Origin of the sequence: Mesorhizobium sp. ZC-5 (assembly GCF_025753855.1) — a bacterium.
Taxonomy (GTDB): domain Bacteria; phylum Pseudomonadota; class Alphaproteobacteria; order Rhizobiales; family Rhizobiaceae; genus Neomesorhizobium.
The window spans coordinates 227,703-283,908 of sequence record NZ_JAOWPT010000004.1 but is presented as its reverse complement, the minus strand read 5'-3'; the positions used below and the strand labels follow the sequence as shown (position 1 = coordinate 283,908).

The window sequence follows — 56,206 nt, the reverse complement described above, 5'->3', positions numbered from 1 at the left end:
GTGGTGACGCCGGTCACCCGGTCACCATCACGCAGGAAACCGGTGACCTCGCAGTTCTCCAGTATATCGACGCCGCGCCGGTCGGCGCCGCGGGCATAACCCCAGGCGACAGCGTCGTGCCGGGCAGTGCCGGCGCGGCGCTGCATCATGCCGCCGACGACCGGGAACCGGCCGCCGACGGACAGATCGAGCGCCGGGATCAGCCTGCCTATCTGGGCAGGGTTCATGAGTTCGGAATCGACACCCGCCAGCCGCATGGCATTGCCGCGCCGCGCCATGTCGTCGAGCTGCCCCGGCGTATGTGCGAGGTTGAGCACGCCGCGCTGCGAGAACATGACGTTGTAGTTGAGGTCGTGGGAGAGGTTTTCCCACAGCTTGACCGAGTGCTCATAGAAATTGGTGTTGGGAGGCAGCAAGTAGTTGGAACGGATCATCGTCGTGTTGCGGCCGATGTTGCCGGAACCCAGCCAGCCCTTTTCGAGCACAGCGACATTGGTGATGCCGTGCTCCTTGGCCAGATAATAGGCGGTGGAAAGCCCATGCCCACCGCCACCGACGATGATCACGTCATAGGACGGTTTCGGGTCAGGCTTGCGCCAGGCGGGTTTCCAGTCGCGGTTTCCAGAGAACGCGTTCTTGAGCAGCGAAAGGGCCGAATATTCCGCCATTTATAATCTTCCATGTGGGGCGATGCGGCACACTATAGATCAGGCGACGCTGCCAAAGCCAATATTGCGCCATCGCCTTTCGACTGGCCGACTTCCTATATCGGGCCGGAGGCGGCTTGCCCGTTGTTGCGCGCGTCTTTATCAAGAGCGGACTTCTCGAACATCCGACTGGCCCATGAGCCGCGCTGATATCATGTTTCCTGCCGTTTTCCGGCGTTTCGCCGTGCTCCTGATTCTGCTGGTTGCGACGGCAATGCCGTCCGGCGCGATGGCGCAATCAGTCGGCGACGGGATTGTCGCCGAGCAGCAGAAGATTATCGAAGGGCTGACTGGCAAAGTCGACAGTCTCGAAAAAGAGATCGCGGCGAATGCCGAGGACGACGTCGGCCTCGTCGAAATCCGGCTGCAGCTCGAAGAAATAGGGCGCGAACTGCTGACCAGCGGTCAGGCATTCCGGCCGCGCCTCGCCGAAATCAACGCACGGCTCGAGCAATTTGGACCGGCGCCCGCCGAGGGTCAGCCGCCCGAGCCGGACATGGTGACGCGAGAGCGCCAGAGCCTCGCCGCTGAAAAGGCAGAGATCAACGGGTTGCTGGGTATCGCGGAGAATCTGTCGATCCGCATCAACAGCCTGGTCAACAAGATCGCCGACATGCGGCGCGAGCTTTTCGCGAACCTGCTCACCAAGCGCACCGAAATCAACTACGACCTGGGCGGCGAAGTTGCCGAGGCGTTTGGCGAAGCGACGGACGATTTATACCACAGGACTGCATCGTGGCTGCGTTTCGTCGTTCAGTTCAAGCTGAACTCGATGCTCGCCGCGACGTTCTTCGGGTTGATCGCGGCGGCCGTACTCCTGATCGGCGGCAGGAGACTTTTCGGCCGCGTGTTCGAGGCCGATCCCGCCAACGAGAATCCGTCCTACCTCAGCCGCCTCTCGGTAGCGTTCTGGTCGACGCTCATGCCGACGGCGGCGGTGAGCGTGTTCCTCGCCACGATCTACCTGCTCTACGACTATTTCGCGGTCCTGCGCCTCGACATCGCAGAGATCATGACGGCGCTGTTTATCGTCATCGGCATCGTCTTCTTTGTCCACCGCCTTGCCAAGGCCGTGCTTTCGCCCCGCCTGCCCAACTGGCGGCTGATCGCGGTCGAAACGCGCGCGGCGCGACCGCTGCTGTGGCTGGTTTCGGCCACGGCATTTTTTACCGGTGTCGATGTCTTCCTGAGCACCGTTTACCGGGTCCTGGGCTCGCCCCTGTCGCTGACCGTCGGTGAAAGCCTGGTCGCTACCGTGCTTACCGGCATTCCGATGATCCTGATCGGGCTGATCAGGCCGTTCGTCGACGAAAACGGCAAGCCGAAACGCTGGCATCCGCTGCTGCGCTTCACGTTCTATTTCCTCGGCGGCCTGACAATCGTCTCGGCCTTGCTCGGCTATATCGGTTTCGCGCGTTTCCTGTCGGCGCAGATCGTGCTCACCGGCGCGGTCTTGGCGACGATGTATATCGGGTTCCTGTCCGCCCGGGCCATCGCCGACGAGGGCGCCTTTGCACACACCGCGCTTGGCAGGCGGCTGGCACGCGGCTTCAACCTTGATGACCCCACCCTCGATCAACTCGGTCTGGTCGTCAGTGTCGCGATCAATCTGTTCGTCGTTGTGATCGGCCTGCCGCTCATCCTTTTCCTGTGGGGTTTCCAACCCGGTGACATCACCGCCTGGGCCTACAAGCTCGCGACCGAGATCAGGATCGGCTCGGTCTCCTTCTCGCTGATAGGGCTCCTCACCGGCCTGATTGTCTTCGTCTTCGGCTATTTCCTCACGCGCTGGTTCCAAGGTTGGCTCGATGGCTCCGTGATGGCGCGAGGCAGGGTCGATCTCGGCGTGCGTAATTCCATACGCACCGTCGTTGGCTATGCCGGCCTAGCGCTTGCGGCGCTGGTCGGCGTTTCGGCTGCCGGCATCGACCTCTCGAACCTGGCGCTGATCGCCGGCGGCCTGTCGCTCGGCATCGGCTTTGGCCTGCAGAACGTCGTTTCCAATTTCGTGTCCGGGCTGATCCTGCTTGCCGAGCGGCCCTTCAAGGCTGGAGACTGGATCGTCGCCGGGACGGTATCGGGAACGGTCAAGAAGATCAGCGTGCGTGCCACGGAGATCGAGACGTTCCAGCGCCAGACCGTGATCTTGCCGAACTCCGAACTGATCAATGCCGCCGTCGGTAACTGGACGCACAAGAACAAGCTCGGCCGCATCGATATCAAGATCAACGTCGCCTACGGCTCCGACCCGAAGCGTGCACATGCCATCCTCCTGGAAATCGCCAGGAGCCATCCCCTGGTGCTGAAGAACCCGGAACCCTTCGTGCTGTTCGCCAATTTCGGCCTGGCGGCGCTGGAGTTTGAAATTCGCGTCTTCCTGGCTGATATCCTGAATGGCAACGTCGTGCAGAACGACATCCGTTTCGCGGTGCTGGAAGCCTTTGCCGAGGCACATGTCGACATGCCCTCGACGCCGCGCGCGGCGGTGGAATTGCTCCCGTCCACGGAAGTGGAAGAGCCTGGGGCTGAGGAAGCGCAGGCTGAGAGCTCCGAGCCAGGGGAGCCCGGACCGGAAAAGCCGGCGCCAAAGCCAAAGCGCAAGAGCAAGGTTCCCGACCCAGATTAAGACCCGCCATCCGCTGAACGCAGCATTCAGTTGCCGTTCAGCTTCGTTCTCCTATAAGGTTTGCGTGAGAGAGGGCAGAGGCCTTCTCCAGGCAACAGAGGCGGTGGAAACACCGGTAATTTCAATGAAAAAGTTCTGTGTAGCGATTGCCGCATTGCTTGCGTTGAGCGCGCATGGGATCGCCGCCAGCGCCGTCAACAAGGACGCCGAGCCGCGTACGCTGATCGTCACCGAGGGCGGCAGCAAGACCGAACTCGCATTGGCTGCGGGCGAGACCGTGGAGTTCTGCGCGGCGGGCTGTTTCGTGACCATGCCGAACGGTGACCGCGAAGCGTTGACGGGGTCCGAGACCATCGAAATCTCCGGCGGCGTCGGCAAAATCAGATAGTCGCAGATATATGACGATCGAAGGGCCGGGCGGGATTGTCCGGCCTTTTATGCATTCCGGTAGCGGCGGGTTAACGCTGGGCTTCGAAACTTGCGCCAGTTCGCGCGCCAGCCCCACCGGTTTAACGCTCATTTTCGGGTTCATCGCTATATCGGTCCTGAACGCTCGTAGAAGGCGTTGGCGGGACATATGGGCTGGCGAAAATGGATGCACGATCGGACAATCAGGCGATACCGCTGGCAGTCGATCTGGACGGGACGCTGATCGCGACCGACCTTCTGTGGGAAGGTCTCTTCCTGCTGCTGCGCAAAAATCCGCTTTTCCTGTTCATGGTGCCGGTTTGGCTTGCTTCCGGCCCGGCGCGCCTGAAATGCGAGATCGCCGCGCGCATCGACATTGATGCCACTGGGCTTCCCTATCGCGACGAGGTGATTTCGCGATTGCGTGAGGAGCGCGCCAACGGCCGCCAGATCATTCTCGCCACCGGCACGCCGCGCAAATTCGCGGATGCGATTGCCGCCCATCTGGGACTGTTCGACGAGGTGCTGGCGACGGATGGGACACACAATCTGACGTCCGGTCGCAAGAAGGCCGTTCTGGTGGAAGCCTATGGCGACGGCGGGTTCGACTACGCCGGCAACAGCCGCCACGATCTCAAGGTTTTCGATTCCGCGCGCGAGGCGATCGTGGTGGCGCCTGACCGCCATGCGGCACGCTGGCAGTCGTCGCATGGCAGCGAGTTACTTGAAACGCCGAAGCCGACCATCAAGACTGTTTTCAAGATGCTGCGGGCGCATCAGTGGCTGAAGAACGGCTTGATTGCCATTCCGATGATCCTGTCGCACGAGTATTTCAACGTCGGCATGCTGACCGCCTGCGTGCTGGCTTTCATCTCGTTCAGCGCGGCCGCGTCAGCAATCTACATCGTCAACGATTTCTTCGACCTGGCGCTGGATCGCCGTCACCCGACAAAACGCAACCGGCCTTTCGCTAGCGGCCTGCTGTCGATGCCGTTCGGCTTCGCTTCAGCCGGGGTGCTGCTCACGATCAGTCTTGTTACGGCGCTGTTCCTGCCAATCGAGTTCCTGGCCGTGCTCGTAGCCTATCTGGTGATCACCACCGCCTATTCGTTCTCGATCAAGCGGATGCTTTTGATCGACGTTTTGACGCTTGCCGGCCTTTACACGATCCGCATCATCGCGGGCGCCGCCGCCACCGGTGTCAACGTGTCGTTCTGGCTGCTTGCCTTCTCGATCTTCTTCTTCCTGTCGCTGGCGCTGGTGAAGCGGTTCGTCGAACTGAGGTCGACGCCGCTGCCTGTCGGCGAACGGATAGCCGGCCGCGGTTATCGCGCTGAGGACCAGGAGATCGTCGCACAGGCCGGCATGGCTTCGGCGTTTTCCTCGGCACTGGTTCTGGCGCTCTATATCGATAGCGACGCGGTGCGCGAGCTTTACCCGCATCCGTGGCTGGTGTGGCCGCTGTCGCCGATCGTGCTCTACCTGACCATGCGCGTCTGGATCCTGGCGCGCCGCGACGAAATGCATGACGACCCGGTGGTTTTCATCATCCGTGACTGGCGCAGCCAATTGATAGCGGCGATCGGCGCCGTCCTGCTCGTAATCGCGGGTTCCTAGCGATGCCGGCCTACGAAAGCTTCGGCCGGACCGTTCCGCCAGCACGACGGGTGATCAGCGCCGAGGAAGCCATCGCCAGCCTCAAATCGGGCGAGGCTGGTAAAGGTGCCATGCTCGCCTACGGCAACGGCCGCTCCTATGGCGACAGCTGCCAGAACGGGAACGGCGCCATTGCAGACATGCGGCCGATGAACCGCATTCTTGCTTTCGATCCGGGCAGCGGGGTCGTCGAAGCCGAGGCTGGCATCCTGCTCTCCGAAATCATCGCGCATGCGGCGCCGTTCGGCTTCTTTCCCGCGGTCGTTCCGGGCACCCAGTTCGTGACGCTCGGCGGCGCGATCGCCAACGATGTGCATGGCAAGAACCATCATCGCCGCGGCACCTTCGGCTGCCATGTCGAAGCTTTCTCCCTGCTTCGCTCCGACGGCCGCGTCCATCACTGCTCGCCCGAATACAATGCCGGCCTGTTTTCGGCGACTATCGGCGGCATGGGCCTGACCGGCATCATCCTCAGCGCCTCGATCCGGCTGATGCGGGTCGCTTCACTGGATGTCGAGGAGACTGTGACGCCGTTCGGCAGTCTCGCCGAATTTTTCGAAATCGCCGAAGCGGCAGACGCCGGAAACGAATATGCGGTCGCCTGGATCGACCAGCTTGCCGCCGGCAAGGGCGCTGGCCGCGGCCTGCTGATGACCGGCAATCATTCGAACTACGGAGCCCGCAGCGCGGCAGCGGCGGGTGCGAATATTTCGGTGCCGTTCCAGCCGCCGCTGAATGTGCTCAACCGGCCATTCCTGAAGGCCTTCAACGCGGCCTACCGCTGGAAGAAGGGCAAGGCGCGCGCGCCGCATGTCACCGGCTACCAGGGCTTCTTCTTCCCGCTCGACGGGGTGCGAGACTGGAACCGGCTCTATGGACCGAACGGATTGTTCCAGCACCAGAGTGTGGTGCCGGAGGCGGCGGCGCGTCAGGCCGTGCCGGAACTTCTGGCTGCCGCGCTGAAGGCCGGGCAGGGCTCGTTCCTCACAGTGCTCAAGCGGTTCGGTGCGACGCGCTCACCCGGATTGCTATCGTTTCCGCGTCCGGGCTACACGCTGACTCTCGACTTCCCCAACCGCGGCACGGCGACGCTGAAACTCCTGGAACGGCTCGACGCCATCACCATCGAGGCCGGCGGTGCGGTCAACCCCTACAAGGACGCGCGCATGGGGGCCGATGTCTTCGCCGCATCCTTTCCGGACTGGCTGATGCTCGAGGCGGCGCGGGATCCAGCATTCATATCCGATTTCTGGGTACGCACGGCGATGCGCCTTCAGTCATCGGAAGCCGGGGCAGCTCAGGCTGCGGAATGAGTAAAACTTGAACTATTCTTGGTAAACGAAGATAAAATAACCAATTCGCAAAAGTTGTTTGTTTGGTTTCACAAATTGTTTCCGTCTTTGTACTAGAACGGCGTCGGGCAGGTGGAAGAATGAAATATCTCGGCTTCATACTTTTTACGGTGATGACCAACGCTGCGGCGCAGCTGATGCTGAAGCATGGCATGATGTCGCTCGGGTCGATCAGTTTCGAGGGCACCAATCCGTTGCTCAAGCTGCTGCAGATCGTGTTCAGCCCATGGGTGTTCCTTGGGTTGTGCACCTTTGTGATCTCGATGGCGTCGCATCTCTACGTGCTGTCGAAAGTCGAGCTTTCCTTCGCCTATCCTTTCCTCAGCCTTGCCTATGTTGCTGTCGCGGTGTTCGCCTACTTCATATTCCGCGAGGATCTGAACGCCTGGCGCATCGCCGGTATCGCCTTCATCTGCGTCGGAACCGTGCTGATCGCGCAAAGTGGGCGTGGGACCGATGAAGATGGCACGAAGGTTGCGTCGGCCCCCCTGCAAACGAGCGAGTTCTCAAAATGAGACATGTTATCTTCGGAGGCGACGGCTTTGTCGGCCGCCATCTTGCGCCCAAGCTGATCGCCGATGGCGAAGAGGTGATCGTCGCCGACATCGTTAAGAGCGACCTGCCGCATTACCGCAAGGCGGCTTTCGTCCAATGCGACGTCACTGATCCGACCTCCGTGGCCAAGGTCGGCATCCGCGCCGACGACATGGTCTACAACCTGTCGGCCAAGATGCTGTCGCCGATCCAGGTGCGCGCCAAGCGGCACGATTTCTTCTGGCCGGTGAATGTGCACGGCACCGAAAACATCGTCGCGGCGATGGACAAGGCTGGTGCGCCGAAGCTGGTGCATTTCACCACCGACATGATCTACGGCCATACGGTCACCTATCCGATGACCGAAGAGCATCCGGTGTCGCCGCTTGGCGAATATGGCTGGTCGAAGCTGAAGACCGAAGAGCTTGCCGCCGATTGGCGCAAGCGCGGCATGTCAATCTCGCTGTTTCGGCCGCGCCTCATCATCGGCCCCGGACGGCTTGGCATTCTTGAAAAGCTGTTCAAGCTGATCGACTGGAACCTTCCGGTGCCGATGATCGGTTCGGGCAAGAACCCCTATCAGTTCATCTCGGTGTTCGACTGCGCCGAGGCGGCGAGGCTTGCCTGGAAGGCCGGTGTGCCGAACGAGGCGTACAATCTCGGCTCGCTCAACCCGCCGCCGGTGCGCAAACTGCTTGGCGACCTGGTGAAGCACGCCGGCTCGAAATCGATCCTCGTGCCGACACCGGGCTGGGCGGTGAAGAAGACGCTCGACCTGCTCGACCTGCTCAACATGCCGATCATGGATCCGGAGCAATATCTGATCGCCGATGAGGAGTGCGTGCTCGACGTCTCCAAGGGCGAACGCCAGCTCGGCTGGATCCCGCATTACCGTGACGAGGACATGCTCATCGCCGCGTACAAGGAATACCGCGCCAAGAAAGACGGTCATGCAGTGGCCGCAAATCACGTCCCGGCCGAATAGGAGATTTTGCGATGACTGTCATGACCAAGCCACAAGCCAATAATGCGCGCACGCTCGTCAATGCTCCGGCGCTTTCACCGACGGCGATCGTCAAGCCGGAGATGATCAGCGTCGAGGCGTCGAAGGCGATGGACGTCGCCCGCATGACCGACCTGTTCAAGGCGCATCTCAATCCGGGCCAACTGCATTTCATGAAGCTGCTCGGCTTCCACAAGATCAAGATCGAGACTGCGGAAGGAATGTTTTATGTCGACCAGAACGGCCGCCGGATTCTCGATTTCTTCGGCGGCTTCGGCTCGCTGGCGCTCGGTCACAACCATCCCCGCATCATCGCTGCGCGTGAAAAATTCCAGGACGAAAAGCGCCACGAGATCGCCATCGCCTTCATGTCGCAATATGCCGCCGCACTGGCGCATAATCTGGCGCAGATTTCGCCGGGCGATCTCGACATGGTCTTCTTCGGCTCTTCCGGATCGGAAGCCATGGAGGCGGCGGTCAAGATTGCCGAACGCGCCGCGGGACCGAAGCGTCCCAAGGTCGTCTATGCCGAGAACTCATTCCACGGCAAGACCAAGGGTGTTCTGGCCATCACCGACGGCCAGCTTTACCGCGGCGAATTCAAACTGACCGATAACACCGTGCGTGTGCCGTTCGGCGACATCGACGCGATCGAGCGTGCTTTCAAGACCGATCCCGAAATCGGCGCCATCGTGCTGGAAACCATCCAGGGCGGCGGTGGCATCGTGCAGGCTCCGGCCGAGTTCTGGCAGAAGCTTCGCGCTCTCTGCGACCAGTACGGGGTGCTCTGGGTCGCCGACGAGGTACAGTGCGGCGTCGGACGGTCAGGCCGCTTCTTTGCCTTCGAGCACTACTGCGTGGTGCCGGACGTGACGGCGGTCGCCAAGTCGCTCGGCGGCGGCAAGTCGGCCATGGCGGCGATGATCGCCAAGCGGGATGTCTACATGAAGGCGTATGGTACGCCGAAGACTGCGATGATCCACGCCGCCGCCACGTTCGGCGGCATCGGCGAAGCCTCGATAACCGCCATCGAGACGCTGCACGTGCTTTATGATGAAGGGCTGATCGAGAATGCCGCCGTCACCGGCGACTATCTGCTCTCGCGGCTGCAGACGCTGCAAGCCAAGTATCCGAAGATCATCAAGGAGGTGCGCGGCAAGGGCTTCATGGTTGGCCTCGAGTTCCACGATTTCAGCCAGACGCTGCCAATGGTGCTGCGCCCGGTGGTTTCGATGCTGGACGACAAGCTGAAGGGCTCGCTGTCGGGTTTCGTCGGGGCTTTGCTGCTGCGCGACTACGACGTGCTGGTCGCTTTCACCGAATACAACCGCAACGTCATCCGCCTGCTGCCGCCGCTGATCTGCCAGCGCGAGCACGTCGACCAGCTTGTCGATGCCATCGACAGCCTCCTGGGGCGCGGCATCGTCGCGATCGTCAAGGACTTCGTGAAAAGCCAGGTGAAGTAACGAGTAGGCGTGGGCGCGCCGCACGGGGAATTGAGCGATGACGGGATCTGAAGGTACGGCAGTCGGCTGGGCGATGCAGACCAGTGTAGCGGAAAGCCTGGGCAAGGCGGCTTCGAACCGCACACTGCTCGACCGGCTTTCGGTGGCGCTGGTGGTGGTGGTGGTCGTGCTGATCTCAGCCTACACGTGGCTGCGGCCCGACTACAATTGGGACATGGTCGCCTATATCGCGACCGCGCTCGAGAGCCAGACGAATGATCCCGCCGAACTGCATGCCGAAACCTGGAAGGAAATCGGCAAGGGTGCTTCCGAGGCGAACCTCTACCACCTCCAATACGGCAATCCCTACAACCGCCACCAGTGGGAAAACCCGGTAGACTTCCAGTCGCAGCTGTCGATGTATCGGGTAAAGGTGGCCTATATCGGCCTCCTTAGGGCACTGGCGCCGGCGATCGGGCTGGACAAGGCCTCGATCCTGCTCTCGATCCTACCGTCGATCGCGTTCGGCGCGCTTTGCCTCATCTGGCTGAAGCGCGAGAACGCCATGCAGGGCGCGCTGATCCTGATGCCGATGCTGGTAATGGCCGATTATCTGCATATGACGACAGCGGTGACGCCGGACATGCTTTCTGCGGTGATGTCGCTCGGCGCGATCTATCTGCTGACCCGCCAGCGCGATATCGCCGCGTGCCTGCTTCTGTTCGCCTCGGTGCTGGTGAGGCCCGATTCACTCATCCTCATCTTCGCGCTGCTGATCGCGGCGGCGGTGTTCGGCTGGCGCAAGATGCCGATGCTGATCACCTTCGTCGCTGCCTTGGTTACCTGCGTGGCGATCGAAAGGTACGCCGGGCATCCCGGGTGGTGGCCGCATTTCTATTTCTCCTGCGTCCATATCCAGGAATCGATGGCCAATTTCAGCCCCGACTTTTCGCTGACCGATTTTGCGCGCGGTTACGTTCGCGGCGTGATGATTGCCTTGCTGGACAATCACTGGCCGGCATTGATGATGCTGTTTGCCGCCGCCTGGGCGCTGCTTCACCGCGCTGGCAGGACGGGCAACGGCCGTGAGAACGCGCTGATGTTCGCATTGATGATCGGCACGCTCGGCAAATTCGCCAGCTTCCCGTTGCCAGATGACCGATTCTACTTCGCGTTCATGGCCGGCATGGCCATACTGCTTGTCGCGATGTGGAAGCCGCGCTTCGACCTCACCGCCGGAAAAGCATGATCATGGATGGATCCGAAGCTTCGGCTTTCATAGAATTCGTTCGGGTCTTTCTGGCGCTCGGCGTTCCGGTCGGCATACTGAACAGGGGTGCTCCGCTCAGGGGCACACGGTTTCTCGCATGGGCGGCGCTGAGAGCCCGTTTCGGCAACGGCCGCCCGTTCGAAATGGTCAATGTCGGCGCCTGCGACGGTGCATTGTTCGACGATGTGACGCCGTGGCTGCATCGCATTCCGAATGCGCGTGCCGTGCTGGTCGAACCGATTCCCTACAATCAGCAGCGCTTGCGCAAGAATTATCCTGATGAAGAACGCTTCAGGATCGAGCCGCTGGCAATTACCCGAAAGCCTGGTTCGATTACGGTGAAAACCTTCGATGCGGCCGCTCTGGAATCGGGTACGTTGCCGATCGAGTTCATCGGCTGCTCCTCGATCACCGATACCAACCTGATGTCGGGCAAGAATGCCTGGGGCGAGGCGGATGTCGATTTCAGGAAATTCGAACCCTACCTGAAAGATATCGAGGTTCCGTCCGATACTCTGCAATCCGTGCTCGACCGCAACAAGGTCGAGCATATCGATGCTTTCCTGGTCGACTGCGAGGGCGCGGACTGGATCGTCTTCGACCAGCTCGACCTCGATCGCTATAGGCCCGGCATGATCAAGGTCGAGATCGGCGCGCTGCCGGCGATCGAAATCGGCAATGTCGTCGTCAAGCTCAAGACCGCCGGCTACAATGTCGGGATCTACGCCGAGGACGTCTGGGCATTCGCGTGAGGCAGCTCGTCGCTCGGCCTTTTGCCGATGTCGCAAACAGGCTGCAATCGCGCCGCACCGCTCTATAGTCTGCGCCGAATTCCACTTCGGAGCAGCGGGCAATGGCAGAGTTTCCGGCAAAGGCGAAGGTCGTCATCATCGGGCTGGGCGGCATCGTGGGTGCGTCGGTTGCCCATCACCTGATCGAACGCGGCTGGGACGACATCGTCGGCATCGACAAGTCGGGCATCCCGACCGACATCGGTTCGACGGCGCACGCGTCGGACTTCTGCTACACGACCAGCCACGACTTCCTGTCGTGCTGGACGACGCTCTATTCCATCGATTTCTACGAGAAGATGGGTCACTACGCCCGCGTCGGCGGGCTCGAGGTCGCGCGCGTCGGCGACGACGAGCGCATGGCGGAAATCAAGCGCAAAATCGCTTCCGCCAAGGCTTTTGGAACCCGCGCGCGCCTGATCGAACCTGCCGAGATCAAGGAAAAGTTTCCGCTGATCGAAGAGCAGATGGTGCAGGGTGGCCTGTGGGATCCCGACGCCGGCCTCGTCATCCCGCGTTCGCAGACGGTCGCCGGCAAGCTCGTCGACCAGGCGGAAGCGTCCGGAAAGCTCAAGGCCTTTGCAAACACGTCGGCCAGATCGCTGGTCATCGAGAACGGGCGCATCAAAGGCGTCGTCACCGACCGCGGCACCATTCATGCTGATTATGTCGTGGTCTGCGCCGGCATTTGGGGCCGGCTGATCGCCGAGATGGCCGGAGAGGACCTGCCGGTCATGCCGATCGACCATCCGCTGACCTTCTTCGGCCCGTACAACGAGTTTGCCGGCACCGGCAAGGAGATCGGCTGGCCGCTGCTGCGCGACCAGGGCAATTCCGCCTACATGCGCGATACCGGTGACCCCAAGACCGCCGAAGGCGGTCAGATCGAATGGGGCTATTACGAGGAGACCAATCCGCGCCTTTGCCACCCCCGCGAACTTCTGGAGAAGCACCAGTCGCGCCTGTCGCCGTCGCAGCGCGATCTCGACATGGAGCAAATACTCGCGCCGCTCGAGCGTGCCATGGAACTGACGCCGATCCTCGGCGAACTCGGCTACAATGAGAGCCATTCCTTCAACGGGCTTTTGCAGGTGACCGCCGACGGCGGACCGTCGATGGGCGAGAGCCAGAAGGTGAGGGGGCTCTGGTACGCCGTCGCCATCTGGGTCAAGGATGGCCCCGGCATGGGCAAGTTGATCGCCGACTGGATGACCGACGGCCGCACCGAAATCGATCATCACCAGATCGACTATGCGCGCTTTTATCCGCACCAGACGAAAGAGCAGTTCATCCACGATCGCTGCACCGAAACGGCGATGAAGGTCTACAACCCGGCCGTCCATCCGCGCGAACCCTTTTCCAAGGGCCGCAACATTCGACGCTCGCCTTTTTATGAGCGGGAGAAGGAACTCGGCGGCTATTTCATGGAACTCGGCGGCTGGGAGCGCGCCCATGGCTATGCCGCCAACGAGCATTTGCTGGAGAAATACGGCAACCGCGTCCCCGTTCGTGAGAACGAGTGGGACAATCGCCATTTCTGGCGCGTCTCCAACGCCGAGCACCTTGCGATGAGCGAGGATTGCGGCATCGTCAACCTGTCGCACTTCGCGATGGTCGATGTCGAAGGCCCGGACCATGTCGCGCTGATGGAATGGGTCTGCGCCGCGAGGATTGGCGGCGACGGCAACATCGGCAAGGGCATCTACACCCACTTCCTCGACGAGGAGGGCATGGTGCGCGCCGACCTGACCGTCATCCGCATGGCCGACCGCTGTCGTGTTGTCGACGGAGCCGATGCCGGTCCGCGCGATTTTCACTATCTGCGCCGGGTGGCCGAGGACAAAGGCTTCGACGTCACCATCACCGATGTAAGTGAGAAATACGTTACCATCGGCATCTGGGGGCCAAACGCGCGTGCGACTTTGCAGAAGGTCGTCGAAGATCCCGCCGGCCTGGCGCCCGAGAGCTTCCCGTTCGCCGCGATCAAGCCGGTGAAGATAGGCGGCAAGGACGTGACCGCGTTCCGCATCTCCTATGTCGGCGAGCAGGGCTGGGAGTTGCATATGCCCTACGAGGACGGCCTGGCCGTCTGGGACGCGTTGCGGTCTACCGGTGTGATGCCGTTCGGCGTCGAGACCTACGCCAATACGCGCCGCATGGAGAAGAGCCTGCGCCTGCAGAATGCCGACCTCCTGACCGAATACAATTTGCTGGAGGCCGATCTAGCTCGCCCGAAGGTCAAGGAAGCGGATTTCTGCGGCAAGGCCAAACACGAGGAGTACCGCGCGCGGAAAAACCAGCCGGCCATGCTGTGCACGCTGGTCATGACCGAAAATGTCGATTCCAGGGGCGTCGCACGCTATCCGGTCGGTACGATGCCGGTCATGGACCCGGACACCGGGGAGACACTGGTCGATGAGCTCGGCCGCCGGTCGTTCACGACGTCGGTTGCCTATGGACCAACCATCGGCAAGAACATCGCGCTGGCCTACCTGCCATGGTCGCATTGCCAGGAAGGCCGCAGGCTTGCAGTCGAGTATTTTGGCGAGACCTACCCGGTCGAAGTGGCCGGCGTCGGCTACAAGCCGCTGTACGACCCGGAAAACCTGAAGCCTCGGACCTGAATTCACCTGCAAGAGGACCTTCCGAAACGATTCGTCAGGTTTATGCGGTTTCGCAAACTCGCGAAATTGTGAAGGGAAAGGCTCGAGTTTTTCCGGGCCTTTTCTTTCCAAGCAAGTGTTTTCGCGTAACGTGGCGGCATGTCTTGTTCGCTGAGTGCCAGACATGCCCTTGTTGCCGGCGCTGCTCTGGCGCTGGTAGTCGTTGCCGCTCCACACGGTCTCGCCGCGGAACCGGTCGATATCGAACTGGTCCTGGCCGTCGATGTGTCGCTGTCGATGTCGCCGGACGAGCTCGAGATCCAGCGCCGGGGCTATGCCGCGGCACTTACCCACGACAAGGTTCTGCAGGCCATCGCCGAGGGCGTGCATGGCAAAATCGCCGTGACCTATTTCGAATGGGCCGGCAGTTCCTCCCATCATGTCATCGTGCCGTGGACGACGATCGCTTCCCGGGCGGATGCCGAGCGCGTGGCGAAGCAGCTTTCGGCCTTGCCGCCAAACAGCGCGCGGCGGACCTCGATATCGAGCGCGCTGGAATTCGGCGCCGATCTTTTCGCCGAGAGTCAGTTCCAGGGGATGAAGCGGGTTATCGACATTTCCGGAGACGGGCCGAACAATCAGGGTCCGCCGGTCGATATCGTTCGCAACGACGTAACCGCACAGGGTATCACCATCAACGGACTGCCGCTGATGACCAATGGCGGACTGTCGAGCAGCTACGATGTCGACGATCTCGACAAATATTACACCGACTGCGTGATCGGTGGACCGGGCGCCTTCATGGTACCTGTCAACGAATGGTCGCAGTTTCCCGAAGCGATCCGGCGCAAGCTGGTGCTTGAACTCGCCGGCCCCGCCTCGCGGCAATGGGCGGAGGAGGAAGCGCTGAACCCGCCGGTCGTCATGGCGCAGGCGACGTCGGCCTATGACTGCCTCATCGGCGAAAAGATGTGGCAGGACCGCTCGTGGATGTGGGAGGACCGCTAGGAGCGATTCCTGACGATGTGCCTTCGTCGGGAATCGTGTTCTGGGCCGCATGCTTTCGTCCTTGCGTGGCTCCCTTGCATGATGCCAAATTATTCCTCGGCGCGGGCGGCGAAGGGCGCTGATGAGGAATGACACACGCATGAGACAGCTTTTAACTCTGGTCGCGGTGGCGTCTGCCATGATGGTCGGCAGCGCCGATGCGCAGTATCGCAGCGCCTGCTCGCTCTACGAACATGAAGGTTTTGAGGGCGAGGTCCTTCGGATGGGTCCTGATGACAGGGTAAGTTTCCGTGCGCGTCAGTTCTGGAACGACCGGGCTTCGTCTGCGCGCGTTGCACGCGGCTGTACGCTGGTGATTTACGAGCACGCACGCATGCAGGGAGATTCCTCCGAAATCTACCGCCGTGCATCCAATCTGGGCAAGGGCTGGAACGACCGCATCTCTTCGGCGGAGTGTTATTGCGACAATTATTGAGACGCGGCGCTGCCGTTTAGGAGCGTGAATCTGCTCCGCCGGGCAAAGGCGAGAGAAGCAGGACTGCTGCTCCGAGCAATCCCGAGATCAGCGATCCTCCAAGGATGCCGACCTTCAGCGCGCCCTGCATGGCGAGGTCGGTGGGAAACGCCAGAAGCCCGATGAAGAGGCTCATGGTAAATCCGATGCCGCACAAAAGGGCGACGCCGAGCAGGTGACGAACCGAAGCGTTCGCCGGCATGTCGGCGAAGCCCAGGCGGACCGCCAGCCATGCGGTGCCGAATACGCCGACCAGCTTGCCGACGACGAGGCCGAGCGCGATGCCGAGGGTCAGCGGTTGCAGGAGCGATTCCGCCGAGATGGCTCCCAGGGGTACGCCGGCATTGGCAAAGCCGAAGACAGGAATGACGAAGAACGAAACCGGCTTGTGCAGGGCATGCTCCAGCGCATGCAGCGGCGAATCCTCGGGGTGATCCGGCGCGCCCGGCGTGCGACCGAGCGGAATGGTCAGGGCCAGGGCGACGCCGGCGAGTGTAGCGTGAACGCCGGACTTCAATACGACCACCCAGAGGATGAGGCCGAGCACGAGATAGGGGGCAAGCCGCATGACGCCAAAACGGTTGAGGGCGACCAGGGCGACAAGGATGGCGACCGCCGCCGCCAGCCAGGCAAGCGAAAGGCCGGACGTATAGAACAGCGCGATGATGATGACCGCGCCCAGATCGTCGATGATGGCGAGTGCGGTCAGAAACACCTTCAGCGAAGCCGGCACCCGATTGCCGAGCAACGAGAGTACACCGAGCGCAAAGGCAATATCGGTGGCGGTCGGAATGGCCCAGCCGCGCAGCGTTTCCGGGCTGTCGCTGTTAAACGCGACGAAGATCAGTGCCGGGACCGCCATGCCACCGGCCGCGGCGATGCCGGGCAGGATGCGTCGCGGCCAGGTCGAGAGTTGGCCATCGAGGAATTCGCGCTTGATTTCCAGGCCGACCAGCAGAAAAAACACCGCCATCAGCCCGTCGTTGATCCAGTGTGCGATATTAAGAGGCCCGAGATAGGCTGACAGCGCCGAGAAATAAGACGGCGCAAGCGGCGAGTTCGCGATGATCAGGGCCAGTGCTGCCGCAATCATCAGAACGATACCGCCGGCGCTTTCGCTGGCGAGGAATTCGCGGAAGGCCGACGGGCGGTGCGGGTGAGCGGTCATGCGCCGGCCTCTTCTGTCAGGTCGGCCGGAGCGGCCATCGGGTCACGGCGAACGTAACAGCCGATCATGCCGTATGCCACGGGTGCGATCGTCGCACTTTGAAGCTGTATGCGGCGAAGAAACTACGCCGCCAGAAGCTGCTTCCTGTCGATGCGCTCCTGCTGAGGAGAACGGGCGTAAAGCTCGCGATAGCACTTCGAAAAATGCGATGCCGAGACAAAACCGCAGGCAACGGCGACCTCGACCACCGGCATCGACGACTGGATCAACAGATGGCGGGCGCGGTCAAGCCTGATTTCCAGGTAATAGCGGGCCGGCGATCGCCCCATTTCAGTGCGGAACAGACGCTCGATCTGTCGCCGCGACAGCCCGACTTCGTCGGCGATCTCGATCAGCGACAGCGGTTCCGACAGATTGGCTTCCATCAGTTCGATGATAGTCAGCACCTTGGCGTTCTGGACGCCGAGCCGGGCCCGCAGCGGCAGGCGCTGGCGATCAGTCGGGCTGCGCACTCGGTCGGTCAGCACCTGCTCGCAGACACGATTGACAAGGTTTTCGTCGAAATCGTCGCCGATCAACTTCAGCATCATGTCGAGTGCGGCGGTGCCGCCGGCGCAGGTATAGATGTTCTGGTCGACCTCGAAGAGATCGGCAAAGACATTGACCTTGGGGAAGGCTTCCGAAAAGCCCGGCAGGTTTTCCCAATGGATGGCGCAGCGTTTGTTGGAGAGCAGCCCGGCCGAGGCCAGTACGTAGGCGCCGGTGCACAGTCCGCCGATGGCGACGCCGCGATTGTATTCCTCGCGCAGCCAGGCGAACGCCGACTTGTTCTGGTAGTTCTCGACATTGATGCCGCTGCATACGACGACCATCGAAGGCCGGTCGGGTCCAGACATCTTCTTGCGTTCGTCGTCAAGCGAGGTGTTCACCGCGCACTCGACGCCGTTGGAAGCCTGTACCGGCTTGCCGTCGAGGCTGGCAAGGCGCCATTTGTAGGCCTCGTAGCCGAGCATCCGGTTGGCGATCCTCAAGGGCTCGAGCGCTGTCGCGAAAGCGACCATGGTGAAGTCGGGGACGAGGAAGAAAACGAGCGATCTTTTGATGGGATGCCTGATGACGTTCAAAGGAGCCTCACGCTACGGCAATGTCGCGGACAGGATGTCGCGATCAGCAAAGCGTCATCAGGAAAAGTATTTGTTGTCAATGGGGTTGGCAGCATCGCCGCATGAATATTTGCGACATCGGATAATGCTGCATTGCGACAATCGTCGTGACACGGCGGACAAGCTCGCCGGCGGGCAGTAAAACGCCGCGCAAGGGGAGGCACCTGCGCGGCGTTTGAACCATCTGCCGGCGAGCCGGCCCGAAATGCTACAGTTAGTTGATGAGGAAGCCGAGGCGCGAACCCGCCATGGCAGCCGTCTGGCCGGGCATGGTCTTGCCGAGGCGCTGGCGCTCAAGAGCGGTGGTCAGGTTCGATTCGCGGCGGCCGAAAAAGCGGGAAAAAAGTTTCATGACACGTCTCCATGCAGTCAGGGTTACACGGGGCGCCTTCGCTTGAAGGAGTGGGGCAGCTCGTTGATGACGCTGATATAATCATTGTGCGGCGCACACGCAGCGGTAAAAGCGAAGCGGTTGATATGAAAAGCGACACGAAAAACGACGCTTTTGAGCTGGATCAGCCGAAATTCTGTTCATTTACAAGGCAATAAGCCTGATTTTGAGACGTTATGCGCCTATTTCATATGCGGCATGCGTGCCGTGCATGGCTGCGGTGCCGGCACCGATGCTGCATCGCAGGACGGGCAATCCTGCGATGCAGGTTCTGTGGCAGCCACACCGCCGCTCACTGCTGCTTGGACCAAATCGAAGCCTGGCGTGTCGAGGGGCTGTCGCGCCAGCCGATGTCCTTCTGGATCTCGATCGGCAGCGAGCCGACGATGCGGCGGGTGCGAGCCTCCTCGCGGGCTGAACGCCATTCGGCGGCAATAGTGCTCAATGCTGAATAGACGGACATTTCCTTCTCCTCTCGGTTTGCGGAGGGCATTTCCCAATCCGCATATTGACTATCCGACAGTTTTGAGGTTCAATCAATCGAAATGAAGTGATCCACTTGTTCAGAAAAATTGAAGAGCAAAGCCGATGACCGCACCACTCAATCACCCGCTGCCGTTGCTCGATCTCGATGTTTTGCGCACGTTCGTGGCGATTGCCGAAACCGGCAGTTTCACGACGGCTGCCAATGCGGTGTTTCGTACGCCGTCGGCGGTTTCCATGCAGATCAAGAAGCTGGAAGATATTCTCGGCCGCTCGGTCTTCGCGCGCGACGCGCGTTCGGTCACCTTGACCACCGATGGCGAAATGTTGCTCGGCTATGCCCGCCGCATGCTGGCGGTGAACCGCGAGGCGGTGTCGAAGTTCATCATTCCCGACATTACGGGCGTGGTCCGGCTCGGGTCGCCGGACGACTATGGTGAGCGCGTGCTGCCGAACGTCCTGAAGCGTTTCGCGCAGTCGCATCCGTCGATCGCCGTCGACGTCATCATCGACCAGAGCAGCAATCTGCGCCGGCGCATGGACGACAGGGCGCTGGACATCACGCTGCTCACCAATTCGGTCAAGGCGGACGCCGCCGGCGCCGAAATCCTGCTGACCGAGCCTATCGTATGGGCCGGCGCCAAGGGCGGTTGCGCCCATCTGCGCGAGCCATTGCCGGTTTCGGTATGGGAGGAAGGCTGCGCATGGCGGGCAGGGGCGCTGGAGGCGCTTGGCCGCGACGGCCGCAACTACCGCATCGCCTATATGAGCGCCCACACCGCCGGCCAGCGCGCCGCGATCATGGCCGACCTGGCGATCGCGCCGCTGCCGAAATCCTTCATCACCGGCGACATGGTCGAACTCGGAACCAAGACCGGCCTGCCGGTGATCGGCAATTACAGCCTGGCGATGCTGGTGGCACCCGATGCCCAGGCGCCGGTCAAGGCAGCCGCGGACCACATCCGCGCGACGTTCGAAACCTTCAAGGAAACGGGCAAGTTCTAGCTTAGCTCAGATATTGCAATCGAGGCCGGCCGCCATCTGATGGCGAGCCGGCTTTTTATCGGTGAGGAACGCCACGATCCGATCTCGCGCCCGACGCGCATGTCGATGGCGTGCTCGGTGATGTCAAGTTGGGTGAAAAGCCTTGCCGGAGGCCAGTGCCGGCTCAACGGTGGCACTGGCGAGCATTTCGCGATCAAGCCGTCGGTGTCGTGTGCTCTTGCAGCACCACCACCCGCGTGCCATTGGCGACGCGTCGATGCAGATCGATGATGTCCTGATTAAGCAGACGGATGCAGCCGCTGGAGATCGAGCGGCCGATCGACCAGTCCTCGCTGGTCCCGTGAATGCGGTAAAGCGTGTCGACGCCGTTCTTGAACAGATAGAGCGCACGTGCGCCGAGCGGATTGGTCGGGCCTGGCTCCATGCCGCCGGCCAGTGGACCGTAGCGTTCTGGCTCGCGCGCGATCATGTCCTGCGTCGGCGTCCAGCGCGGCCATTCGCGTTTGTACTGGATGACCCCGGTGCCTTCAAACTCCAGCCCGGCCTTACCCACTCCGATACCGTAGCGCAGCGCCTGCTGCTCGCCGAGCAGCAGAAAAAGGAAGCGTTGTCGCGTGTCGACGACGACCGTGCCGGCCGGCTCAAGCCCTTGATAAGCGACCTCCTGGCGGTAGTATTTCGGATCGATCTTGGTGAGATCTGGAGCGGGGATCGGAAAAGGCTCGGTTTCGACCGCCGCATACATGTCGAGATAATATTGGGGGACTTGCCTTTTCCCAACCGAGGGGGACGGGATCCGTTGGCTGCTGGCGCAACCGGCCATGATGAAGGGGGCCGCAAGCACAAACGAACGGCGGGTCAGGAAAAGGGACATTTCGATTGCCTATTGTTGTTGGCGTCTTTTGGGGCGTTCGTCGCAGAAAAGCCTAAACGCTGCCATGCACGCGCGATCACACTCCGGCTGGTTGCGTTCACGCTTCGGTGAGCCCGGTTTTACAGGGACATCTTCACAGCCGTGCGGCTTGCGACATGCCGAAGTTGCAGCTTCTGCTGTAATGAAACGGCAGCAAAGTGGCGCTTCACGCGCCGGCTGGATCATTTATGTGCAAATGAATTGGTCCAGTGACGAAGCGACTACCTGACAGGGCAAATGCGTTACCCAAGTGGCTGCTCGCGTTCCATGCGATGCAGCCGGGGATCTTCCCACGCAGTTACGCCTCGACCTCGACGAGGCAGTATTGATTTCCTTCGAGGTCGCGCATCACAGTGTAACGTTCCGCTTCCCGCCAGACCGAGGCACCAAGCGCGCGATGCCTGTCTATTTCACGCCGGCGGTCGGAAACGGCGATATCGACGTGGATGCGATTGTGATCGTACCTGCGCTGCTGGACGTGCTGAAAGCAGAGGCTGGGTCCAGGCCCGTCCACCATCACTGTCGGGTCGGTTTCCGGCGTGAACCCAAGAGCTGCCAGGCGCGCGATCTCGGTGTCATCATAGGGGCGGGTCCGGTAACCATCGAGCACCTCCGCCCAGAAGCGAGCCAGTGCTGAAGGCTTCTCGCAATCGAAGACGATTTCTCTAAGCCTGCCCATGTCACATCTTTCGTACTCAGCCCGATGCGACCTAGCGTCAGTCGCGGTTGCGGCGGGCCGCGCGTTCCTCGCGTGAACGCCGGCGCGGCGCCGCATCACCGGAGACGCCATCCTCGCTGGCCGTCTTTCGCGGCGGCAGCTTCACCTGTTCGGAGAGCTTCGGGAAGGGATCGACCTTGTTGGGCAGCGCCATCGCGTCGATGAAGAGCTGCTGGAAATGCGGTTCCAGCGCGGTCTCGATCTTCTCGATCCGGGAAACCTCTTTCTCGATCTCGCGGCGATGGTTGCGGTTGAGCAATGCCATCAGCGCGCCGGTGCCGGCGGCGTTGCCGACGGCCTTGACCTCGGCGAGATCGCAATCCGGAATGAGGCCGAGCACCATGGCGTATTTCGGATCGATGAAGGAGCCGAAGGCGCCGGCGAAGCGAATGGTATCGACCGTCTCGACGCCCTGCTTTTCCATCAGCAGCTTGACGCCGGCATAAAGGGCTGCCTTGGCGAGCTGGATGGCCCTGATGTCGTTCTGGGTGATGGTGATTTTCGGCTCGCCGGTGCGTCCCTCGCGCAGCAGATACGAAAAGGTGCGGCCATTCTGGATGATACGCGGACTTTTCGCCGCAAGCGAGCCGTCGAGGACGCCGTCTTCCGAAATGATGCCGGAAAGATACATTTCGGCGACGACCTCGATGATCGCCGAGCCGCAGATGCCGGTGACGCCGGTAGCCCAGGATTCGTCTTCAAATCCTTCTTCGTCCGACCATTTGTCGACACCGATGACGCGGTATTTCGGCTCCAGCGTATCCGGGTCGATGCGCACCCGCTCGATGGCGCCGGGGGCGGCGCGCTGGCCGGATGAAATCTCGGCACCCTCGAATGCAGGCCCGGTCGGCGAGGATGCCGCCACCACGCGGGTGCTGTTGCCCAGGATGATCTCGGCGTTGGTGCCGACATCGACCAGAAGCATCATCTTGTCCTGCCGGTACAGGCCTTCCGACAGCGTCGCACCGGCAGCGTCGGCTCCGACATGACCGGCGATGCACGGCAGCGTATAGAGGCGCGCGCCGGGATTGACGTTGATGCCGATCTCGTGTGCCCAGAACTGCAATGCACCCGATACGGCAAGCGCGAATGGGGCCTGGCCAAGTTCGGTCGGATCGATGCCGAGGAAAAGGTGATGCATGATGGGGTTGGCGACGAAGACGCAGTCGAAAATATCTTCGCGGTGGGCCTGGCCTTCCTCGCAGACCTTGCCGATCAGCGTGTTGACGGCTTCGCGCACCGCCTTGGTCATCGCCCCGCGCCCGTCGGGATTCATCATCACGTAGGAGACGCGGCTCATCAGATCCTCGCCGAAACGGATCTGCGGGTTGGAGGTGCCGGACGAGGCGGCGATGCGGCCGGACAGCAGCGACACCAGATGCATTGCGATGGTGGTGGAGCCGATGTCGCAGGCGATGCCGTAGGCTTCGTTCTTCAGGCCGGGGAACAGGCCGATGATGAACGGCCGCGAGGAATCCATGTCGCGGTGGATCGCGGCTGTGACGCCCCATTTCCCGGGCGAGACGGGAGGCTGGTCCGGCAAGGTGGTGCGCATGATCTTCTGGATCTGCGGGATGAGATGCGGAGCCACCAGCAAATCCTTCCAGCCCCAGTCCGTCTCGAGTGCGACCTTCAGCCGGTCGAGGTCGCCGAGCGGCTTGTGCATGTCGGGTTCCTCGACCTCGACGTAGCACAGCTGGACGGCGGCGTTGCGCTCGATGACGCGGTCGGTGGCAGCCTTGCGCACCACCTGTGCGTTGATGACGGTGTCCTGCGGCACGTCGATGACGAGGTCGCCGAGAATCTGCGCGGAGCAGGAGAGACGGCGGTGCTGGGGAAGGCCGCGCACGCGCTCGTAGCGATCCTCCTTGGCACCCTTCGGCGAGATGTGGTCGTTGGACGAGACGATCTTGTGCTTGGCGAAATTGCCTTCCTGGACCTCGATCTGGCAGCGCCCGCAGGTGGCGCGCCCGCCGCAGACGCTCTCGACATAGACGCCGAGCGACCGCGCCGCATCGAGCACCGGTGTCCCGACCGGAAACCGTCCGCGCTTGCCGGACGGCATGAACAGGACGAGCGGATCGGTGATGTTGGCGGGCGGGTTCACGATTAAGCGCCTACCCCCGTGCCATCCGCGCTTCACGTCCACCGCGGCGGCGGCCACCGGCCGCGGCACCGTCGCCTGGCGCATTGACGGCGACGGGTGCTGCGACGGGATGCCCGCCTTCGGCAGGCTTATAGTCCTTGTAGGTCTTGATCCAGGTCATGCAGTCCTTGTCGGTGCCGTTGAGCACGTTGGCGCCGCGCACGGCTTCCATTTCCTGCGGGCGCACCGGGTTCATGATCGCCGAGGTCATGCCGGCGCCGATCACCATCGGGATGAAGGCAGCATTGATGCCGTGGCGGTGCGGCAGGCCGAAAGAGATGTTGGAGAGGCCGCAAGTCGTGTTGACCTTCAACTCCTCGCGCAGGCGGCGCAGCAGCGCGAACACCTGGCGGCCGGCGTCGCCCAGCGCGCCGATCGGCATCACCAGCGGGTCGACCACGACATCATGCGCCGGAATGCCGTGGTCGGCGCAGCGCTCGACGATCTTCTTGGCGACGGCGAAGCGAACATCAGGGTCCATCGAAATACCGGTCTCGTCGTTGGAGATGGCGACGACGGGAACGTTGTATTTCTTGACCAGCGGCAGGATGGCTTCAAGCTTTTCCTCCTCGCCGGTGACAGAATTCACCAGCGGGCGGCCCTTCGCCACCTTCAGCGCGGCTTCGATCGCGGCGGTGACGGAACTGTCGATCGACAGCGGCAGGTCGACAAGGTTCTGGACGATCTCCAGGGTCTGCACCAACAGCGCCGGTTCGGTGGCGTTGGGGTCGACGGCGGTAACGCCGGCGTTGACGTCGAGCATGGTCGCGCCACAGGCTGCCTGTTCCAGCGCATCCTTGATCACCGTCTCGAAATTGCCGGCGATCATTTCGGCGGCGAGTTTCTTGCGGCCGGTCGGGTTGATGCGCTCGCCGATCACGCAAAAGGGCTGGTCGAAGCCGATGATGATTTCTCGTGTCGCCGAGGCAACGATCGTGCGGGTCATGAAGCTCTCCGTAAGATATAAAGACTTCTTTATATCGTTTCTTGTTGCGATCAAGCGGTGGACGCGCTCAGTGCGCGGTCTTCACCATGTCGACCTGGGTTTCGGTGACGTTGTCGTGCAGCAGGTGGTCGAGCCGGTCGGCGACCAGCCGGTCGTCGCGGCGGGTCTCACGCTTCCATGGCTGCCGTCCTTTCAAAACACCCGATTCATCGACGATTTCGGCGACATACTCCTCCTGGCGGTAGGCCATCACGTGGATGCCGGAAACGCCGGGGATTTCCTTCACTTCGTTGATGATGTCGGTCGCCAGTTGCTTGCCTTCCTTCTTCTGGTCCTGTGCGCCTTCAAGCCTCTGGATGATGGCATCGGGGATATGGATGCCCGGCACGTTGGACCGGATCCATTTCGCCGTCTTGGCGGAAGCCAGCGGCCCGACGCCGCACAGGATGAAAACATTCTCGGTATGGCCCAGATCGCGGGCGCGCTGCATGAAGCTGCGGAACATCGGCACGTCGAAGCAGTACTGGGTCTGCACGAACTGCGCGCCGGCGGCGATCTTCTTGCCGAGATGGATCGGCCGGAAATCGAAGGGCGGCGCGAACGGATTTACCGCTGCCCCGAGAAACAGCTGAGGCGGTGTGCTCAGCTTGCGGCCCGACAGGAACTTGCCGTTGTCGCGCATGATGCGGATGGTCTCGAGCAGCGACATGGAATCGAGGTCGAAGACAGGCTTGGCGCCCGGCTGGTCGCCGGCTTGCACGCCGTCGCCGGTGAGGCAGAGCATGTTGGCGACGCCCATCGCTGCTCCGCCGAGAACGTCGCCCTGGATGGCGATGCGGTTCTTGTCGCGGCAGGCGATCTGCATGATCGGAGCGTACCCCATACGGGTCAGAAGCGCGCAGATGCCGACCGACGACATGTGGCAATTCGCGCCGGATGCATCGACGGCGTTGATGGCGTCTACCCAGCCGTCGAAGATTTTTGCCCGGTTGTAGACGTCCTCGGGATCGGCGCTGTCGGGTGGGTTGAGTTCGGTGGTCACTGCGAACTCGCCGCGCCGAAGTACGCGCTCCAGCCGGCCGCGCGAGGTATGGCCGGGCAGGGGCTCCAGCGGCAGGTCGATACCCGCCGGGTTTTCATCGCGCTGCGGGGGACGCATCGGGTTCATACGGTTGTCCTTGCCGCTTCTTTGGCGGCAGCCGCCTGCGCCGTCACGCGCAGCCAGGCCGAGGTCTCGCGCAACGACTGATCGACCGGTTTCTGCACCGTCAGGATCGCGTCGCCATGCACCATCTGCCGCGAGCCTTCCCAGGCCTTGACCCAGACGCACGGCATGTCGGGCTCGACCTCGCAGTTGCCGTTGGCGCGAACGCCGCCGCATGGTCCATTGCGCAATTGCTTCGGGCAGTTCATCGGGCACGACATGCCGGTGGAGGACAACACGCATTGGCCGCACATGCGGCAGTCGAACATGAAGCCCTTGACGCGTTTCTCGATGAATTTCACCGGCGCCTCGACACGGCTGTAGCCGATGCCTTTCCACAATGGATGCAGCAGCAGGAACATGTCGGCAAATCGTGCGTAGAACCATTCAAGCAGTCGCGAATGGCGGATCGACCAGAGCCTGACCGCGAAAGAGCGTTGCACCCGCCGCTGCGGCGACACGTCGGCGGGCTTGTAGTCGCTCTTCGGCGCCGCCTTCTTGACGATCGTCGCCTGGGTGACCCCGGCTGACGCCGCGGGCGGCACGGCCTGGGGGGCGTTTTCAGCTTGCGCGGCTGTAATCGAGGTCGACGGGTTGTCAGACATTGTCCTCTTTCCCACCCGACTTCACCAGGGCAACCAACCGCTCGCGGGTGTATCTGCCATCGATATCGGCCAGTGCTTTTTCCGCTTCGGATTCGAGATCATCGCTTACGGGCACCGGATCGGCCTTGCGCCATTCAGCAAGATAGGCGTCGGTGTCGCCGGCGCCGGTGCGCATCGCGCACATGTCTATCGCCTCGGTGAAGCGCAGCGGCAGTTCGCGCTTGGCGTTCTGGCGGCCTTTTTTCACGATGACTTGCGCGGGGATGTCGCGCCAGTAGACGACGATCAGATCGGCCATTGATTTATGCTCCTCATGAATTCGAGCATTGCCGGAACGGCACCAAGGCTGCTTGTTATGGGACGACGCGCGGGCATTCAAAAGCGACGCGCGGAAGATCGGGTTCCGGCGACAGCCGGTTGCCGCCGCCTGGGCAGGCGGCGCAACATCGGCTCAGCGGCAGCTCACATGTGAAAAAAGTTGGAGGTCCACAGGAACCCGATCAAGGCCGTCGCGGAGCCGAAGACGGCGACGATGACCACCATTGCCACCAAGCCGACGATTGTGCCGACGGCAAAGAGGATGCCGTCGCGTTCAATCAGCGCGAGGCCGAGCAGCGAGCTGGAAAAGGCTGGAAGCCAGTTGCCGAGCGGTATTGGCAGCGTGACGATGACAGCCAGAACGAAGCACATGACGCCGATCACGCGGTCACCCTGCCTGCGCCAGAACGGCCAGTAGCGGGGCTTGATCATACGCTCGAGACTGATCAGCCGAGGGATCAGGCGGTCCATGACAGAGCGGAAGCTTTCGGCCGAAATCGAATGTTCCATGACGAAGCGCGGCAGCCAGGCGCGTTTGCTGCCGTACATCATCTGCGCCGACACGATCACCAGCGGCAGTCCGAGGATGGCCGAGGAAGGCGGTGGCAGCGGGATCAGGTTCAGGGCCGCGAAAAAGACGATGAGTGCGGCGAAGCTGCGGTCGCCCAGCGCATCGCGGATGTTCGATATGGAAACCGGGCCGTCGGCGTCACGCGCCATTTGCGCGAAGAGTTGCGACAGGCGTCGCGGCCGACGCCGTACCGGCGCGCCGTCGATCTGACCGTCCTCAAAGCCTCGCATTTCCTGTCTCATACGTCCCCATGCCGCCTGACCCGACCCACCCTCGGCGCAAGAGCGACCATAGTGTGGCGGCAACCGGTTAATCCTTGATGATGCCAGCGCATAACGTTGACCTGTGAAAACCGGATGACTGTTTCACTGGCGATTTGGGCCTAACGGCGAAACTCGAGAATATCCAGCTTGGATTCGTAATGTGGAGCAGGAAATTCGATGCGCCACTCGTTCGATCCTGTCCGGAATGTGTAGCCGACCTGGTCGCTTTCCGGACCGCTGCTGTATTTCTTCGGCGTATCGCCGGCAACGAAGAAAGATCCGAGATAGGTCAATCGCTTGTCGCTGTCGGTGAAGAAACGGCCTTTGGTGCGCTGCGAGCCGGAGATCTTTTCCAGCGTCCATCCTGAACCGTCGTCGGTTACCCGGCACTTGAACCAACTGTAGACGACAAGCGGGCTCAACCCTCCGGCCTTGATGGTGCGGCATTGCCAGTTGCCTGTCATGTCGAAACCGTCGAAGGCGACCGGCGCTCTGGCGATCAGTTTTTCGAGTTCGGCGACATCGCCCGCCGCGCCGCCTGCCTTGGCTTCCTTCAATGCCGTCTCGCGTGTCGAATCATAGTCCTGCAACCGCTTGCTATCGGCATCGGTGATCAGGTTCTGGATCTCGCCGGTGGCCAGCGCCTGCGAGGCTGGCAGCGAAATGAGCATGGCGAGGAGAAGCTTGCGAAAGGCCATTCTGTGACTCCATTTGTCGGGCAAAGGAGCCGCCAAATCAGGCCCTTTCATGAAGGTGCGGCGGAACGCGACGCGTTTTCCAGGGAGGAGGGCAGGTCGCCATAGCCGGTGAAGCGGCGCTCATAGGCAAGGCCAAGCATGCGCGCTGCGGCTTGCGCGACCTTTTCGAGTTCCGGCTCCTCCGTCTGGGCAAGATAGATAAGCTTTTCGTAGTTGCCGAAATAATCCTGAATCAGTTCCGGATGCCGGTCGAGGCCAAGTGGTTTCATGAAGAAGGCGTCGAACTGCCGGCAGAGGAAATCGGTCATGTAAAACGACATCATGTCGTCGTCGGCGACCTTCGCATAGGCGGCCATGCCCTGATAGAAACCAAAACAATGAGGTCCGGCCATACGCTCGACGCCGTGCTTTTCACAGATATTGTCGAGCAACCCCCCGGTGCCGCAATCGGCATAGCCGACGAAGATGTGCTTGAAGCCATCCGCCTTGGCCTTGACGATGGCGGCATCCATGGCCGGCGCGATCCGGTCCGGATAGAAATGGTATTCCGCCGGCAGGCAAGTCAGCTCGAGATGGTCGAGGTTGAGTTGCTGCTTGGCCGCCAGGATCTCGCGCGCGATCATGCCGCAGGCGATCACCAGCAGCTTTTCAGCTTGGGGACGAACAGCCGTGCGGAGTTGCATCATGGAACCACTTTGCCCAGAATTCGTTCTTGGTGGGCGATATTAGCGAACGAGGGAGTACCCGTACATGAAACTGTCCCGGCTTGCACCAGTGGCCCTGATCGTCTGCGCCGTGGCGCTCGCGGCATGCGCCAATACAGTCCGCGGCGTCGGTAGAGACGTCAAGCAAACCGCAAACGCGGTCGAGGATACTGTCGAAAATCCCTGAGCCGAATTCCGGTTCATGGAATGTGAGGCCGTGCTCGTGCACGGCCTTTTTCATGCCGAAGCGCGTACGTTGTGCTTGCGCTTCATGTAGTCCTTGGCGGTCTCGACTGCGACCGCCGCATCGCGGCAATAGGCATCGGCGCCGACCGCCTTGCCGAATTCTTCGTTGAGCGGGGCGCCGCCGACCAGCACGACGTAGTCGTCGCGGATGCCCTTTTCCTTCATCGTGTCGATCACGACCTTCATGTACGGCATCGTGGTGGTCAGCAGAGCCGACATGCCGATGATGTCAGGCTGGTGTTCCTCGATCGCCGCCAGGTATTTTTCGACCGGATTGTTGATGCCGAGATCGATGACATCGAAGCCGGCACCTTCCATCATCATGCCGACGAGGTTCTTGCCGATGTCGTGGATGTCGCCCTTGACGGTGCCGATTACCATCTTGCCCTGCTTGGGCGCGCCGGTGGCGGCGAGCAACGGACGCAGAATGTGCATGCCGGCCTTCATGGCGTTGGCCGACAAAAGCACCTCGGGAACGAACAGGATGCCGTCGCGAAAGTCTTCGCCGACGATCCGCATGCCCTCGACCAGAGCTTCGGTCAGCACCTTGTAGGGAACCCAGCCGCGTTCTAGGAGGATGTTGGTGCCTTCCTCGATTTCTTCCTTCAAGCCGTCATAAAGATCGTCGTGCATCTGCTGCACGAGTTCGTCGTCGGAAAGCTCGGAGAGGATAATCTCGTCGTCGGACATGCTGTGGCTCCTGTGGCCGCGATGTCTGGTCTTTTTGCGGCACGCGAATTCAGGTCAATATCTATTCTGCAAGTGTTGCGTTTCCATAGCTGATTTGCGACTTCCTGCAAAAGGAAAGCGACCGGCGAAATGCATGGTTTTCTTGTCGATTTTGCGACACGTCTTGGCGCTGGCAAGCCGTTTTGCGAAGGATGCGAGGCTACGATCCGGGCAGGGCGCGATCGCGCGCCGCATATTTTCTAGGGATGAATGTTATGGAAGAGAACCTCTTGTCGGGGCAGGAAGCCTCCAACGCGCGGCGCGGACGTGGCGCCAGCGGTGGCGCGGCCGCACGGCGCGCGGCGCGTTCGGGCGGCGGACCCGGCACCCAGCAGACTTACATCAAGCGCAGCATCAAGGTCTACGAAGTGCTCGACGAAGAGGGCCTTGCGCTGATCGAGAAGAATGCCGACACGGTGCTGGAAGAGATTGGCATCGAGTTTCGCGACGACGCCGAGGCGCTCGAACTTTTCAAGGCTGCCGGCGCCGACATCAAGGGCGAGCGGGTGCATTTTCCGAAGGGGCTGCCGCGTTCGCTATTAGAGACCGCGCCGTCGCAATACACGCAGCATGCGCGCAATCCGGAACGCTCGGTGCAGATCGGCGGCAACGCCACGGTCTTTGCGCCGGTCTACGGACCGCCCTTCGTGCGCGACCTCGACGGCAAGCGTCGCTATGCCACGATCGAGGATTTCCGCAATTTCGTGAAGCTCGCCTACATGGCGCCGTCGATCCATCATTCGGGCGGCACGGTGTGCGAGCCGGTCGACGTGCCGGTAAACAAGCGCCACCTCGACATGATCTATGCGCATATCAAGTATTCCGACAAGCCGTTCATGGGCTCAGTGACGGCGCCGGAACGCGCAGAAGATACCGTGGCGATGGCGAAGCTCGTTTTCGGCGACGATTTCGTCGACCAGAACACCGTGCTGACCAGCCTGATCAACGCAAATTCGCCGATGGTGTTCGACGAAACGATGCTCGGCGCGCTGAAAGTCTACGCCCGCAACAACCAGGCCTGCATCGTGACGCCGTTCATCCTGGCCGGCGCGATGAGCCCGGTGACGGTTGCCGGCACGCTGACCCAGGTTCTGGCCGAGGTGTTGGCTGGTGCGTCGCTGACGCAGCTGATCCGGCCGGGTGCACCGGTGCTGTTCGGCACGTTTGCCTCTTCGATCTCGATGCAGTCGGGCGCGCCGACCTTCGGCACGCCAGAGCCGTCGCTGGTGTCCTACGGCGCGGCGCAGCTGGCGCGGCGCCTCGGCCTGCCGTTTCGCACCGGCGGCTCGCTCTGCGCCTCGAAAGTGCCAGACGCACAGGCAGCTTATGAAAGCGCCAACACGCTGAACTCGACGATCCTTGCCGGCACCAATTTCGTGCTGCATTCGGCCGGTTGGCTCGAGGGCGGACTGGCTTCCTGCTACGAGAAGTTCATGATGGACATCGACCAGCTCGGCATGCAGCAGAAATTCGCCGAAGGCGTCGATCTGTCCGAAAACGGCCAGGCGATGGATGCCATCCGCCAGGTTGGTCCCGGCAGCCACTATCTTGGCTGCGACCACACGCAGGCGAATTTCCAGACGGCATTCTACCGTTCGTCGATCGCAGACAACAATTCCTACGAGCAGTGGCTGGCGGAAGGCGAAAAGACTGCTCCGCAGCGGGCCAACGAACTCGCCCGCCGCTGGCTGGAGAGCTACGAGGCGCCATACCTCGATCCCGCGATCGACGAGGCGCTGAAGGACTTCATCGCCAGGAAGAAGGCATCGATGCCCGACGCCTTCACTTGAAAGGAGCCCGTTTCAGGCGGGGCTAAAGTCGCCGACATAATCCACAAGGAAGTCTGGCGCAGCGCCATACGCGAGCCGGGCAAGAGGTGATGCGCGCGCAAGGGTTGATTGCTGAACTCTCCCAAGCGCTTTCGCCTCGCGGGCTGATCCTGCGCGGTGGCTTCAATTTCGATCTCAGCGACGTTGCGCCGCCAGGGCTATCCGGAGCGCCGGCGAAGGCGGTGCTTCTGGTCGGACAGGCGGGTGCTGCGCCGTGGCCGCATTTTTCGCGCTGGCGCGAAAGCCAGCCGGTCGATTTTGAGAACCCGCTCGACACATGGTCGCGCGAGATCATCGACGATGTGGCCGAGGAAACAGGCGCCCTTGCCGTCTACCCGTCCGACAAGCCCTATCTGCCGTTCCAGCAGTGGGCGATGCGCGCGGAAGGACTGAAACCGTCGCCGCTCGGCATCCTCATGCATCCGGAATACGGCCTGTGGCATGCCTATCGCGGCGCGCTGTTGTTCGACATTGAGCTTCCGATTCAGTCACCTGAGACGGTGAATCATCTTTGCGATGCATGTATCGGAAAACCTTGCTTAAAAGGCTGTCCGGTCAACGCTTATTCCGAAGCGGGCTTTGCCTACCACGATTGTCTGGCGCATGTGCGCGGCACATATGGCGAAGACTGTCGCACGGGCGGTTGTCTCGACCGCAATGCTTGTCCCTATGGCACAACCTATCGGTATCCGGCGGGGGTGCAGGCGTTCCACATGGCGGCTTTTGCGCGATGAGCGGGCTTGCAGCAAACGATGACTGACGATCCATTCGTCCTCAACCGCTTTGTCGAGGCGCAAGCTCCGGTTATCGATGTTGTGTTTGCGGAACTTGGGCGAGGGAGAAAGCAGAGCCATTGGATGTGGTTCGTCTTCCCGCAGGTCGCCGGCCTCGGCTTCAGCGCGATGTCGCAACGGTTCGCGATTTCATCGCTGGAAGAAGCGCGGACCTATCTGGCGCATCCCGTGCTCGGTGAACGGCTGCGGCGATGTATGGAACTCGTCCTGCAGGTGGAGAACAGATCCGCGTATCAGATATTCGGCAGCCCCGACGACATGAAGTTTCGGTCGAGCCTGACGCTGTTTTCAGAGGCTTCCAGCGAGGAAATCTTCCTGCGTGCACTCGATCGGTATTTCGCAGGAGCGGCCGATTCCGCGACGCTGAAGATATTGAACCGGCAGGGCGGACCGAACTGAGATCCGGCCTTGGCGCCTCAATATCCGCCGATGATCGGCAGGATCTCGCCGGTAATGTAGCTCGACATCTGCGGCGAGGCGAGAAAGACGTAAGCCGGCGCGATCTCTTCCGGCTGCGCCGGACGCTTCATCGGCGTCTTGGCTCCGAATTTTGACACGTCCGCGGCTTCCTTCTCGGATGGGTTGAGTGGCGTCCACACCGGTCCCGGCGCGACGCAGTTGACCCGTATGCCCTTGCCGATCAGGTTGCCCGACAGTGCGCGGGTGAAGGCGTGGATGCCGCCCTTGGTCATCGAATAATCGACCAGTTCCCTGGAGCCGTCGATGCCGGTGACCGAGCCGGTATTGATGATCGCCGAGCCCGGTTTCATATGCGGCACGGCCTCCTGAGCCATGTGGAAATAGCCGTAGAGGTTGGTTTTCAGCGTCGTATCGAAATGTTTTTCGGTGAGATCCGCGAAATCGGCTGAGTGGATCTGGAAGGCGGCGTTGTTGACCAGGATGTCCAGGCCATCGAGTTTCTTGACGGTCTCGGCGACTGCCTTCTTGCAATAGGTGCGCCGGCTGACGTCGCCGGGCAACAGGATGCAGCGCCGGCCTTCGTTCTCGACGGCCTGTTTCGTCGCTTCGGCGTCCCTGCGTTCGGAAAGGTAAGAAATCGCGACATCCGCGCCCTCGCGGGCGAACAGCACCGCGACCGCGCGGCCGATGCCGGAATCGCCGCCGGTAATCAGCGCCACCTTGCCGTCGAGTTTTTTCGAACCGACATAGAACGGTGCCTCATACATCGGGGCCGGCTCGATCTTCCATTCCTCGCCGGGCTTTGGGTGGTGTTGCTTGGGAAAGGGCGGCTCGGGATATTTTCGAGCGCCCGCCTGCATCGCCTTGGCAACCTTTTCTGGCTTGCGACGGTCGTCGGCATCCACCTTACGCTGGATTGAGCGTTGTTTGCGTACTTCGGCCGTTTGCGGCGTCGCCATGATCATCTCCAGTTCCTGAAGAGGACCTAACGCACGAGCCCGCGAAAGGTTTTCGCAGGAAGGCCTCCAGACGAGGCAGGAGGCCGCCTGATGGACAGCCTCCGTCATGGAATTATTCGGGTGTGCCGGCTATTCGGCCTTGGCGAGATGCCAGACGCCGCCCTTGCCTTCGCCGGTCACGTCGCCGGATTTTTTGTCATCGATGTAAAGGTAGAGCGGCTTGCCTTCATAGGCCCACATCTTGGAACCGTCAGTGCGATCGACGATCGTCCACTCGCCTTCCGCCTTGGCGTCGGCGGCGGCCATGAACGGCGGCCAGTTGGTGGCGCATTTGTCGTAGCAGTTCGACTTGCCGGCCTCGTCCTTGTCGAAGGTGTAAAGGGCCATGCCGTTCGCGTCGGTGTAAATCTTGCCCGCCGAACTATCCATCGTCTTGGCGGGTTCTTCGGCAAGGGCGCCGCAGGTCCCGATCAGCAATGCGCTCAACGCGAATAGGGTTGTCTTCATGGCATGTCTCCCTGGGTTGGACGCGAAAGGACCGAAAACGGCCAGCGTCTGCCAGATCAACGCCAGTGCGGAGGCGTTTATTCCGCAAAATCTGCGGGAAATGCCGAATTTGGATGATTGCGAAGCTGGCGTCTACCTGACGAAACCCTTGTAGACAAAGCCGCGGCGGTTCTTGAAGACGATCTCGCACCATGATTTGCAACCGACGACACCGACGGTCGCATTGGCTGGCACGACGGTGATCACGGAGCCTTCATCAGCGGGGCGGGAGCGCATGTTGACCGCCGTCCTGATCTTTCCCTGGCGAGCGGCTTTGGGTTTTGCGTCCTCGTCGGACGAGGCCAAGGCAGGATCGCTCGGCACCGGTACAGGCCGATTGACCGCACTGCCGGCGATGGCCGCGGTGACGACCGGGTCACCGGTGGGTTTCGCCGTCGGGATCGGGATTTTTTCGCCACCGATCTCAGGTCCGCTTTCGGCGAAGGCGGTGACGGCCGGTATTGTCGAGGCAAGCGGGGGAGGAACCTGCTTGTTCAACGCCGCGACAGCCGCGGCGTTGTCTGCTGCAGCGCGAGCCCAGCGCGGATCGTCGGCCGGGATAACCGCGGGAATTGGATCGGGTGCGGGCGGAGCCACGGAGGCTGCGAGTTTCGGTTGAGTTGCCGCTGTCGGCGGAGCGGGCGCCACCGGAGCTGGTGAATTTACCGCCGTGGCCACAGGTGAAGGCGCTGCGGGTTCGTTCTTCTGCTCGGCGGACTGAAGCTCCGGTTTTGGGCTTTCGGCTTCTTGCGAAACCTTGGCTTCGACGGGTTTGGGAGCTGGCTGAGCCATCGCCTGCGGTTCTGCCTCGGCCTGCGAGCTTGCAGTCTGGTCGACGATGATTGCTGCGAGCACACCCACGCAGAGCAATGCGAGCAAGCCTATTCCGGTCGTCATCGCCTGCGGTTTAACGTTTAAGTGTAAGGGGTTGCCACTTCCGAGGTGGAGCGGCTGGTTTTCAGGCGCGTGCCATTGCGTTCGCGCACGACGCTCCGGCGGTCTTGCAGGTTTTCGCCCGAACAGGCCTTGCAATGCAGAACTCTCCACGCCGTAACAACGTCCCGACCAGACCAAGTCCATGCCCCTCAGGCTGGTCGCCGACTTATCCAGTGCGCGGAAACAGACGGATTGCCCAGTCCGTGTTTCCCTCAATCAATTAGCTTGGATGCGGATTATGGCTTTGGCAAGGCTTTGTTTACTTTTGGGTAAACCGGCCGCTGCGGCGCGACCCGCGAAATATTCTTCGGCGTCACCCCAAGGAACGCCACAATCGCCACGTCTCACATGTTGATGATGGCAATGATGCTGGAAGAAAGCGACGCTTCCGACAGTCAACTTATCGGACAGGCGCGCGACGGTGACGAGACGGCGTTCGGCAAACTGGTCGAGCGGCACTATGATTTCGTCTACCGCGTCGCCTATCGCTGGTGCGGGAGGCGGGTCGATGCCGAGGACATCGCGCAGGAAGTCTGCATAAGGCTCGGCCGCGCCATCCTGAGTTTTAAGGGCAATGCGGCGTTTTCCAGCTGGCTTTATACGTTGACGCTGAATGCCGCGCGCGATTTTGCGCGCAGGACGCGGCGGGATAGCGCAAAGACCGAGGCTTATGGCGTCCACGCGCTGGTCTCCGGCGCGATCGAGCCGGAACCCGATGATCCGGCTGAAGCGCTGTGGGCCGCGGTGCGGCTGTTGCCGGACAAGCAGCGCGAGGCTGTTCTGTTGGTTTATGGCGAGGGCCTCAGCCATGCGGCGGCGGCCGATGCGATGGGGTCGGCGGAGGCGACGGTTTCCTGGCACATCCATGAAGCGAAAAAACGGCTGAAGGTGCTCATGCGCCAGGCCGGGGAAGTGTGATCATGGCTGAAGAAGACGAATTCGACATCCTGAGGAAGAGCCCGGTGCCGGCGCCGCGCGCGGAAGCCAAGGCCCGCGCCTTGGAGGCCGCACGCCAGTCCTTCGTTCTCGAAAAAAATCAGGCTCCTGCCCAAGGAACGCAACCCGGCCTTCGTCTCACCGAACGAGCAACAAAGCTCTGGAGTGAGATCATGCAAAAGAAACTCATTGCTACACCGGCGATTGCCGGCCTCGTCGCGCTGCCGATCGCGGGTTATGCCACGTTCTATCTGCTGGAAGAGTCACCGTTCGCGGTGGCGCCGGAAAAGCGGATCAGCGAAACCGATGCGCCCGCCGAAAAGCCGACGGACCTGCTCGCGAAGAAAAAGACCGACGCGGATAGCCAGCCACGCCAGGATACCTCGTCGCGCGATGTGACGACGCTTCCCGCCGAGCCAGAATCGGCGCCCAAGGCGGAGGCGCCGGTAGCCACCGCGGAAGCGCGCCAGGAGATCGGTGCAGCCGGTGGCGCTGCTGCCGTTGCGCCTGCGCCGATGGATGCGGCGCGGGGTCGTGCATTCCTGCCGAGCGTGGCCAACAAACAAATGGCCGACCAGGTGACGGCGCCGTTGCCCGCACCTGCCGATCCTATGCAGGTCGATGAGGAAAACCGCGATCGCATCGAGGATTTCAAGACCAATCCCGTGAAATTGGCGCTGGAAGATCCGGTTTCGACCTTCTCCATTGACGTCGATACCGCTTCCTATTCCTTCGTGCGGCGCTCGCTGAAGGAAGGTTTCCTGCCGCAGGCCGATACGGTGCGCGTCGAGGAGATGATCAATTATTTCCCCTACGACTGGAAGGGGCCGGATGATGCAGCGACGCCGTTCAATTCGACGGTCACCGTCATGCCAACGCCGTGGAACGACAACACCAAGCTGATGCATGTCGCCATCAAGGGCTATGACGTGAAGCCGGCGGAGAAGCCGAAGGCCAACCTGGTCTTCCTGCTCGATGTGTCGGGCTCGATGGACGAGCCGGACAAGCTGCCGTTGCTCAAGTCCGCTTTCCGGCTGCTGGTCAGCAAGCTTGGTCCGGACGACACCGTCTCGATCGTCACCTATGCCGGCAACGCAGGCACGGTCCTCGAGCCGACCAAGGCATCCGAACGTGAAAAGATCCTGAACGCGGTCGACACACTCAGCCCGGGCGGTTCGACCGCCGGGGAAGCCGGTATCCGCGAGGCCTACCGGCTTGCCGAAAAGTCCTTTGTCAAGGATGGGGTCAACCGGGTGATGCTGGCGACCGACGGCGATTTCAATGTCGGCCAGTCGGACGACGACGATCTGAAGCGCATCATCGAGGAAAAGCGCAAGTCGGGCGTGTTCCTCTCGGTGTTCGGGTTCGGCCGCGGCAACCTCAATGACCAGATGATGCAGACCATCGCGCAGAACGGCAACGGCACTGCCGCCTATATCGACACGCTCGCCGAGGCCGAGAAGGTGCTGGTGCAGGATGCGTCGTCGACGCTGTTCCCGATCGCCAAGGATGTGAAGATCCAGGTCGAGTTCAATCCGCAGAAAGTCTCGGAATACCGGCTGATCGGTTATGAGACCCGTGCTCTGAACCGGGAGGATTTCAACAACGACCGCGTCGATGCAGGCGAGATCGGCTCCGGTCATTCGGTGACGGCGATCTACGAGATCACGCCGAAAGGCAGTCCGGCGACGGTGATCGACGATCTGCGGTATGGACAGGCGAAAACCGACAATCCGTCCGGTATCGCCAACGCCGATGAATATGCTTTCGTGAAGATCCGCTACAAGGCGCCGGACGGCGATGTCTCCAAGCTGATCACCACGCCGGTGACCTCGGCCAATGAAGTCGGCAGCTTCGATGCGGCAAGCAACGACCAGCGCTTCTCGGTGGCGGTGGCGGCCTTCGGCCAGAAGCTGCGCGGCACCGACCAGGTTGCCGCCATCAACTACGACCGGATTGCCGAAATCGCTACGGCAGCGCGCGGGACAGACCCGTTCGGCTATCGAGCCGAATTCCTCTCGCTGCTGCGGCTTGCCTCGGCGCTGGATGGCTCAAACCGCTAGGCTCTGACGTGAAGACCGGCCGGAAGGGCGAGCGGTAGATCCTGCCTGTCCTCCCGGCAACCCCTTAGCCGCCGACAAAACCTGAAAGCAGTCCGAAGAACCGGTCCACAATGCCACTGTTGCCGTTGGTCGTTTGCTCGCGAAGGCCATCGATCCTGGCCTGCTCTTCCTGCAGGGAGGCCACCCAGCCGGGTTGGTCCGCATCTGCAACAAGATCGTCCTTCCAGCGTAGATTCGCCTTCAGCGAGCGGACCGCCAGCGGCTTCTTCATCGCATCGAAGGCGATGACACGGATTTCGTCCACAACAGCGGCTTCGCGAAATTTGACCCAGACCAGCGCTGAGCCCTTGCCAGTCGGTTGGGGCAGACGTGCGTTGATCGTCTGCCCGGTTTCGACGAACTCGCCATCGCGAAAGGCTTGCGCCTGGAACCGCATCTCGCGGTCACTCGTGTAGACGATCTCGACATAGAACGGCTGGCCGATCGCCAGGGTGGCTGTCAGTTCAGGGGAGGTGCGCGGCGTCGAGAACGAGACCTCCACGGCTCGTGCGGGAAGCACGCAAGCGGCAACAAGTACAAGTCCGATCAGAAAGCCGGGGAGGTGCATGGCAGATCCGAAGGCAGGTTGCGGTGTACCTGCCATGCGGCTCGAGAAGATTCCCTTGGCGGAAACCCTAAACTTGTCTCGAGTCGGTCGCCGTCTTGGAGCTCCATTTTCATCAAATGCCGGACAGTTGTTGAACCCGATCGCAATGACGTGTTGCTAAGACTGTATGTGAGAAATCCATTGGGGGACGAAAATGCGGCTTGCTGGCCTGACGTCGGGTCTGAACTCGGACGTTCGCACGACAGCCCGGTCCGCAGGATTAGCCGACGACGGGTCGCAGGTCTCCCCAGTACCGCAACCGTCAGGCCGTAGCAGTTATGTCTATGTCTCACCCAAACCGGTACAACAATCTGCAAGCGGCGTGCCGGAGCGGCAGTCCAGCATCGAGACGCCGGCCCGAACGATGAAGAACGATGTTGCCGATGCGCACAGGACTGCCTTGTCCGCGCTGAAGAATGAACGCTTCCGTCTCGCGCTGGAGCAGATTTCCGATGTCCGCTCGTCCGAGGCGATCATGATGATGCGCGGCGCCCCTGAAGGCACCAGCGTCGACTTCAGATCGGCACGCTCGCTCTACGAAGAAAACAACGAATAGTTCTGTTCAGCCTGTCAGCCTCGGGCGCGGCGGCGTTCGCGCCGCGCGTCACTGGTTTCCGCAGTGTTGGCGGTAGCCTGCTTGTTGCGCAGCGGCCCGATGCGCTCGACGATTGCCTCGACCGTCGGGCGTTCAGCCTTGCTATGTACGTCAAGCGCCTGCCGCATGGCGGCAAGGTGCGCGAACGAGGTGCCGCAGCAACCGCCGATGATTCTGGCACCGCCATCGATCGCGAGGCGGACATAATCGGCCATCAGTTCCGGCGTGCCGGAGTAGTGGATTTCGGTGCCGCGGAATTCCGGAATGCCGCAATTGCCCTTCACGATTACAGTCGCTTCGGGTTTTGCTTCCGTCATGTCGAGCAGCGACGCCAGGATATCGGACGCGCCAACGCCGCAATTGGCGCCGACGCCGACCGGCGCTTCGGCAAGGCCATCGGCAACGCCGTGGATGTCCTTCGGCAATAGGCCCATCATGGTGCGGCCAGCAGTGTCGAAAGAGCCGGTATACGTGTAGGGCAACCCGACGCGGATGGCCGCTTCGGCCGCCGCACGAATCTCGTCCGGCGCCGACATCGTTTCGATCCAGGCGACTTCCGCGCCGCCGGCCTTCAGACCCTCGATCTGGTCGGCAAAGGCGTCGACGGCGTCTTCGTAGGTCATCGCGCCGAGCGGCACCAGCAGTTCGCCGGTCGGGCCGACCGACCCGGCGACGATAACCTTGCGGCCAGCCTTGTCGGCGACGGCGCGGGCGATTTCGGCGGCGCGCTTGTTCAGTTCATGCACGCGGTCCTGGGCATGATGCAGCTTCAGCCGGTGGCGGGTGCCGCCGAACGAGTTGGTCAGGATGATGTCGGCGCCGGCATCGACGAAATTCTGGTGCAGCGCGGTGATCTTGTCCGGCGCCGTGTCGTTCAGCAGTTCCGGAGCTTCGCCTGCTTCCAGGCCCATGGCGAATAGATTGGTCCCGGTGGCGCCGTCGGCAAGCAGGACACCCTTTTCGGCCAGCAGGGCATCAATCGGATTGGTCGTCATCGAAATGGCTTTCACAGCTTGAGAATGGATAACGATATAAGCAAGTCTTTATGTCTAGTCAATGAAGCTGTGCGCGAGACAGTTGTGTCTTTCGCCTACCTGGCACCGGTTGTGATTTCGACCTCGATCTCGGTGCAGATGCCGCCGTTGGTCACGTAGTAGTCGACGGAGCAGGCGGTGACCACCAGAAGCAGATCGCGCTCGGCGCGCAGCGTCACCGAGCCGCCGGGTGGGTTGATCGATGCATGGACATCAAGCCGGCCATCCGGCTGCGGCAACGAATTCTGGAACAGGTCGACGGGATCCGGGGTGAAGGGAAGGGTGATGCCTTCGAGCGCCAGCGCCTTATGCAGATTGTCCTGGCAGTTGGGATGGCCGTGGAAGCCGGCGCGCTCGTAGAGGGCGTTGTTGCAGGCGGGATAGAGCATGTCGTGGGGACCGGGCGAATCGTCCGCGACCAGCGTCAGGATCGGCGCACCGGACGTGCTGTAGAAACTCTCTCCGACGGCGGGGAAAAGCCGCTCGCCGATGTCGCGGGTCTGCGACGTGCTCAGCCAGTCCAGCCTGCCCTCGGTCGAGAACGCCCAGAGATCGGCGACCTGCTGGCCCTTCGGGTCGACCACGCGGATCAAGTCACCTTGCGATACACGGAACGACCGGCCTGATTGTGGCGGGACGACGATATGGGTTGGCATGTCAGTCCTCATTATCAATCTTGGGACGGCAGGCTAGCATCCGCTAAACCCGCGGCAAACGTGTCTCGGACCGCTAAAACGGCAGGCCAGCGGTTGCTTGTGTCGACCGTCGGATCAAATTCCGCCACCGTCAAACGACACGCCGGCGAGTTCGCGTGCAAACCCGGCCGCTTCGTGCGCATTGATCTCGGCAGCACGGATCAGGTGGTCGAAATGCCGGGTCAGCGTGCGCACCGGTTGGGTGGCGTTCAGCACCAGATACATGTCGCCGACATATATCGCGGCGCGTAGCGAGCCGAAGATGGTATAGGGCACGGAATAGCGCAGGCGCCCGTCATAGAGAAACAGCCGGAAGGTCGGATAAAGGTCATCTAGCAGCCGTGCCATGTGGCTCAATTGCTCGCGCCGCGCCTCTTCGGGAAAACCCGACCAGACACCCAGCCCACGCGCGAAGATCTCCAGCGTGTGGCGTGGCATGCAGACTTCCATGTCGGTCTCGGGCCGCCGATTGTAGTCGATACGGTATTGCGTTTCACCGGCCTGCGCTTCGCGGCTGCGGTTGGAAATGTCCGATTCGTAGTCGATCAGCGCGTCGGTGCGCAGAAGGTCGGGAATGCCGGCGGGCACGTAACGGATCTTGGTGCCGGCCGCTTCCGCATGCCATTTGGCGAGCAACGTCCGGTCGTAGCCGCCAAGGCCTTCCTCGATCTCGAAGCTGGCGCGGATTTCGCCGGTCAGGCCCTCATCCTGGCTGAGACCGAGCAACCAGTCGAGCGATACCTTGTGTTCGGCGGCGATGTTGAGCAGCGTTTCGGCGCGGGGCAGGCGCGTCGACGTCCCGGCAAGCAATTGCGAGAGTGCGGATCGATCGATGCCAACCGTGGCGGCGAATGCCGACTGGTTGGCGCCGGATCGGATAAGCAGGACTTTCAGCCGCTCCCGAAACAATACAGAGAGGTCGCGTTTGTCCATCGCATCAATCCTTCGATCCGGGAAAAATTTTCGCCGGATCTGCCATTTCACGCAATCCGGCGTAAATGAATCCCAGGCCTGTTTACTAAACATAACATTTGCGGCTTAACATGCGCAATATCAACACTTCGAGCGCATTGTCGCGTTGAATCTGCGGTCGCTTGCTGACAGCGTCATGTCAGGAGCTCGTGGGAGTTCCAACGATTCGAATAATCGTTGAGGACATATGGCATCGAAAGCAGACAAAAGGCGGAGCGGCACGCCGAAAATCGAGTGGCCGACGGTAATCTTGATCATAGCTTGCTATGTCGCTTGGGCATTGACCGGCTTTTTTCTGTGGCCGCACTATCCAATCATCGCCCTCGCGCTCCTGGTTTTGACCGTAGCCCTGCAATCTTCGCTGGTGCATGAAGTCCTCCACGGGCATCCAACGCGCAACGCGCGGGTCAACGAGGCTTTCGTATTCCTGCCGATCGGTGTCGTCTGGCCGTTCCGGCGCTTCAAGACCATCCATCTTTGTCATCATGCCGATGAACGGCTGACCGATCCGCTCGACGATCCCGAAAGCTATTACCAGGCGCTGTGGCAGCACGAAGAACTGCCGGCGGCGATGAAGCTCCTGCTGCGCGTCAACAACACTATGGTCGGGCGGTTCTTCCTTGGGCCATGGCTCTCGGTCGTCGGCTTCTTCATCGACGATGCGAAACTTATCGCAAAGGGCGACCCGGCGATCCGAAAGGCATGGCTGATGCACGCGGCGGGGCTGGCGGTTGTTATTCCGGTCGTGACCTACGGCTTCGGCATGCCGCTCTGGCTCTATCTGCTGGGGCCGGTCTGGTTCGGGCAGTCGATCATCGCCATCCGGACGTTCGCCGAACATCAGTGGTCGGAGAATCCCGAGGGCCGAACGATCATCGTCGAGCGTACGCCGCTGTCGCTGCTGTTCCTCAACAACAATCTGCACTTCGTCCACCACAAGAGCCCGACGGTTGCCTGGTACAAGCTGCCGAAACTCTTCCGCGAACGGCGCGACGAGTGGGTGCGGATGAACAACGGCTACGTATTCCCGAATTATTTCGCGCTGCTGAAGAATTTTGCTTTCCGGGCAAAGGAACCGGTGGTGCATCCGGTGTTGCGGCGCACGCCGGAAGCAGGCCGTGCGTTTCGCCCACGGATGCGTGGCGGCGCCTCGACCTATGGCGCCGGCACGATGCCGGTTCCGGCCGAACCGCCAAAAGAGTGATCTGTCGTCACTTGCATTCTTCCATGCAATTTCCTGATGTGGCGGCATGAACGAATTCATCGTCGCCCTTCCCATGTATGACTGGCCGGAGGCGCGCGCCGAGACGGATGCCGAGTGGGCGCGGTTGCGCAACCTCCTGCGGACTTCCGGCATCGACGCTCCGCAACGGCTGGCGCGGCGGAATGCCGACCTGCCGCCGGTTCCTGGCGGCATCCGCGATGCCGAAGGCAATCTGCTCGCGCCCGACCCGGCGACGCTGCCGCCTGAAGAACTCGATTTCCATGCGCTGTGGCTGCATCCGCAAATGCTGTTTACCCAGACCTGCTGGGGGCCGATGGAGCTTGGGCTTGCCGAACACGTGGAGGTCATCGGCCAGCCCAATTACGATGCGTTCGACGGCGGGCAGGGCGCACTCTATTCGAGCGCGCTGGTGATGCGGACGGACATCGCCGACGTGCCGGCGCCCGGCGATGGCGTTCCCGCCATCCCGTTCGACCGCATCCGCGGCAAGCGTTTTGCCTACAACAGCCTCGATTCCATGTCGGGCATCATCGCCCTGACGCGCGACCTGGAGGCAGTCGGCGAAAACCTCGACATCTTTTCCGGGCGCGTTGCCAGTGAGGGCCACCGGTCCTCGATTGTTGCGGTTGCCGAAGGCAGGGTGGATATCGCCGCCATAGACTGCCGCAGTTGGGCGCTTGCCCGGCGCTTCGAGCCAGCGGCGGCAAAGGTTCGGGTAGTCGGCTGGACAGCACGGCGCAAGGGGCTGCCCTACATCACGGCAAAAGGAACGCCGCAGGCGCTGCTGGCTAAGCTGCGCAGGGCAGTTGCTGCCGCATTCGAAACCGAAGTCCTGGCGGATTAAGCGGCCCGCAGGCGGGCTCCAGAGCCCGCCTCACGCTCTTCCAGCCTACTCCGTCGGTACGCCCTTTTCCCACTTGGCCCAGTCATTGATCACGGCGTCGGCAAATTTCGAGCCGACCCGATAGGCATTGGCGGTCGCCGGACCGAACCCGCCCGACTTGGCGCTGAGCGAATCGGCGGCGGTCATGCCCTCGGGTTCGCGATCGAAGTTCGAAGCAGTGCGCAGAAGCGCGATGCGGTCGAACTGCAGCAGCCCGGCATCGGCACCGCGCCGCAGGGCGGTGAGGGTGGCGTTGTCTTCCATCTGGGTGGTGCAGTAGTTGCCAGCTCCGTCGGTCAGTAGCGACACCCACTCGCCCATGCTCTTCGCAGTGATCGATCCGTGCCAGTAGGTGTCGGCCGACAGCGTGTCGCAGATGCTGACGGCGGGCGCGGCGTTGGCGGGCGCGGTTTTATAGGCGGCGCGATAGGCCTTTGCCTCGTCGCTGTCGACGAGTTCGACATTTCCGGTCAATGCCAACGCCTTGTTCGCGAGCTGTTCGTTTAGCCTGTAGATTTCGGTTCCGGCGCCCCAGCCGGGCTTTTCGCCCGGGCGCTTGGCGCCAAGCGCGACGACGCCGTCCGGCCAGTCGGCTGGGATCTGGCGCGGATCGATTTCATGGCGCAGTCCCGCATCGACCGCGAAGCGCGCCCAATGCGCCGAACCAAGCGTGCCGTCAGCCGGGTCAACGCCGGCGATGCCGGCGATCAGGATATAGCTCTGCTCAAGGTCGAAAAGACCGCTTTGGAGGACCGCCGAAACTGAGCTTGCCGCGTTGGCAAAGCCCATCGCCGTCGTCATCACGCATAGCCCAGCGGCATCGCATGCGACCTCGGGATATTCCTTTGACAGGCCGGGCACCTCGACCTTGGTGTCGAGCTTGCGGCCCTCAAGCCAGGGTTTTGCCTCGCCTCCGAACATGGTGATGACCAGCACCTTCGGCGCCAGGGTTTCTTGAGAAAGAGCTGCCGGTGCCGTCCAGGCGAGGCCAGCGGCAAAGGCAGCGGCGGAAAGACTGATGCGGAAAACATGTGTCATGTGTGGCTCGATCCGGGGAGGAGGAAGGGCGCTGTAAAGCGCGTCCACTATCCGCATCATCGTCGTGGGAGGCTACGGGCCAGTTTTCATTTCCACATCAAATCGACTGGGCCAAACCCGCAGGAACTCGGCGGATGCCTAAACAGCACTCAGCCGTACATCCAGCGGATAGGTCGAAAGCTGCAGGTTTCCGGTCTCCGTAATCAGCACCTGCTCCTCGATCTTGACGCCCTCGCGGCCGCCGAGCCGGCCGATGTAGCTTTCGACGCAGAGAACCATGCCGGGTTCGAGCACGCCATCCGGCGTGTCGGCGGTCCAGTCTGCGGCATGCGGCAGCGTCGGGTATTCGTCAGCCAGCCCGACTCCATGGTAGAGCACGCCGTAGCGGGCTGGAAAACAATCTTCCGGCGGGTTCTTCGAGTGCTCCACAAGATCGCGGAACGAAGTGCCGGGCTGCATCAATTCGGTGTTGTGGGCAATCTGGTCAGCGGCGATGCCGAACAGTTTACGCTGCTCATTGCTTGGCTCGCCGTCGCCGCACAGCCAAGTGCGCGAGAGGTCTGCGCAAAAGCCGTAAGGGCCGATCAGGTCGGTGTCGAAGGCGACCAAATCGCCTGCTTCGATCTTTCGCGACGAGCACTCCTGGAACCAGGGGTTGGTGCGCGGTCCGGAAGAAAGCAGCCGCGTCTCGATCCATTCGCCACCACGCGCGATGTTGCCGCGATGCAGCTCGGCCCAGAGTTCGTTCTCCGAAATTCCCGGCTTCAGGGCGGCTTCCATCTCGCCCATCGCCGCTTCGCAGGCGACGATGGCGCGGCGCATGCAAAGGATCTCGTCGGGCGATTTGATCAGCCGGGCGTTTTCCATCACGGCTTCGCCGTTGCCGATCGATATGCCGAGATGCGCCAGTTCCGCGACGCCTTCCGGGTTCAGATGATCGACGGCGATGCGCCGGTTGCCGCCGCCATGCTGCTTGACCAGATCGGCGATGCCGCCTGCCCAGCGCCTGACCCGGTGCTCGGTCAACTCGCCGCCATAGAGATACATCCACGACACCGCCGGCCGCACCTCATCGACGACCCCGGAATGGTCGGACAAATGCTCGCAGGAGAAGTAGTCGAAAAGCACCACCGGGCCTTCCGCCGCGACGAAGCAATGGCGGGTCGGGTTGTGGGCGACCCAGAGCTGCATGTTGGTGCTATCGGTGGCATAGCGGATGTTGACCGGGTCGTAGAGCAGGGCGCCGGCATAGCCGCGGCGCTTCAGTTCGGCGCGGATGCGCTCGAGTCGGTATTTCCGCATCGCCGGCAGGTCTGGCGCGGCCACGCCCGCCGCTGCCCATTCGCGCTCGGCAGTCTCGCCGTAACCGAGCGCGTGGCTGTTGAGCGACGCGGCCTTCTCGCGCGCCTGCCGGCGCAGCGCGTCGATGTCCTCCGAGCCCGGCTCGAAGGGCATGATCTTGCGATGGCGGCCGAAATTCGTGTTCACGGTTTTTTCTTTTCGCCCGGCTTCTGCGGTTTGATGCGGATGCGCATGGGCTTTCCTGCGGCGGCGTCGATGTCGAACGCGCCGGTTTTTCGCGCAAGATCGCTCAGCTTTTGGAACCCGAACGTGCGGGAATCAAAATCGGGGGCAACGTTCTGTAGTTGTTTACCAAACGTACCCAGCAAAACCCAACCGTCCTCGGTTTCCATCTGCCCGATGACCTTGCGCATGATTGGATTTGCCGCGCTTGGCGGTTTCAGCGCGTTGGTGCTCGCGGTGCTGTTGGTATTGGCTTCTGTGGCGGGCGGCAGCAGCAGGTTTTCCGTATAGATGAACCGACGGCAGGCCTGCCTGAAGCTTTCCGGCGTCTTCTGCTCGCCGAAGCCGAAGACGTCGATGCCCTGCTCGCGGATGCGCGATGCAAGCCGCGTGAAATCACTGTCCGAGGAGACGAGGCAAAAACCATCGAAGCGGCCGCTGTGCAGCAGGTCCATTGCGTCTATAACCAGGGTTATGTCCGACGCGTTCTTGCCGGTGGTGTAGGCGAACTGCTGTTGTGGGATGATCGCATGTTTGGACAGAATGTCCGTCCAGGCCTTCGATCGGGTATTCGAGAAATCGCCATAGATTCTGCGCACGCTCGCCTCTCCGATTTTGGCGATCTCCTCGAAGAGCCCATCGGCGATCTTGGCAGATGCATTGTCGGCATCGATCAGAACGGCAAGGCGGGGCAGTCGACCGTCGGTAACCATCGTTCAGTCCTCGCGTGCACTGTGTGCGCCCCGGCAACAGACATCATGGCGCGCGCCGCGTCCACCTAACCCCGCATCTTCTCGCCCGCCGGATCGAATGGCGGCGCGACGTTGATGCGGGCAGGGCGGCGGTGACCGAGGATCTCGATCTCGAACAGGCCTTCCTGCTCGTCCTCGGCGAGAGCGGCCGGTACATAACCCTGCGCCATCGATTTTTGCACATAATGCGCATAACCGCCTGAGGTGACCCAGCCGACGACACGCCAGTCGCCGTCGACGATGCCACGCACCGCCGATGCGCCGGTCGCCGCCGTCGAGCCGCGCGCATCCTTGCCCGCTTCGTCGAAGCGCGGCGCGCCATAGCCGTGCGGCTTCTCGACAGTGCCGTAGTCGGTCGAAACCTTGGCCCAGATCGGCTCGTCGCCCATCACGTCGGCGCCGTCGGCGTCGACCATGAACGAAACGCGGCGCAGCTTCGGCCCGGCTTCGAGTTCCTTGGCGGCTGCGTCGCGGCCGACAAAATCGTTCTTCTCTAGCCTGATGAAGCGGTCCATCGAGCCTTCGAAGACGCCGTAGATTGGCCTGAGCTCGCGAAACCAGGTGGGAAAGTTCTTCTCCAGCCGCATCGACAGAAGCGCACGCATGCCGAAATCGACGATGCCGAATTCCTCGCCGGCCTCCTTGATTGCCGCGTAGACGTTGCGCTGATAGGCCGGCACCATCCAGATCTCGTAGCCGAGGTCGCCGGTGTAGGTAATGCGGTTGACCATGCAGGGCGCGCCGCCGACCGCCATCTCGCGGAAATCCATGAAGCGGAAGGCCTTGGTCGACACGTCCTCGTCGACCAGTTTCGCCAGCAGCGCCTGGGCCTTCGGGCCGGCGATCGACAGGCCGACAAGCGTCTGGTCGAAACGGTGGATGCGCACCGAACCATCCTTCGGCAACTGCTTTTCGAACCAGCGCATGTGGTATTTCTGGGCCGCAGACGAACCCCAGATCATGAATTTCTCGTCGCCTGTCTTGGCGATGGTGAAGTCGCCGATCAGCTTGCCGAATTCGTTGAGCATCGGGGTAAGCACCAGCCGGCCCTTCTTCGGCATGCGGTTGGTCATCAGCCGGTTGAGAAAATCTTCCGCACCCAGGCCTGACACCTCATATTTGGCGAAGTTGGCGATCTCGGTGACGCCGACGCTTTCACGCGTCGCCCGCACCTCGTTGCCGATGTGCTCGAAATCGTTGGAGCGGTGGAAGGACACGATGTCCTTCGCTTCGGTACCTTTCGGGGCAAACCATAGCGGCGTTTCCAGGCCCCATGAGTCGCCCATGACGGCGTTCTGCGCCACCATTGTGTCGTAAAGCGGTGTGGTCTGCGCCGGCCTTGCCGCCGGCAGCTCCTCGTTGGGGAAGCGGATGGAGAAGCGCCGCGAATAGTTTTCGCGCACCTTGGCGTTGGTGTAGCGCAGCGAGGCCCACTCGCCCCAGCGGGCGACGTCCATGCCCCAGACGTCGAAGCCCGGATCGCCATTGACCATCCAGTTGGACAGGGCGAGCCCGACGCCGCCGCCTTGGCTGAAGCCGGCCATGACCGCGCAGGCGCACCAGAAATTGGTCAGGCCCTGTACCGGCCCGACCAGCGGGTTGCCGTCGGGCGCGAAGGTGAATGGGCCGTTGATGATCTGCTTGATGCCGGCCTTTTCGATGCCGGGGAAATGACGGAAGCCGACTTCCAGCGATGGCGCGATGCGGTCGAGGTCGGGCGCAAGCAGTTCGTGGCCGAAATCCCACGGCGTGTTCACTGGCGACCACGGCTTGGCGGCCTTTTCGTAGGTGCCGAGCAGGACGCCGTTGCGCTCCTGGCGGGTGTAGATCTCGCCCTTGAAGTCGATGACGCCGATCATCTCGCGGCCGGTTTCCCTGTTGAAGGCCTCGACTTCCGGCATCGGCTCGGTGAGCAGGTACATGTGCTCCATGGCGAGCAAAGGTAGCTCGACGCCGACCATGCGACCGACCTCGCGCGCCCACAGGCCGCCGCAGTTGACGACATGTTCTGCCTTGACGGTGCCCTGTTCGGTGACCACGTTCCAGGTGCCGTCTGGGTCCTGGGTCAGCTCGACCACGCGGTTGCGCAGGACGATTTCAGCTCCGAGCTTCCGTGCGGCCTTGGCATAGGCATGCGTCGTGCCGGACGGATCAAGGTGGCCCTCGACCGGGTCCCACATGGCGCCGACGAAGTTCTTCTCGTCCATCAACGGGAACATCGCCTTGGCCTCCGAGGGCGTGATCAACTCGGTTTCCATGCCGAGATAGCGCCCCTTGGCGTGGCTGAGACGCAGGAAATCCATGCGCTCCGGCGTATCGGCCATCATCACGCCGCCGGTAAGATGCAGCCCGCAGGACTGGCCGGAAAGCTCCTCGATCTCCTTGTAGAGCTGCACGGTGTAGGCCTGCAGTTTGGCAACGTTGGGGTCACCGTTCAGCGTGTGGAAGCCGCCGGCCGCGTGCCAGGACGATCCGGAGGTCAGTTCGGAACGTTCGATCAGCATGACGTCGGTCCAGCCGGCGCGCGCCAGGTGGAACAGCACCGAACAGCCGACGACACCGCCGCCGATGACAACCGCTTTAACGTGGGATTTCATATGGTTGGGTTCCGTTTGTACGCAATTTGAATTAGGAAAATTTGGCTCAGGCTGCGGCAACTGCCTCGATCTCCAGCAGCCAGCTTTCATCGAATATGCCGGCAATGACGACCGTCAACGCGATCTGCCGTCCGGCCAGGATTTCGTTGCGGATCTCGCGATTCTCAAGGGCGTACTTCCGGTCGGACAGGAAGGTCGTGACCTTGACCAGATTGTCGAGCCCCATCCCCGAGGCGTGAAGCTGAGCCTCGACATTCCGCCAGGCCAGGCGACACTGGCTGACAAAGTCCTGAGGCACCGCACCATCCCGGGCCTCGGGAATCTGGCCGCTGATGTAAAGCATGCGCGAATTGTTGGTCAGCTCGATCGCCTGCGCATATCCGCCGGCCGAACTGGGTGCTTCCAAAGAATTAATTTCGCGTCGCTGCATGCGCTTTGAGCCTAACCCTCAAAAATCCGTCGGCGCGCCGCCTTCGGCGATGCGCTTGTCGACGAAGGCATTGAGTTCCTCGCGGATGGCCGGGTCGATGTAGGGTTCCTCGTAGGTCGCCAGACGCTCTTTCCAGATGCGGTTGGCCTTGTCGATCGCGGTCGGCGAACCGGCTTCGGCCCAGGTCTCGAAGTTGCGCCAGTCGGAGATGACCGGCGCATAGAAGGCGTTCTTGTAACGGTCCTGCGTGTGCTGGGTGCCGAAGAAGTGGCCGCCCGGACCGACGTCCCGGATGGCGTCGATGGCGAGTGCGTCTTCGGAAAGATCGAGCGGGGTCAGGAATTCCGCCACCATCTGCAGCATGTCGATGTCGAGGATGGTCTTCTCGTAGGAGCAGCGCAGGCCGCCTTCGAGCCAGCCGGCGGCATGCATCATCAGATTGCCGCCGCCCTGCACGGCACCCCACAGCGAGAACACGCTTTCATAGGCCGCCTGGGCGTCGACCGTGTTGGCGGCGCACGTGTTCGAGGTGCGGTAGGGGATGTTGTAGCGGCGGGCAAGCTGGCCGCCGACCAGCTGCGCCTTCATGTATTCCGGCGTGCCGAAAGCGGGCGCACCGGACTTCATGTCGACATTCGAGGTGAAGCCGCCATAGCCGACGGGAGCGCCCTTCTTCACCATCTGGGCGAAGGAGATTCCGGCAAGCGCCTCGGCATTCTGCTGCACCAGCGCCCCGGCGATGGTTACCGGCGCCATCGCCCCCGACAGCGTGAAGGGCGTGACGATGACCACCTGGCCCATGGACGACATCTGGATGATGCCTTCCATCATCGGCACGTCGAGCTTCAGCGGCGAATTGGTGTTGATGATGGTGAAGACGGACGGCTCCTCCAGCAACTGTTCGTGCGAAATACCGCGCGCGATGCGAGTGATCTCGATGCCGTCGACATTGCGCTCCTTGCCGAGCGAATAGATGTGGAACACCTTGTCAGTCAAAAGGCTGAGATCGCGGATGCATTCGAGATGGCGGATTGACGGATGAATGTCGATCGGCTCGACCGGGTAGCCGCCGGTGCAGTTGAGGATGTTGTGCATCTGCGCGAGCTTGAGGAAATTGCGGTAGTCCTCGCGGTTTCCCGGTCTGCGGCCGCTATCGAGATCCGAGCAGTTCGGCGCGGACGCCATCATCGAAATGATCAGATTGTCGCCGCCGAACCGCACATTGTGCGCCGGATTACGGGCGTGGATGGTGAATTCTGAGGGGCAATGCGCGATCAGCTCGAGGATCATGTCGCTGTCGAAACGCACGCGCTCGACGCCGTCACGGACATCGGCGCCGTGCTCCTTCATGATCTGCCGGGCGCCTTCATGCAGAACGTCGACGCCGATCTCCCTCAGCACGCGCAGTGAAGCGAGGTGAATCGATTCCAGTTCGTCTTCCGAAACCAGCCTGGTCGGCTGCAGCGGGTTTTTCAGCTGCCGGAACGCCGGCTGCTCGAAGGCAGCCGACCCGCCGGCGCGCTTGCCGGCGCGGCCGCCGCGGCGATTGCGATCGGTGGCCAGAACCGGCTCGGCTGGATGCAGTGCAGCGGTCATGATTAGCCTCATGGTCATGCGGAATTTCACCGGCATAATGGACCGTCGGCGATTCCATCATTGCGGAAGCGACGACCACTAGCGCGAGGGAAGCGACATGCCGGAAGGGAAGCCAGTTGAGCGTCTATGACGTCGCCGTCGTCGGTCTCGGCGCGATGGGCAGCGCCGCGCTTTTCCATCTGGCGCGGCGCGGCAAGCGCGTCATCGGCATCGAGCAGTTCACCCCTGGCCACGATCGAGGCTCTTCGCACGGCGAGAGCAGGGCGATCCGGCTCGGCTACTCCGAACATCCGTCCTACGTGCCGCTGGTGCGCAGCGCCTTCGAAAACTGGCGCGAGTTGGAACGGCTGACTGGCGAGACGGTGCTGACCACCACCGGTATCCTGGAAGCCGGTGCGCCTGAGAGCCGCATGCTGCAAGGATCGCTCGATGCCTGCATCCTGCACGGTCTCGACTATGAGTTGCTGGACGCTGCCGAAATCATGCGCCGTTTCCCGGCGTTCCGCATGCCCGCCGGCCATTCGGCGATCTGGCAACCCGAGGGCGGCTTCCTGAAGCCGGAACTCGCCAACGCACTGCATCTGAAGCTGGCGCGGGAGGCGAGCGCCGAGATTCTGGCCGGAAGCCGTGTCGAGGCGATTGAATCGTCGCCCGACGCCGTCAAGCTGGCATTGCCAGGCCGCGCGATTGAAGCCGCATCGGTGGTGGTATCGGTGGGAGCGTGGATCACCGATCTGGTACCGGAACTCAAACCGCAGCTTTTCATCAAGCGGCAGGTGTTGTGCTGGTACGAACCGAAACAGCCCGAACTGTTTGGGCTCGGCAAATTGCCGGTGTTCGCGATCGATGACGGCGAAGACATCGTCTACGGTTTTCCGGATTTCGCCGGCACCGGCTTCAAATGTGCGTCGCATTACGGCAGCGGCGTCATCGCGCATGCGGATGCGGCACGGCAGGATGCTGGACCGGCCGATGAAGCCCGGACACGGGCGTTTCTGGAGCGCTACCTGCCGCAAGCGGCCGGGCCTCTCAAGGGCATGAAGACCTGCATGTACACGATGACGCCGGATGAGGATTTCGTCATCGATCTCGCACCATCCGATCCGCGTATCGTCGTTGCCTCGCCCTGTTCGGGCCATGGCTTCAAGTTCGCCAGCGTCGTCGGCGAGGTCCTGGCCGATCTGGCAACCGGCGGAACGACGTCGCATGACATCGGCAGGTTCCGCATCGGCCGCTTCTCTGACGCTGGCGGCATCGATTGAGCCTGCTGCCGCTATGAAACAGCAACCCGCAGATGGCATGGATTGCCGCATCGCCAATGAGCGCGGCATCCGGCAGGGCAAAAAGGAATGATCGAGCAGGGAGTGTCGGGCAGCGCAGCGAAGACGCCATGGGCGGCCCTTGCCGGCGTCATCGCCACCGTTTCCGTGTTCGCGATCGCCCAGGGTCTCAGCTATCCGCTGCTAAGCTTCATCCTGCAGCGCCAGGGCATGTCACCCAGCCTGATCGGCCTGTCGGCGGCGATGACGCCTCTGGGCTTCATCCTTTCGGCCCCGCTCATTCCGTGGCTGTCGCGGCGCTTCGGGGCAGGGCGAACGGCGCTGGCCTGCGCTGGTCTTGCAGCGCTGCTGCTCGCGCTCATCGGCTGGCAGCAAAACGTCTGGCTGTGGTTCCCTTTGCGGTTCCTGCTCGGCCTTTCGGTCAACCCGCTCTACGTGATCAGCGAAACCTGGATGATTGCGCTGACCCCGCCGGCAAAGCGGGGCCGCATCATGGGCCTCTATACCTCGATCATTTCCGCAGGCTTTGCGACAGGACCGCTTGCGCTGACCATCGTCGGAACGCAGGGCTGGCCGCCCTTCATGGTCGGTATCGTGGCTTTCATGTTCTGTGCGCTCTGCCTGCTATGGGTGCTGCCACGGCTGCCGGATTTCAATGATGGACACGAGCAGGCGTCGGTCATGCGTTTCGTGCCGCAGGCGCGGCTTCTGCTGTTTGCCGTGTTCGCGGCGGCGGCGTTCGAGCAGGTGACGCTGGCGCTCATGTCGGTCTACGGCAAGGGTTTCGGTGGTTCCGAGGCAAAGATATCGACCCTGCTCGCGGTATTCGTTGCGGGGAACATCGCACTGCAGATTCCCCTCGGCATGCTCGCCGAACGGCAAGGTGCGCGGCGGGCGCTGATTTTCTGCGCGCTGACCACTGCGCTCGGCTGCCTGCTCCTGCCGTGGTCCTTCAACACGGCGCTTGTCTGGCCGATCGCTTTCGTCTGGGGCGCGGTGTCGTTCGGCATCTACACGATGACGCTGATCGAACTCGGTGAACGCTTTTCCGGTTCGATGCTGATCGCCGGCAACGCCGCGTTCGCCATGTTCTGGGGTATTGGCGGCATCGTCGGGCCGCCGGTGACCGGAGCGGTGATGGATGTGGTCGGCGTACAGGGCTTTCCGCTGACGTTGGGATTGTTGTGTGTCACCCTCGCGGGGTTCCAGTTTTCCCGCCGCCGGGATGCCGAAGCCAGGCGATGATTGGCTTCACGCACGCCATGGGACTGGTCTTCCTGTACAGGTCGCTTGGCGCTTGAACTGACGGACCGGCCAAGCCTAAGATGATGGCCATGACATGCTGCATGGTATTCCCGGCAATGCTGGTGCTCGGCGCGTCGACCCCGTCGGCGCGTACGCGCCATGCCGAGCTGTTGCGGCTTTGCGCCCGCATCGGATATTCGCCACCCGCCTTCCTTTGAGTCCGTCACCGGCTGTTGCCGGTTCGATTCAACTGGAAGGACCAAGTCCATGACTTATCAGAACTATTCGCTCAAGCAGTTGCAGGCGATCGACGCCGCGCATCATCTCCATCCATTCACCGACCACAAGGAATTGCGCGGCGCCGGATCGCGCATGATCACCCGCGCCGATGGGCCGTTTATCTACGACAGCGAGGGCAACGAGATACTCGACGGCATGGCCGGGCTGTGGTGCGTCAATATCGGCTATGGCCGCACCGAACTCGCCGAAGCGGCCTACGAGCAGATGAAGGAATTGCCTTACTACAACAACTTCTTCAAATGCTCGACGCCGACCCCGACGCTGCTGGCCCAGAAGATCGCCGGGCTCGCGCCGAAGAACATCAACCAGGTGTTCTTCGGTTCATCCGGTTCGGAGGCCAACGACACCGCCCTGCGGCTTGTCCGCCATTTCTGGGCGCTCGAAGGCAAGCCGCAGAAGAACCGCATCATCTCGCGGCAGATGGCCTATCACGGCTCGACCATCGCCGGCACGTCGCTCGGCGGCATGGAGGGCATGCATGGGCAACTCGGCGGAGCGGTGCCTAACATCGTCCACGTGATGATGCCTTATGCCTACGAATTGGCGCTGCCCGGCGAAAGCGATCACGACTTCGGTTTGCGCGCGGCCAAGGCGGTCGAGGATGCCATTCTCGAAGCCGGTGCGGATAACGTCGCCGCCTTCATCGGCGAACCGATCCAGGGCGCCGGCGGCGTCAAGATTCCGCCGGCCAGCTATTGGCCCGAAATCCAGCGCATCTGTCGC

At 61.9% G+C, this 56,206-nt stretch carries 55 protein-coding genes (2 of these 55 only partly in view); 26 read left to right on the top strand and 29 right to left on the bottom strand.

Going from position 1 to position 56,206, the window contains the following annotated elements; translation table 11 throughout:
* Window positions 1–668 carry the 5' portion of a sarcosine oxidase subunit beta family protein gene (locus OHD58_RS13560; protein ID WP_263803892.1) on the bottom strand. Its footprint begins 592 nt before the window's first position, so only the first 668 of its 1,260 coding nucleotides appear in the window; the start codon lies at window positions 666–668; its stop codon lies off the left edge, out of view.
* Window positions 669–843: 175 nt separating this feature from the next.
* Between OHD58_RS13560 and OHD58_RS13555 the strand changes: the two genes are divergently transcribed.
* The 12 genes from OHD58_RS13555 to OHD58_RS13500 all read left to right on the top strand — a co-directional run bounded on the left by OHD58_RS13555 (window position 844) and on the right by OHD58_RS13500 (window position 15,878).
* Window positions 844–3,333: a mechanosensitive ion channel family protein gene (locus tag OHD58_RS13555; protein WP_263803891.1), complete on the top strand. Its 2,490-nt coding sequence runs from the start codon at window positions 844–846 to the stop codon at window positions 3,331–3,333.
* Between the two features lie 124 nt (window positions 3,334–3,457).
* Window positions 3,458–3,721: a hypothetical protein gene (locus tag OHD58_RS13550; protein WP_263803890.1), complete on the top strand. Its 264-nt coding sequence runs from the start codon at window positions 3,458–3,460 to the stop codon at window positions 3,719–3,721.
* Between the two features lie 203 nt (window positions 3,722–3,924).
* Complete coding sequence (locus OHD58_RS13545; protein WP_263803889.1) at window positions 3,925–5,358, top strand: UbiA family prenyltransferase; 1,434 nt, start codon at window positions 3,925–3,927, stop codon at window positions 5,356–5,358.
* Window positions 5,359–5,360: 2 nt separating this feature from the next.
* The gene (locus tag OHD58_RS13540) at window positions 5,361–6,710 is read left to right on the top strand and encodes an FAD-binding oxidoreductase (RefSeq protein WP_263803888.1); all 1,350 of its coding nucleotides are present in this window, start codon (window positions 5,361–5,363) and stop codon (window positions 6,708–6,710) included.
* Between the two features lie 119 nt (window positions 6,711–6,829).
* Window positions 6,830–7,264: an EamA family transporter gene (locus tag OHD58_RS13535; protein ID WP_263803887.1), complete on the top strand. Its 435-nt coding sequence runs from the start codon at window positions 6,830–6,832 to the stop codon at window positions 7,262–7,264.
* Window positions 7,261–8,268, top strand: a complete 1,008-nt coding sequence (locus OHD58_RS13530) for an NAD-dependent epimerase/dehydratase family protein (RefSeq protein WP_263803886.1) — start codon at window positions 7,261–7,263, stop codon at window positions 8,266–8,268. Before OHD58_RS13535 ends, OHD58_RS13530 begins: the two co-directional genes overlap by 4 nt.
* A gap of 11 nt (window positions 8,269–8,279) precedes the next feature.
* Entirely contained in the window at window positions 8,280–9,752 is a 1,473-nt protein-coding gene (locus tag OHD58_RS13525) for an aspartate aminotransferase family protein (protein WP_412177212.1), read from the top strand.
* A 37-nt stretch (window positions 9,753–9,789) separates the two neighbouring features.
* Window positions 9,790–10,980: a hypothetical protein gene (locus OHD58_RS13520; RefSeq protein ID WP_263803885.1), complete on the top strand. Its 1,191-nt coding sequence runs from the start codon at window positions 9,790–9,792 to the stop codon at window positions 10,978–10,980.
* 2 nt (window positions 10,981–10,982) lie between these two features.
* Window positions 10,983–11,753 carry an FkbM family methyltransferase gene (locus OHD58_RS13515; RefSeq protein WP_263803884.1) on the top strand — a complete coding sequence of 257 codons (771 nt, stop codon included), beginning with the start codon at window positions 10,983–10,985 and terminating at the stop codon, window positions 11,751–11,753.
* Window positions 11,754–11,854: 101 nt separating this feature from the next.
* Window positions 11,855–14,416, top strand: a complete 2,562-nt coding sequence (locus tag OHD58_RS13510) for a GcvT family protein (protein ID WP_263803883.1) — start codon at window positions 11,855–11,857, stop codon at window positions 14,414–14,416.
* A 138-nt stretch (window positions 14,417–14,554) separates the two neighbouring features.
* A complete protein-coding gene (locus OHD58_RS13505; protein WP_263803882.1) occupies window positions 14,555–15,403 on the top strand; it encodes a DUF1194 domain-containing protein in 849 nt (282 codons plus the stop codon).
* Between the two features lie 139 nt (window positions 15,404–15,542).
* Complete coding sequence (locus OHD58_RS13500) at window positions 15,543–15,878, top strand: beta/gamma crystallin family protein (protein WP_263803881.1); 336 nt, start codon at window positions 15,543–15,545, stop codon at window positions 15,876–15,878.
* A gap of 16 nt (window positions 15,879–15,894) precedes the next feature.
* On the opposite strand, the gene nhaA is transcribed toward OHD58_RS13500, so the two are convergent.
* From nhaA to OHD58_RS13480, 4 genes are all read right to left on the bottom strand, one after another.
* Complete coding sequence (gene nhaA, locus OHD58_RS13495; protein ID WP_263803880.1) at window positions 15,895–17,085, bottom strand: Na+/H+ antiporter NhaA; 1,191 nt, start codon at window positions 17,083–17,085, stop codon at window positions 15,895–15,897.
* A 122-nt stretch (window positions 17,086–17,207) separates the two neighbouring features.
* The gene (locus tag OHD58_RS13490) at window positions 17,208–18,146 is read right to left on the bottom strand and encodes a GlxA family transcriptional regulator (RefSeq protein WP_412177218.1); all 939 of its coding nucleotides are present in this window, start codon (window positions 18,144–18,146) and stop codon (window positions 17,208–17,210) included.
* A gap of 316 nt (window positions 18,147–18,462) precedes the next feature.
* Window positions 18,463–18,600, bottom strand: coding sequence for a hypothetical protein (locus OHD58_RS13485; RefSeq protein WP_263803878.1), 138 nt, complete (start codon window positions 18,598–18,600; stop codon window positions 18,463–18,465).
* 331 nt (window positions 18,601–18,931) lie between these two features.
* The gene (locus tag OHD58_RS13480) at window positions 18,932–19,102 is read right to left on the bottom strand and encodes a hypothetical protein (protein ID WP_263803877.1); all 171 of its coding nucleotides are present in this window, start codon (window positions 19,100–19,102) and stop codon (window positions 18,932–18,934) included.
* Window positions 19,103–19,227: 125 nt separating this feature from the next.
* Here OHD58_RS13480 and OHD58_RS13475 point away from each other — a divergent pair, with 125 nt between their 5' ends.
* On the top strand, window positions 19,228–20,127 hold the full coding sequence (locus tag OHD58_RS13475; RefSeq protein ID WP_263803876.1) for a LysR substrate-binding domain-containing protein: 900 nt from the start codon (window positions 19,228–19,230) through the stop codon (window positions 20,125–20,127).
* 193 nt (window positions 20,128–20,320) lie between these two features.
* Here the strand turns inward: OHD58_RS13475 and OHD58_RS13470 are convergent, their stop codons facing one another.
* The 10 genes from OHD58_RS13470 to OHD58_RS13425 all read right to left on the bottom strand — a co-directional run bounded on the left by OHD58_RS13470 (window position 20,321) and on the right by OHD58_RS13425 (window position 29,195).
* Window positions 20,321–21,001 carry a L,D-transpeptidase gene (locus tag OHD58_RS13470; protein WP_263803875.1) on the bottom strand — a complete coding sequence of 227 codons (681 nt, stop codon included), beginning with the start codon at window positions 20,999–21,001 and terminating at the stop codon, window positions 20,321–20,323.
* A gap of 337 nt (window positions 21,002–21,338) precedes the next feature.
* Entirely contained in the window at window positions 21,339–21,719 is a 381-nt protein-coding gene (locus tag OHD58_RS13465; RefSeq protein ID WP_263803874.1) for a VOC family protein, read from the bottom strand.
* Window positions 21,720–21,756: 37 nt separating this feature from the next.
* A complete protein-coding gene (locus tag OHD58_RS13460) occupies window positions 21,757–23,823 on the bottom strand; it encodes an ASKHA domain-containing protein (RefSeq protein ID WP_263804222.1) in 2,067 nt (688 codons plus the stop codon).
* A gap of 52 nt (window positions 23,824–23,875) precedes the next feature.
* The gene (locus OHD58_RS13455) at window positions 23,876–24,850 is read right to left on the bottom strand and encodes a methyltetrahydrofolate cobalamin methyltransferase (protein WP_263803873.1); all 975 of its coding nucleotides are present in this window, start codon (window positions 24,848–24,850) and stop codon (window positions 23,876–23,878) included.
* A gap of 67 nt (window positions 24,851–24,917) precedes the next feature.
* A complete protein-coding gene (locus OHD58_RS13450; RefSeq protein ID WP_263804221.1) occupies window positions 24,918–26,009 on the bottom strand; it encodes a methylenetetrahydrofolate reductase in 1,092 nt (363 codons plus the stop codon).
* 5 nt (window positions 26,010–26,014) lie between these two features.
* The gene (locus OHD58_RS13445; RefSeq protein WP_263803872.1) at window positions 26,015–26,659 is read right to left on the bottom strand and encodes a methylenetetrahydrofolate reductase C-terminal domain-containing protein; all 645 of its coding nucleotides are present in this window, start codon (window positions 26,657–26,659) and stop codon (window positions 26,015–26,017) included.
* A complete protein-coding gene (locus OHD58_RS13440; protein ID WP_263803870.1) occupies window positions 26,652–26,957 on the bottom strand; it encodes a virulence factor in 306 nt (101 codons plus the stop codon). Before OHD58_RS13440 ends, OHD58_RS13445 begins: the two co-directional genes overlap by 8 nt.
* A 164-nt stretch (window positions 26,958–27,121) precedes the next feature.
* On the bottom strand, window positions 27,122–27,778 hold the full coding sequence (locus OHD58_RS13435; RefSeq protein WP_263803867.1) for an exopolysaccharide biosynthesis protein: 657 nt from the start codon (window positions 27,776–27,778) through the stop codon (window positions 27,122–27,124).
* A 152-nt stretch (window positions 27,779–27,930) separates the two neighbouring features.
* Window positions 27,931–28,509, bottom strand: coding sequence for a DUF4893 domain-containing protein (locus tag OHD58_RS13430; protein WP_263803866.1), 579 nt, complete (start codon window positions 28,507–28,509; stop codon window positions 27,931–27,933).
* 47 nt (window positions 28,510–28,556) lie between these two features.
* Window positions 28,557–29,195 (bottom strand): DUF1638 domain-containing protein, encoded by a 639-nt coding sequence (locus OHD58_RS13425; RefSeq protein WP_412177211.1) that lies wholly within the window; start codon window positions 29,193–29,195, stop codon window positions 28,557–28,559.
* 64 nt (window positions 29,196–29,259) lie between these two features.
* Here OHD58_RS13425 and OHD58_RS13420 point away from each other — a divergent pair, with 64 nt between their 5' ends.
* The gene (locus OHD58_RS13420) at window positions 29,260–29,400 is read left to right on the top strand and encodes an EncA/B family entericidin (protein WP_263803865.1); all 141 of its coding nucleotides are present in this window, start codon (window positions 29,260–29,262) and stop codon (window positions 29,398–29,400) included.
* A gap of 50 nt (window positions 29,401–29,450) precedes the next feature.
* Here the strand turns inward: OHD58_RS13420 and OHD58_RS13415 are convergent, their stop codons facing one another.
* The gene (locus OHD58_RS13415; protein ID WP_263803864.1) at window positions 29,451–30,149 is read right to left on the bottom strand and encodes a corrinoid protein; all 699 of its coding nucleotides are present in this window, start codon (window positions 30,147–30,149) and stop codon (window positions 29,451–29,453) included.
* Between the two features lie 254 nt (window positions 30,150–30,403).
* Between OHD58_RS13415 and OHD58_RS13410 the strand changes: the two genes are divergently transcribed.
* From OHD58_RS13410 to OHD58_RS13400, 3 genes are all read left to right on the top strand, one after another.
* On the top strand, window positions 30,404–31,978 hold the full coding sequence (locus OHD58_RS13410) for a trimethylamine methyltransferase family protein (protein ID WP_263803863.1): 1,575 nt from the start codon (window positions 30,404–30,406) through the stop codon (window positions 31,976–31,978).
* Window positions 31,979–32,067: 89 nt separating this feature from the next.
* On the top strand, window positions 32,068–32,751 hold the full coding sequence (locus tag OHD58_RS13405; RefSeq protein WP_263803862.1) for a hypothetical protein: 684 nt from the start codon (window positions 32,068–32,070) through the stop codon (window positions 32,749–32,751).
* Window positions 32,752–32,769: 18 nt separating this feature from the next.
* A complete protein-coding gene (locus OHD58_RS13400) occupies window positions 32,770–33,210 on the top strand; it encodes a DUF1810 domain-containing protein (protein WP_263803861.1) in 441 nt (146 codons plus the stop codon).
* A gap of 17 nt (window positions 33,211–33,227) precedes the next feature.
* Here OHD58_RS13400 and OHD58_RS13395 read toward each other — a convergent pair whose 3' ends face one another.
* The 3 genes from OHD58_RS13395 to OHD58_RS13385 all read right to left on the bottom strand — a co-directional run bounded on the left by OHD58_RS13395 (window position 33,228) and on the right by OHD58_RS13385 (window position 35,615).
* Window positions 33,228–34,190, bottom strand: a complete 963-nt coding sequence (locus OHD58_RS13395; RefSeq protein ID WP_263803860.1) for an SDR family oxidoreductase — start codon at window positions 34,188–34,190, stop codon at window positions 33,228–33,230.
* A 129-nt stretch (window positions 34,191–34,319) separates the two neighbouring features.
* Window positions 34,320–34,697, bottom strand: a complete 378-nt coding sequence (locus OHD58_RS13390) for a hypothetical protein (protein WP_263803859.1) — start codon at window positions 34,695–34,697, stop codon at window positions 34,320–34,322.
* Between the two features lie 132 nt (window positions 34,698–34,829).
* The gene (locus OHD58_RS13385) at window positions 34,830–35,615 is read right to left on the bottom strand and encodes an SH3 domain-containing protein (protein ID WP_263803858.1); all 786 of its coding nucleotides are present in this window, start codon (window positions 35,613–35,615) and stop codon (window positions 34,830–34,832) included.
* A gap of 414 nt (window positions 35,616–36,029) precedes the next feature.
* Here OHD58_RS13385 and OHD58_RS13380 point away from each other — a divergent pair, with 414 nt between their 5' ends.
* Both OHD58_RS13380 and OHD58_RS13375 read left to right on the top strand, forming a co-directional pair.
* Window positions 36,030–36,590, top strand: a complete 561-nt coding sequence (locus OHD58_RS13380; protein ID WP_263804219.1) for an RNA polymerase sigma factor — start codon at window positions 36,030–36,032, stop codon at window positions 36,588–36,590.
* 2 nt (window positions 36,591–36,592) lie between these two features.
* Entirely contained in the window at window positions 36,593–38,671 is a 2,079-nt protein-coding gene (locus OHD58_RS13375) for a vWA domain-containing protein (protein ID WP_263803857.1), read from the top strand.
* A gap of 64 nt (window positions 38,672–38,735) precedes the next feature.
* Here OHD58_RS13375 and OHD58_RS13370 read toward each other — a convergent pair whose 3' ends face one another.
* Window positions 38,736–39,278 carry a hypothetical protein gene (locus OHD58_RS13370; protein WP_263803856.1) on the bottom strand — a complete coding sequence of 181 codons (543 nt, stop codon included), beginning with the start codon at window positions 39,276–39,278 and terminating at the stop codon, window positions 38,736–38,738.
* Between the two features lie 193 nt (window positions 39,279–39,471).
* Between OHD58_RS13370 and OHD58_RS13365 the strand changes: the two genes are divergently transcribed.
* Entirely contained in the window at window positions 39,472–39,873 is a 402-nt protein-coding gene (locus OHD58_RS13365; protein ID WP_263803855.1) for a hypothetical protein, read from the top strand.
* A 14-nt stretch (window positions 39,874–39,887) separates the two neighbouring features.
* Here OHD58_RS13365 and bmt read toward each other — a convergent pair whose 3' ends face one another.
* From bmt to OHD58_RS13350, 3 genes are all read right to left on the bottom strand, one after another.
* Window positions 39,888–40,907, bottom strand: coding sequence for a betaine--homocysteine S-methyltransferase (gene bmt, locus OHD58_RS13360; protein WP_263803854.1), 1,020 nt, complete (start codon window positions 40,905–40,907; stop codon window positions 39,888–39,890).
* 95 nt (window positions 40,908–41,002) lie between these two features.
* Window positions 41,003–41,602: an urea carboxylase-associated family protein gene (locus OHD58_RS13355; protein ID WP_263803853.1), complete on the bottom strand. Its 600-nt coding sequence runs from the start codon at window positions 41,600–41,602 to the stop codon at window positions 41,003–41,005.
* Between the two features lie 114 nt (window positions 41,603–41,716).
* Entirely contained in the window at window positions 41,717–42,574 is an 858-nt protein-coding gene (locus tag OHD58_RS13350) for a helix-turn-helix domain-containing protein (protein WP_263803852.1), read from the bottom strand.
* 226 nt (window positions 42,575–42,800) lie between these two features.
* On the opposite strand from OHD58_RS13350, the gene OHD58_RS13345 reads away from it, so the two are divergent.
* Together OHD58_RS13345 and OHD58_RS13340 are read left to right on the top strand one after the other, a co-directional pair.
* Entirely contained in the window at window positions 42,801–43,817 is a 1,017-nt protein-coding gene (locus OHD58_RS13345; RefSeq protein ID WP_263803851.1) for a fatty acid desaturase, read from the top strand.
* Window positions 43,818–43,863: 46 nt separating this feature from the next.
* Window positions 43,864–44,682, top strand: a complete 819-nt coding sequence (locus tag OHD58_RS13340) for a phosphate/phosphite/phosphonate ABC transporter substrate-binding protein (protein ID WP_263803850.1) — start codon at window positions 43,864–43,866, stop codon at window positions 44,680–44,682.
* Between the two features lie 45 nt (window positions 44,683–44,727).
* On the opposite strand, the gene OHD58_RS13335 is transcribed toward OHD58_RS13340, so the two are convergent.
* From OHD58_RS13335 to OHD58_RS13310, 6 genes are all read right to left on the bottom strand, one after another.
* Window positions 44,728–45,759, bottom strand: coding sequence for a purine-nucleoside phosphorylase (locus OHD58_RS13335; RefSeq protein WP_263803849.1), 1,032 nt, complete (start codon window positions 45,757–45,759; stop codon window positions 44,728–44,730).
* 138 nt (window positions 45,760–45,897) lie between these two features.
* Window positions 45,898–47,214: a M24 family metallopeptidase gene (locus OHD58_RS13330; protein ID WP_263804218.1), complete on the bottom strand. Its 1,317-nt coding sequence runs from the start codon at window positions 47,212–47,214 to the stop codon at window positions 45,898–45,900.
* A gap of 29 nt (window positions 47,215–47,243) precedes the next feature.
* A complete protein-coding gene (locus OHD58_RS13325) occupies window positions 47,244–47,996 on the bottom strand; it encodes an NYN domain-containing protein (protein WP_263803848.1) in 753 nt (250 codons plus the stop codon).
* A gap of 65 nt (window positions 47,997–48,061) precedes the next feature.
* Window positions 48,062–50,632 (bottom strand): GcvT family protein, encoded by a 2,571-nt coding sequence (locus OHD58_RS13320; protein ID WP_263803847.1) that lies wholly within the window; start codon window positions 50,630–50,632, stop codon window positions 48,062–48,064.
* A gap of 46 nt (window positions 50,633–50,678) precedes the next feature.
* Window positions 50,679–51,062, bottom strand: coding sequence for a RidA family protein (locus tag OHD58_RS13315; RefSeq protein ID WP_263803846.1), 384 nt, complete (start codon window positions 51,060–51,062; stop codon window positions 50,679–50,681).
* 18 nt (window positions 51,063–51,080) lie between these two features.
* Window positions 51,081–52,658 carry a trimethylamine methyltransferase family protein gene (locus tag OHD58_RS13310; protein ID WP_263803845.1) on the bottom strand — a complete coding sequence of 526 codons (1,578 nt, stop codon included), beginning with the start codon at window positions 52,656–52,658 and terminating at the stop codon, window positions 51,081–51,083.
* Window positions 52,659–52,774: 116 nt separating this feature from the next.
* Here OHD58_RS13310 and solA point away from each other — a divergent pair, with 116 nt between their 5' ends.
* The 4 genes from solA to OHD58_RS13290 form a co-directional block, all read left to right on the top strand.
* A complete protein-coding gene (solA, locus tag OHD58_RS13305; protein WP_263803844.1) occupies window positions 52,775–53,920 on the top strand; it encodes an N-methyl-L-tryptophan oxidase in 1,146 nt (381 codons plus the stop codon).
* A gap of 87 nt (window positions 53,921–54,007) precedes the next feature.
* Complete coding sequence (locus OHD58_RS13300) at window positions 54,008–55,183, top strand: MFS transporter (protein WP_263803843.1); 1,176 nt, start codon at window positions 54,008–54,010, stop codon at window positions 55,181–55,183.
* A gap of 101 nt (window positions 55,184–55,284) precedes the next feature.
* Window positions 55,285–55,401 carry a capsid protein gene (locus tag OHD58_RS13295; protein WP_263803842.1) on the top strand — a complete coding sequence of 39 codons (117 nt, stop codon included), beginning with the start codon at window positions 55,285–55,287 and terminating at the stop codon, window positions 55,399–55,401.
* Between the two features lie 49 nt (window positions 55,402–55,450).
* Window positions 55,451–56,206 carry the 5' portion of an aspartate aminotransferase family protein gene (locus OHD58_RS13290; protein WP_263803841.1) on the top strand. It continues 627 nt past the right edge of the window, so the window shows 756 of its 1,383 coding nt (coding positions 1–756); its start codon is at window positions 55,451–55,453; its stop codon lies beyond the right edge, outside the window.

Coding starts and splice junctions, on each gene's coding strand:
- OHD58_RS13555 (WP_263803891.1), top strand. CDS start 844: ATGAGCCGCGCTGATATCATGTTTCCTGCCGTTTTCCGGCGTTTCGCC.
- OHD58_RS13550 (WP_263803890.1), top strand. CDS start 3,458: ATGAAAAAGTTCTGTGTAGCGATTGCCGCATTGCTTGCGTTGAGCGCG.
- OHD58_RS13545 (WP_263803889.1), top strand. CDS start 3,925: ATGGATGCACGATCGGACAATCAGGCGATACCGCTGGCAGTCGATCTG.
- OHD58_RS13540 (WP_263803888.1), top strand. CDS start 5,361: ATGCCGGCCTACGAAAGCTTCGGCCGGACCGTTCCGCCAGCACGACGG.
- OHD58_RS13535 (WP_263803887.1), top strand. CDS start 6,830: ATGAAATATCTCGGCTTCATACTTTTTACGGTGATGACCAACGCTGCG.
- OHD58_RS13530 (WP_263803886.1), top strand. CDS start 7,261: ATGAGACATGTTATCTTCGGAGGCGACGGCTTTGTCGGCCGCCATCTT.
- OHD58_RS13525 (WP_412177212.1), top strand. CDS start 8,280: ATGACTGTCATGACCAAGCCACAAGCCAATAATGCGCGCACGCTCGTC.
- OHD58_RS13520 (WP_263803885.1), top strand. CDS start 9,790: ATGACGGGATCTGAAGGTACGGCAGTCGGCTGGGCGATGCAGACCAGT.
- OHD58_RS13515 (WP_263803884.1), top strand. CDS start 10,983: ATGGATGGATCCGAAGCTTCGGCTTTCATAGAATTCGTTCGGGTCTTT.
- OHD58_RS13510 (WP_263803883.1), top strand. CDS start 11,855: ATGGCAGAGTTTCCGGCAAAGGCGAAGGTCGTCATCATCGGGCTGGGC.
- OHD58_RS13505 (WP_263803882.1), top strand. CDS start 14,555: ATGTCTTGTTCGCTGAGTGCCAGACATGCCCTTGTTGCCGGCGCTGCT.
- OHD58_RS13500 (WP_263803881.1), top strand. CDS start 15,543: ATGAGACAGCTTTTAACTCTGGTCGCGGTGGCGTCTGCCATGATGGTC.
- nhaA (WP_263803880.1), bottom strand. CDS start 17,085: ATGACCGCTCACCCGCACCGCCCGTCGGCCTTCCGCGAATTCCTCGCC.
- OHD58_RS13490 (WP_412177218.1), bottom strand. CDS start 18,146: ATGGTCGCTTTCGCGACAGCGCTCGAGCCCTTGAGGATCGCCAACCGG.
- OHD58_RS13485 (WP_263803878.1), bottom strand. CDS start 18,600: ATGAAACTTTTTTCCCGCTTTTTCGGCCGCCGCGAATCGAACCTGACC.
- OHD58_RS13480 (WP_263803877.1), bottom strand. CDS start 19,102: ATGTCCGTCTATTCAGCATTGAGCACTATTGCCGCCGAATGGCGTTCA.
- OHD58_RS13475 (WP_263803876.1), top strand. CDS start 19,228: ATGACCGCACCACTCAATCACCCGCTGCCGTTGCTCGATCTCGATGTT.
- OHD58_RS13470 (WP_263803875.1), bottom strand. CDS start 21,001: ATGTCCCTTTTCCTGACCCGCCGTTCGTTTGTGCTTGCGGCCCCCTTC.
- OHD58_RS13465 (WP_263803874.1), bottom strand. CDS start 21,719: ATGGGCAGGCTTAGAGAAATCGTCTTCGATTGCGAGAAGCCTTCAGCA.
- OHD58_RS13460 (WP_263804222.1), bottom strand. CDS start 23,823: ATGCCGTCCGGCAAGCGCGGACGGTTTCCGGTCGGGACACCGGTGCTC.
- OHD58_RS13455 (WP_263803873.1), bottom strand. CDS start 24,850: ATGACCCGCACGATCGTTGCCTCGGCGACACGAGAAATCATCATCGGC.
- OHD58_RS13450 (WP_263804221.1), bottom strand. CDS start 26,009: ATGCGTCCCCCGCAGCGCGATGAAAACCCGGCGGGTATCGACCTGCCG.
- OHD58_RS13445 (WP_263803872.1), bottom strand. CDS start 26,659: ATGTCTGACAACCCGTCGACCTCGATTACAGCCGCGCAAGCTGAAAAC.
- OHD58_RS13440 (WP_263803870.1), bottom strand. CDS start 26,957: ATGGCCGATCTGATCGTCGTCTACTGGCGCGACATCCCCGCGCAAGTC.
- OHD58_RS13435 (WP_263803867.1), bottom strand. CDS start 27,778: ATGCGAGGCTTTGAGGACGGTCAGATCGACGGCGCGCCGGTACGGCGT.
- OHD58_RS13430 (WP_263803866.1), bottom strand. CDS start 28,509: ATGGCCTTTCGCAAGCTTCTCCTCGCCATGCTCATTTCGCTGCCAGCC.
- OHD58_RS13425 (WP_412177211.1), bottom strand. CDS start 29,195: ATGATGCAACTCCGCACGGCTGTTCGTCCCCAAGCTGAAAAGCTGCTG.
- OHD58_RS13420 (WP_263803865.1), top strand. CDS start 29,260: ATGAAACTGTCCCGGCTTGCACCAGTGGCCCTGATCGTCTGCGCCGTG.
- OHD58_RS13415 (WP_263803864.1), bottom strand. CDS start 30,149: ATGTCCGACGACGAGATTATCCTCTCCGAGCTTTCCGACGACGAACTC.
- OHD58_RS13410 (WP_263803863.1), top strand. CDS start 30,404: ATGGAAGAGAACCTCTTGTCGGGGCAGGAAGCCTCCAACGCGCGGCGC.
- OHD58_RS13405 (WP_263803862.1), top strand. CDS start 32,068: ATGCGCGCGCAAGGGTTGATTGCTGAACTCTCCCAAGCGCTTTCGCCT.
- OHD58_RS13400 (WP_263803861.1), top strand. CDS start 32,770: ATGACTGACGATCCATTCGTCCTCAACCGCTTTGTCGAGGCGCAAGCT.
- OHD58_RS13395 (WP_263803860.1), bottom strand. CDS start 34,190: ATGGCGACGCCGCAAACGGCCGAAGTACGCAAACAACGCTCAATCCAG.
- OHD58_RS13390 (WP_263803859.1), bottom strand. CDS start 34,697: ATGAAGACAACCCTATTCGCGTTGAGCGCATTGCTGATCGGGACCTGC.
- OHD58_RS13380 (WP_263804219.1), top strand. CDS start 36,030: ATGGCAATGATGCTGGAAGAAAGCGACGCTTCCGACAGTCAACTTATC.
- OHD58_RS13375 (WP_263803857.1), top strand. CDS start 36,593: ATGGCTGAAGAAGACGAATTCGACATCCTGAGGAAGAGCCCGGTGCCG.
- OHD58_RS13370 (WP_263803856.1), bottom strand. CDS start 39,278: ATGCACCTCCCCGGCTTTCTGATCGGACTTGTACTTGTTGCCGCTTGC.
- OHD58_RS13365 (WP_263803855.1), top strand. CDS start 39,472: ATGCGGCTTGCTGGCCTGACGTCGGGTCTGAACTCGGACGTTCGCACG.
- bmt (WP_263803854.1), bottom strand. CDS start 40,907: ATGACGACCAATCCGATTGATGCCCTGCTGGCCGAAAAGGGTGTCCTG.
- OHD58_RS13355 (WP_263803853.1), bottom strand. CDS start 41,602: ATGCCAACCCATATCGTCGTCCCGCCACAATCAGGCCGGTCGTTCCGT.
- OHD58_RS13350 (WP_263803852.1), bottom strand. CDS start 42,574: ATGGACAAACGCGACCTCTCTGTATTGTTTCGGGAGCGGCTGAAAGTC.
- OHD58_RS13345 (WP_263803851.1), top strand. CDS start 42,801: ATGGCATCGAAAGCAGACAAAAGGCGGAGCGGCACGCCGAAAATCGAG.
- OHD58_RS13340 (WP_263803850.1), top strand. CDS start 43,864: ATGAACGAATTCATCGTCGCCCTTCCCATGTATGACTGGCCGGAGGCG.
- OHD58_RS13335 (WP_263803849.1), bottom strand. CDS start 45,759: ATGACACATGTTTTCCGCATCAGTCTTTCCGCCGCTGCCTTTGCCGCT.
- OHD58_RS13330 (WP_263804218.1), bottom strand. CDS start 47,214: ATGCCCTTCGAGCCGGGCTCGGAGGACATCGACGCGCTGCGCCGGCAG.
- OHD58_RS13325 (WP_263803848.1), bottom strand. CDS start 47,996: ATGGTTACCGACGGTCGACTGCCCCGCCTTGCCGTTCTGATCGATGCC.
- OHD58_RS13320 (WP_263803847.1), bottom strand. CDS start 50,632: ATGAAATCCCACGTTAAAGCGGTTGTCATCGGCGGCGGTGTCGTCGGC.
- OHD58_RS13315 (WP_263803846.1), bottom strand. CDS start 51,062: ATGCAGCGACGCGAAATTAATTCTTTGGAAGCACCCAGTTCGGCCGGC.
- OHD58_RS13310 (WP_263803845.1), bottom strand. CDS start 52,658: ATGACCGCTGCACTGCATCCAGCCGAGCCGGTTCTGGCCACCGATCGC.
- OHD58_RS13300 (WP_263803843.1), top strand. CDS start 54,008: ATGATCGAGCAGGGAGTGTCGGGCAGCGCAGCGAAGACGCCATGGGCG.
- OHD58_RS13295 (WP_263803842.1), top strand. CDS start 55,285: ATGGTATTCCCGGCAATGCTGGTGCTCGGCGCGTCGACCCCGTCGGCG.